Below are 57,671 nucleotides of genomic sequence, written 5' to 3'. Positions count from 1 at the left end.
GGATAACGGATATCTGAATACAGTAGAAGCCGAACTCCAGCAAGCAGGTGTTGAAACTGCCGTATTTGACCAGGTAGAAGCCAATCCGTTAAAATCGACCGTAATGGCGGGAGCCGCTTTTGCCAAGGAAAACAATTGCGACTTTTTAGTTGCCCTGGGTGGTGGAAGCGTAATGGACGCCTCCAAAGCGATGGCATTCATGACTACGAATCCCGGCGATGTATGGGATTACATCAGTGGTGGAACCGGAAAAGGACAAACGATGGTAAACAAGCCCCTACCCCTGGTTTGCATTACCACCACTGCCGGAACAGGTTCCGAAGCAGATCAATGGGGCGTTATCACCAATGATGAGACCAATGAGAAAATAGGCTTCGGCGGTTATGATGAACTTTTCCCGGTTCTGTCTATTGTCGATCCGGAGTTGACGAAATCTGTTCCGCCTAAGTTCACGGCCTATCAGGGATTTGATGCGCTGTTCCACTCTACAGAATGTTATATCTCTAAAACTGCCAGTCTGATGAGCGATATGTATGCATTGACCGCTATTGAAAATGTAGCTAAATATCTACCGCGTGCAGTTGCCAACGGAGCTGATATGGAGGCTCGTGAAAGAGTCGCATTCGCCAATAATCTGTCCGGTGCGGTAATGACCTTTTGTAGCACTACTGCCGAACACTCTTTAGAACACGCAATGAGCGCTTATCATCAGGAGCTGCCACATGGTGCCGGATTGATTATGATCTCCAAAGCATTCTATGAATTCTTTATAGAGAAGCATGCCTGTGATGAACGATTCATCAAAATGGCACAAGCAATGGGTATGCCGAATGCTGATAAACCGGAAGACTTTATCACCATGCTGGTAAAACTTCAGGAAGCTTGTGGAGTGGCAAACCTGAAAATGAGTGATTATGGATTTACGCCCGATGAATTTGATACCCTTGCCACCAATGCCAAGGAAACAATGGGCGGATTATTCCTTGCCAACCCTTACGAATTGAAACACGAAGACTGCGTGGAGATTTACCGCAAATCGTTTCGTTAATTCATAAAACCAGTTATTATAAGAGGCTGCATCCGAGTCAAATTCATGTTCTAAACGATAATGAGAAACATGAATTTATCTTCCGATGCAGCCCCTTTTGTACCCGACAAACAGAATCTGTAATCCGGGTTATTATGTCCGTAATCCGTCTACAAGGAGTAACCCATTTCCGCCGTATTTTTGCAATATAGAAAAAGACAATCAATCATTTAATAAACAACAAGCAAAAAAACTTGAATAATGGAACTAATTAAAGACACTCATTACGAAGGTGAACGCCCTTTGTTCGCCACTCACAATCTTCATCTGGAAAACGTAACAATCCATACCGGTGAATCTGCCCTGAAAGAATGTAGTAATATCGAAGCTGTAAATTGCCGTTTCGAAGGAAAATATCCTTTCTGGCATAACGATGGTTTCGTTGTGAAAAACTGCCTGTTTACGGAAGGAGCACGTGCTGCCCTCTGGTATTCCAATAATCTGCAAATGACAGACACTTTGGTAGAAGCGCCGAAGATGTTCCGTGAAATGGATGGTATCCGGCTGGAAAACGTACAACTGCCCTATGCACTGGAAACCCTCTGGTTTTGCCGGAATGCAGAGTTGAAGAATGTAAAAGTAGACAGAGGTGATTACCTGTTTGTACACGGTGAAAATATCAGGATTAATGACTTTGAGATGAATGGTAACTACTCTTTCCAATACTGCAAAAACGTAGAAATCCGTAATGCGGTAATCAATTCAAAGGATGCTTTCTGGAATACGGAAAACGTGACGGTTTACGACTCTGTATTGAATGGGGAATATTTAGGCTGGCATTCCAGAAATCTGCGTCTGGTGAACTGCAAGATTTCAGGTACACAGCCGCTTTGCTATGCTCACGATCTGATTATGGAAAACTGCACGATGACAGAAGATGCAGACCTCGCTTTTGAATATAGTAGTGTGCAGGCCACTATCCATAGTCCGGTTCACAGTGTAAAAAATCCACGTACAGGAAGTATCACTGCCGAAAGTTTCGGAGCTATAATCCTGGATGAGAATATAAAAGCACCGGGCAACTGTGAATTGAAATTATGGGACGACCAAACCTGTTTTGACTGATTAGATATGAAATACAATTTTGATGAAATCATTCCACGCCGGGGTATGAACTCCTACAAATGGGATTCTGCCAATGATGCCGACATATTGCCAATGTGGGTAGCCGATATGGATTTCCGTACAGCCCCAGCCGTAACAGAAGCACTGAAAAAGCGAGTAGAACATGGTATCTTCGGTTATGTCCGCGTACCTGACAGCTATTATCATGCGGTAATCCACTGGTTCGACAGACGTCACAATTGGAAAATAGAGAGAGAATGGATGATCTATACAACTGGAGTAGTACCGGCTTTGTCAGCAGTCATAAAAGCCCTGACGGATCCCGGTGATAGAGTCCTGGTGCAGACTCCGGTGTATAATTGTTTCTTTTCTTCCATCCGTAATAATGGTTGCGAGATGATTTCCAATCCATTGATCTATGAGGATAACACCTATCGGATTGATTTTAACGATCTGGAGAAGAAAGCGGCAGACCCGAAAGTAAAATTACTGTTGTTGTGTAATCCGCACAATCCGGCCGGAAGAGTCTGGAGCAAACAGGAATTAATACGTATCGGTGAGATTTGCCTCCGGAATGATGTACAGGTAGTGTCAGATGAAATACATTGTGAACTGGTCTTTCCGGGATATACTTATACACCTTTTGCATCCCTTTCTGAAGAGTTCCTGATGCACTCCGTCACTTGCACATCACCCAGCAAAGCTTTTAACCTGGCCGGACTTCAGATTGCAAACATCATTTCCGCTGATGCCAATATACGCAGGAAAATAGATAAAGCCACCAATATCAATGAGGTTTGTGATGTGAACCCATTCGGTGTGGAAGCATTGATAGCCGCCTACAATGAAGGGGAAGAATGGCTGGAAGAACTAAAAAGTTATCTATTTACCAATTATCAGTATCTGAAAAACTATTTCAATGAACATCTACCGGATTTCCCCGTACTTAAATTAGAAGGTACTTATCTGGTATGGGTAGATTGTTCGGTGTTGAAGAAGTCATCAGAAGAAATCGTGACGGCTCTACTGAAAAAAGAAAAGGTCTGGGTCAATGAAGGCAGTATGTACGGGGAAGACGGAGACAATTTTATCCGTATCAATATTGCCTGTCCACGTCAACAGTTGGCTAAAGGTTTGGAAAGACTGAAACATGCCTTCGGATAACTTTCTTAAAATCTCCTATAACTATATAAAAATGGACCTTCATAAAACCATATCATCAATAAGTGTTTCCGTTTTTCCGGATAATTATAAAATAAATAGTCTTCATCTCAATCGTCCCAAGCTTTCATATATCCATTCCGACTATTTATCAGTGCAAATTTATTCGGATTAAAACGGGAACGTTTTCTTTAATATTAGTAACTTCGCAAAAACATACTAAAAATTTAAAATATCATGGAATACAGAATATTAGGAAATACAGGACTATCAGTTAGTGTCATCGCGCTGGGCTGTGAAGGTTTTATGGGAAAGACGGAAGAACAGGTACATTCGGAAATGAACTTCGCCATCAGTGAAGGAATTAACTTTATCGATATGTATACCTCAAATCCCGATCTGCGCAGTAATATCGGCAAGGCATTGACCGGACGCCGGCAACAGTTTATCATTCAGGGACATCTATGTACTACTTGGGAAAACGATCAGTATCTGCGCACCCGTGATGTAGAAAAAACAATTGCCTCCTTTGAAGACCAGTTGACACGTCTTCATACGGATTACCTTGATATTGGTATGATTCACTACGTAGATAGTGAAGAAGATTTCCATGAAGTATTCAATGGTCCTGTCATCCAACTGGCCCTGCGTCTGAAAGAAGAAGGTAAAATTCGCCATATCGGACTAAGCAGTCACAACCCTACTGTGGCAAAGTTGGCTGTAGAAAGTGGATTGATTGAAGTACTGATGTTCTCCATCAATCCCTGTTACGATTTGCAACCACCCAGCGAAAATGTAGATGATTTATGGGCTGATGAAAGTTATGCCCATTCCCTTGAAAATATAGATCCGGAACGTGAAAAACTTTATGAACTTTGTGAGCAGAAAGGTGTAGGTCTGGATGTAATGAAAGCCTATGGCGGCGGAGACTTACTGAGTGAAACGAACTCTCCCTTTGGCAAAGCTATGACACCAGTGCAGTGCATTGAGTATGCGCTAACCCGTCCGGCTGTTGCTTCCGTAATGGTCGGTTGCAAAAGTTGCGATGAGATGCAAGCTGCAATCAACTGGTGTAATGCTACTAAAGAAGAAAAAGATTACACCCCAATTATGGCAGGTCTGGAAAAGTTTAGCTGGCAGGGACATTGTATGTATTGCGGACATTGCGCCCCTTGCTCGGTAGGAATTGATATAGCGAGTGTAAACAAGTACTATAACCTAACCATTGCCCAGAATGAAATACCCGAAACAGTACGCGAACACTACAAGACGCTCTCGCATCATGCCTCGGAATGCATTCAGTGCGGACAATGTGAAACGAACTGTCCCTTTGGAGTAGCCATCATCGAACAGATGGAAAAGGCTACGGAAAAGTTCGGATATTAACAAAACGAACGTTGCTTTACTTTCCAGGCATAAAGCAACACCACGATAAACGAAAGCAACGGAACGATAAAAGAGAAAGACATATTGGTCTGATCAGCCACATACCCCATCATGAGCGGTCCTACCGCTCCTCCGATGGGGGACATCATCAGATAAGAAGACGCACGCTTCGTATAGTTACCCAATCCCCTCAATGAGAGAGCGAAAATCGTGGGGAACATAATAGCTTCGAACACATATCCCAGAAAAAGAGCTATTAATGACAAAATGCCCAGATCAAGAACTACCAAAGACGTACTGACCACCGTTCCTATTGCACAAACGAACAGCACTTTTTCTGCCCGGATATACCGCATAATCCAGCTACCGGCAAAACGTCCGCACATAAACAGTCCCAGACCACCGAACGAAAGTACTACAGATGCATCGCGGGCATTCATCCAGCCGTCATCCACCACATAATTGATAAAGAAGCTGTTGATTGATATTTCTGCAATCTCATAGCAAAACAGGCTGATAATACCGAAGATAAACAGCTTGTGCGACCAAAGCCCGCGTGCACCGTTTTCTCCGACTTCTTCTTCATCAGCTTCATGAACAATCTCCGGCAGGCGTATCTTATAGAATACCAGAGCAACTCCCAATACAACGATCCCCATCAGTGTGTAAGGCAATGATATATTGCTTTCGCCCCCTTCCGAGAACAATAGCAATCCCCCGATAAGCGGACCGCAAATACAACCCAATCCATTGAATGACTGCGCCAGATTCAGGCGACTGGCAGCCGTTTCCCGGTCGCCTAATTCCGTCATGTAAGGATTAGCCGCTGTTTCCAGAAAAACCAAGCCACAGGCTATGACAAACAGGGAGAACAGAAAAAAGTTGAAAGACATCCAATATTCTCCGGGAATGAAAAGCAGGGAACCTATGCCATAAAGCAACAGACCGAAAACCACTCCTTTCCGGTAACCGTACTTATTGATAAACAGTCCGGCAGGAATAGCCATCACGAAATAACCAAGGTAGAACATGACCTGTACCCATGCCGAATGGGCACGCGTAATAACCAGCACATCTTGAAAGTGTTTGTTCAGCACATCTAATATCGCATGTGCAAATCCCCATAAGAAGAATAGGGAAGTTACCAGAATAAAAGGAATCTTATACTCCTTCTTTACCAAATTTTGCATACAGAACTCTTTTATAAAGAAAACCACTCAAGGTTTTCAGCGCGCAAAGATAGCCAAGAAGTTTCATAATACGACAGTTTTACCTAAATTTGTGCCCCAAATTCAAAACCTATGTAATTTTCAATATAATAACGAATAAAGCATCAACAAGATGAATACATACATGGAAACTCCGCGTCTGATTCTACGCGATTGGAAAGAAGAAGATATTCCTGTCTTTGCCGGAATAAACAGCAACGACCAGGTAATGGAATTCTTTCTCAAAAAGCTATCTTATCAGGAGACTCTTGATTTCTACCACCGTATCCAACAAGAATTTACCGCCAAAGGATACGGGCTGTATGCAGTAGAAAAGAAAGAAGATCACTCGTTTATCGGCTATGTAGGATTGCATGGAGTTACATTCGATGTAGATTTTGCTCCCGCCATAGAAATAGGCTGGCGACTGATTCCCGAAGTCTGGAACAAGGGATACGCCACAGAAGCAGCTTTAGCCTGCCTGGAGTATGCTAAGACTGTATTGAAACTCAAAGAATTATACTCCTTTACCTCACTCCCCAACAAGCGTTCGGAACGTGTGATGCAAAAGATAGGTATGGTAAAAACTAAAGAATTCGATCACCCGCTCGTGGAATCCGGCCACCCTCTGCTCCGCCACGTCCTATATAAGATAGAGTTTTAAGCCCTCTAATGCTAATAAACAACAATTATCGCTTTTTTATTAATAAATCACGAATTAAAAGTTGCCATTCCCAACTATTGTATTACCTTTGTCGCAGTTTGAGTTACGAATCGTTATCGTATAGTTCTTCTTTTTATCCTTATTAAGCAGACCTCTCCTTTAATTATCCCCTCACTCTTACACTAATATTTATTTAATTAAAATTTCTAATGAACATTTACATTTCAGGTTTAAGCTTTGGCACAAATGATGCTGACTTGAACGAATTATTCTCAGCGTATGGAGAAACCTCTTCAGCTAAAGTTATCATGGACAGAGAATCAGGAAGATCCAGAGGATTTGGTTTTGTCGAAATGACAAGCGACACAGATGGACAAAAAGCAATTGACGAACTTAACGGAGCTGAATACGATCAGAAGACTATTTCAGTAAGCATCGCCCGTCCTCGTGAAGAAAGACCCCGTAACAACGGCTATAATTCCAGACGTTATTAATGTCTACCCCACAAGCAAGAGCAGAAGATCAAACTTCTGTTCTTGTCTTTTTTCAACTAAAACAGCAATACAAAAAAAAGAACATCGCTAAACGAATAGAATACCCGGAAGTATATTTATCCGCTTACAGTCTTGTTACAATATCAGTTTTATGAAGCCATTTTTTATTGGAAATATAGAAATAAAAACACCTATCATACAAGGTGGAATGGGAGTCGGAATCTCATTGTCCGGCTTGGCATCAGCCGTAGCCAACGAAGGCGGCATTGGTGTTATTTCATGTGCAGGTTTAGGTCTGCTGTACCCTAAAGGCAAAGGCAACTATACCGAAAAGTGCATTTGCGGACTCAAAGAAGAAATCAGAAAAGCCCGCCAAAAAACAAAAGGAATCATCGGAGTAAATATCATGGTGGCCCTTTCTAATTATGCAGAGATGGTACGCACTGCCATAAACGAAAAAATCGATGTAGTCTTTGCCGGTGCAGGACTTCCCCTCGATCTACCCCTATACCTGACACCGGAAAGTAGAACAAAGCTGGTACCCATCGTATCTTCTTCAAGAGCAGCCAAGATTATATGTGACAAATGGCAGAAAAACTTTGATTATTTGCCCGATGCCATAGTAGTAGAAGGTCCTAAAGCCGGAGGACATCTGGGCTTTAAGAAAGAGCAGATACAAGATGAGAAATACGCTTTGGAATCTTTGATACCGGAGGTTGTAGCAATTGCAATGAGCTATAAGGAAAGAAAAGATATTCCTGTAATTGCCGCAGGCGGAATCTCTACAGGCGAAGATATTGCACGGTTTATGCAATTGGGAGCTTCAGCCGTACAAATGGGAAGCATTTTTGTAACAACCCAAGAGTGCGATGCTTCACAAACCTTCAAAGAGGTTTATATCCACTCTAAACCCGAAGACGTTCTCATTATTGAAAGTCCCGTAGGAATGCCCGGACGAGCCATTGACGGAGAATTTATCCGCAATGTAGAGAAAGGACAGGAAAAGCCCAAATGTTGCTCGTTCCATTGCATCAAGACGTGTGACTATCAGAAAAGTCCCTACTGCATCATCAAAGCACTGTATAATGCGGCCAAAGGAAATATGAAAAGAGGATACGCATTTGCAGGCAGCAATGCTTTTCTCTCTGAAAAAATACGCAGCGTAAAAGAAGTGATAACCACATTGAACAATGAGTTCCTTTTAGCAACCTGCCAATTAGCCCCAGCGAAAATGAAAACTTAAAAACAATTCGATATGATGAAAAAGAGTATTGTCCGACCAGAGACCAATCAGTTAGCAGAAAACGCTCTTAAAGAGCATAAGAAAAAAGTTGGAGAAGTTATTCTTGTAGCAATTACTCCACGAACAACAATTGAGCTTCCGGCCAATCTATCTCAAGCTGAAATAGCCGAACGTGTAGAACTTTATAAAAAACTGCACAGTTCCAAGATATAATTCAGTTGATTTTTCATCGATTGACAATAATACAAAAGCCCTGAAGTTTCGCACTTCAGGGCTTTTTCAGATCATTCTCCTATCAATAGTCTGCTTACCGCAACACTATTCATAGCCCATTCATAGGTGTAGACCTCATCGGCTTCAGGAGTATCCGTCATCCGGCATCACTGGTACGTTTCATGAAAAGTAAATTTCGTTCGGGCAGTCAGTTGTACACTGAGGATATCTAAGGGGAGTCTGGTATTCGGATATCCCTATCCCCCTACTCCTGTCACTGTCTTCAGCAAATAACCTATCAGAAAACTGATTCCGGCCACGGAGAAGCTCAACACCGCCATCTCCGTGAAACGGCGTTTAAAGCTTTCATTACGGGCAATGGCATAATAATAGTTGAAAAAGGCTATAATCAGCAACGCCATCACCAGCATGATGCATAAAGCCAGAACAGGACTTGACAATAAGATAAACGGACCTACCAAAGCCACTACGGTTATGATATAAGCTATCCCCGTATAAATAGCCGCCTTAACCGGACGCTTATTATGAGTCTTTTCTGATTTAGTGGAAAGGTATTCGGAAGAAGCCATAGAAAGTGCCGCTGCAATCCCTGTAATGCTGCCGGTCAGCGCAATCAGTTTCGTATCATTCAGTGCCAGTGTGAAACCTGCCAATGCTCCGGTAAACTCCACCAAGGCATCATTCAGTCCTAAGACTACCGAACCCATATATTGCAAGCGCTCCTCATCTATCATTTCAATAAGCTTTTCTTCATGGTGCTGCTCATCCCGCGCCATCTCGGCAAAGTGTTCCATACTCGGGTATTGGGAATACACCCCACTCGTTTCTTTCTCTCCCAGTTCCAGACGACGAACGGCAAACGTGACACCCAGCAGACGCACTAACCATACATAAAAGAAAATTTCAAAACGATTAGGACTGACATCTTGATGAGTATAGCCTCGCAATGTGGCATAGTGCCTACTTTCATCCTCCGCAATACGTTGCAATATCTCCCGGTTATGAGGATCCTTTTCCTTTGTCGCTAACTTCTGGTATATAATACTCGATGTTATTTCCTCCTTCTGAAAACCAATCATTCTTTTTATTAATTCTTGTTCAGTCTCTTTCTCCATACCTTTTATTTTAAGGATATACTAAATTATAAGTTAATTATCAGGTACAACAATCCAAGCAGTAATTGTTTCCGGTCAGAATGATTTTTTAATAAAACATAGAAAGCTGATCGGTACGCAGACTCTTCATTTCCCGTTCTTTAATAACTGCATCCTTATCCACTTCCCCGATTAGCATCGGAGAATCCTTATCGTGTTTACTCCGGTTAAATTTCGCCGTATTATAATTACCTTTAATGGCATAACAATAAATACAGCCATTGAGGCAGCTTTCATAAGTGCCGATGTCAATACTTTCCACACAACGGCAAATTTCCCGCTGATTCTTATCTTTACGGGCAGCAATAGGATATCCGATAATTCGTTCAATCAACCTATTGTCAACACATACTCCACTCGAAATACCCCAATGAGATAAGTCGACCTTCGTTGTACAAGTATCTAACTCCATCGAACATTCATCCGCAGTCTTCTTAAATGAAATGGCCATTGAATCAATATCTTCCTTTATCAACGGCTCGATATGAAATTCACGGAGAGAGGCACGCACATGTGGATAATGATCAATAAAACCCAACATGCACTTTTCAGTATAATCATGCAAAGCAAATGCCATTTCAGCAAATTTGTCCTGATGAAAAGTAACTGTGTATTGTTCGTTCGTAAGAATAGGATCATATCGCCACAGCACTTTCTCCCTTCCTATTTTATCAGAAAGGCGTTTGAATGTATCTATACGCTTTTGAAGTGGCGGCAGTTTACTTTCAAGTTCCGTTCCGTACGGATTCAGTGTAAACTGGAAATAGTATTTATAGTTCTGCAATCTGTCCAGTTTATCAATCATCGGTGCAGGATTCTTCGTCCAAAAGACAACACAATCAATAACAGCAGGGTCCAGGCTGACCCTGCTGATCATATTAGGATTATACGGATTAGGCACCAGAACATACCTTTCTTTTATCCGGTTGAGAAACCACTCCGAATAAAAAGCAGGTATATCCGTCCTGCGACTGGCACTGATGATCATCTTCCTACCTCGTTATTTGTCGGAAGATGGGACTACGTAATCTTCTTTAATAAATTCGTCATATACCCTCTTGGGATGGTCGAAATGAGCCACACCTGTACGATCTTCATTAAAGTTCTCGCGTCGGAATTTTTTCAGTTTCAAATTGTCTTCAGCATACTCTCTAAGTTTCCTCTTTTCACTCCCGTACAAAGAACTATCCAATACCTCGGACTCCAACAAACCTTCCCTGGGAGTAATGGTAGGCAATAGATTTTGTTCCAGCAGTCCACGATAAGCACCATTGTACTCACACCAAACATTATCGCCCAAAACAAACAAGCGATACGTGTAGTTTGACCATGCCGTCTTGATGATAATCTCGCGGGCATAGATTTCTACTGTCGCCTCCGAATTGTAATTCGGATCACGGATGACAACCAACTTTCTGCCTGAAATATCCTCTTTTACTAAAGTTGTCCATCTCTCACAATTCAGGATCTCTTCGATAATTTCAGGTAGTTTTTCTCTAATCTCAAAATGTATTCTCATATTCTTTGCCTGTGGGTCAGGACTTTCTTTACTACCCCCCAATTTGATATATGCTCCTAAGATAACAAGAATTTGTCAGAAAAACAATAAAAAATCCGTTATCTATTTGCCATCCGATAGATATTTTCCATATCATCGCGATGTAAAACCTTCAAATTTCCGGTTGTTGCACTACCACCGGAACTGCATTTATCAGCCATAAGTTTGATTTCTTCGTCAGTGGCCTGTCGCCCTATCAGCTCGCAAATACTAACCGGCATTCCAATTGCGCGATAGAAATCTTCCATGGCTTCAATACCTGCCAAAGCGGTATGTTCGGGTGATTTGAAATCATTCGTTACACCCATCACATTCACGGCAAACTGAGCGAAACGGGTTACATTCTCCTTGTAGACATAGCGTGCCCAGCTTCCCCAAAGAGCTGCCAGACCTGCACCATGTGCTACATCGAATAGTGCACTCAGTTCATGTTCAAGCTGGTGCGTTGCCCAGTCACCGGTTGTTCCGCATCCCGTCAAGTCATTGTGTGCCAAGCTACCTGCCCACATAATTTGGGCACGATGTACATAATTCTCCGGTTCCTTCAGTACTTCAAAAACGCTATCTTTTACCGTACGGAGAATACTTTCAGCAATGGCATCAGTCACCGTCATATCGTCATCATGAGAGAAATAGCGTTCCATAGTATGCATCATAATATCCGTTACACCACAAGCTGTCTGATAGCTGGGCAATGTATAAGTCCGTTCCGGATTCATCACAGCAAACTTGCAACGGCACAGGTTATTGGAATAACCTTTTTTCAAATCACCGTCCTCATTAGTTATCACGGTGCTGTTACTCATTTCACTCCCCGCAGCAGGAATTGTCAGCACGGTAGCAACCGGCAGACAAGCTTTCGCATGGACTCGTCCCATATAAAAGTCCCATACTTCACCCTCATAAGGTACACCGAAAGCAATCGCCTTCGCAGAGTCGATCACACTACCGCCACCTACAGCAAGAATGAAATCAACCTTTTCTTTCCGGCACAGTTCAATACCCTCGTGCACTTTCGACAAACGTGGATTAGGAACCACCCCGCCCAGTTTTACGTAAGCAATGCCTTCTGCCTCCAATGCCCGGCATATTTTATCCAGCAAACCGGAACGCTCTGCACTCTGTCCGCCATAATGTACCAGAACTTTAGTGCCGCCATATTGATTCACCAATTTCCCTGTTTTTTCTTCCGATAATGCTCCAAACACAACCTGTGTGGGTGCATAGTAAATAAAGTCTTTCATCATCAATTTCGTTTTTTATTCTGATACAAAGATAAGCATATTGAGGGTAGAAAGGTTCATAGAAACTATAACTTTTCATTATCTTTGCACCGTAATCACCGACTAACTAATCCGATAATAAATATTATGGCATTTACCAACAATATTATGATCGTCCGTCACAGATTGCTGACAGAGCTGGTAAAACTGTGGAGGGATAACGAACTTGTAGAGAAAATAGACCGTCTTCCCATTGAATTGAGTCCAAGAAGGTCAAAGCATGCAGGACGCTGTTGCGTACATAAAGAACGCGCCGTATGGAAATACAAATCACTGCCGTTACTGGGACTGGATATGGAAGATGAAAAAGATGAATTAACCCCATTATCAGAGTATGCAGCACATGCACTGGACCGTGCAGAAAACGGAACGCCGAAAGATAACATCATGTGTGTGATTGATGAAGCATGTTCCGCCTGTGTACAAATCAATTACGAAATCACCAACCTTTGCCGCGGATGTACTGCCCGTAGCTGCCAGACCAACTGTCCGAAAAAAGCTGTCCATGTAAAAGAAAGCGGACAGGCATGGATAGATCATGATGAATGTATCAGTTGTGGAATTTGCCACAAAAGCTGCCCTTATCATGCTATTGTTTATATCCCCGTACCTTGCGAAGAGGCTTGTCCGGTGAAAGCTATCAGCAAGGATAAGAAAGGTATCGAACACATCGACGAAAGCAAATGTATCTATTGCGGCAAGTGTCTCAACGCTTGTCCGTTCGGAGCAATTTTCGAAGTGTCACAGGTATTCGATATCCTGCACAAGATACGCAAAGGAGAAAAAATAGTGGCCATTGTAGCACCGTCTATTTTGGGACAATTCAAGACTACCATTGAGCAGGTATACGGCGCCCTCAAAGCTGTGGGATTCACTGATGTCATCGAAGTGGCTCAGGGAGCTATGGATACGGTCAGCAACGAAGCACATGAATTGATAGAGAAGTTGGAAGAAGGACAGAAGTTTATGACCACTTCCTGTTGCCCTTCCTACATCGAACTCGTAAACAAACATATTCCGGGCATGAAACCTTATGTTTCAGGCACAGGTTCACCGATGTATTACGCAGCACGCATCGCCAAGGAGAAACATCCGGATGCTAAAGTAGTTTTCATCGGTCCGTGTGTAGCCAAACGTAAAGAGGCCCAGCGTGATGAAGCTGTGGATTTTGTTATGACTTTCGAAGAAGTGGCATCAGTATTGGACGGACTGGATATTCAGTTGGAACAATCGCAACCTTATACCATGTCGTTTGCATCCGTGCGCGAGGCACATGGATTTGCCCAGGCTGGTGGCGTAATGGGAGCAGTAAAAGCCTATCTGAAAGAAGAAGCTGACAAAATCAATGCCATCCAAGTAGCTAATCTGGATAAGAAAACCATCGGTTCATTGCGGGCGTATGCCAAATCGGGCAAAGCACCGGGGCAATTTATAGAAGTGATGGCATGTGAAGGTGGCTGTATCACCGGACCTTGTACGCACAATGAGATTGCCGCAGGTAAACGTCAATTTGTACAAGAATTAGCTAAACAGGAAAAGACGTATTGAAATTGATGAATAGGTACGCGGACAACGCGGACTAAACGGACGAACACGGATTTAAAAGGCTACGCTTATTGATAACTAAATCCTCGTTATCGTGCGTCATCTGCGGACGAAAAATAAAAATCCGCGCTCGTCCGTTTAGTTCGTGTCGTCCGCGTATCCATTAATAAAATAACATGAAGAATCTGATTGACCGATTGCATAGTGAACGAAGCCTAAGTGCTGAAGAATATAAAGCACTACTCCTTTGCCAAGACGCTGATACTTTAAAGTATCTGCAGGAGCAGGCACGGGAGGTGTCACTTGAACAGTTTGGCAATCGGGTATTTATTCGTGGGCTGATTGAGATTACCAACCACTGCCGTAACAATTGCTATTATTGCGGTATACGGAAAGGAAATCAATCTGTTCTCCGTTATGAGTTGACACGGGAGGATATTCTGGAATGTTGTCGTGAAGGATATACCCTCGGTTTCCGGACTTTCGTCTTGCAAGGTGGTGAAACATCCTCCGTAAAAGATGGTTTTATCCTTGAAACTGTTACGGCTATACGTCGTGAGTTTCCGGATTGCGCCATCACACTATCATTAGGCGAAAAGTCCCGTGAGACTTACGAGCATTTTTTCCGGGCAGGTGCCAATCGATATTTGCTCCGCCACGAAACGCATAATGAGGAGCATTACCATCATCTGCACCCCGACAAGATGTCTATCAGACAACGCCTGCAATGTTTGGCATGGCTGAAAGAAATAGGATATCAGACAGGAACAGGTATTATGGTAGGCAGTCCGGGACAAAACACCGATCATCTGGTGGAAGACCTCCTTTTTATAGAGCAATTTCATCCTGAAATGATAGGAATCGGTCCTTTTATTCCGCACCACGATACCCCGTTTGCAGCATGCCTGCCGGGAAGCATGGAGATGACTCTGAAACTTCTTTCCATCTTCCGGTTAATGCATCCGAAGGTGTTATTACCCTCTACCACAGCATTAGCAACGCTCGCACCGGATGGACGAGAACGCGGAATACTGGCAGGAGCCAACGTAGTAATGCCAAACCTTTCTCCCCCGGAACAACGGAACAAATACTCACTTTATGATAACAAAGCCTCTTTGGGAGCCGAAGCTGCAGAAGGCTTACAACAATTAGAAGAAAAACTGACGGTTATCGGATACCGGATATCGAAAGAAAGAGGAGACTACTAATCACTAATCACTCACCCCTAATCACTAAAAACGTGTATAATGTAAGTTCAAAGCAGGCAGAAGAGTTCATCGATCACCAGGAGATACTGGACACGCTGGACTATGCCCGCACCAATAAAGACAACCGTGCCCTCATTGAGAGTCTGCTCGAAAAGGCAGCCTCATGCAAAGGTTTGTCCCATCGTGAAGCCGCTCTACTGTTAGAATGCGACCAGCCCGACCTGACGGAACGTATCTTCCATCTGGCACGAGAAATTAAGCAAAAACTATATGGCAACCGCATCGTAATGTTCGCCCCGTTATACCTTTCCAATTATTGTGTGAACGGATGCGTTTACTGCCCCTATCATGCAAAGAACCGCACTATCGCCCGCAAGAAATTATCACAGGAAGAAATACGCCGGGAAGTGATAGCCTTGCAGGATATGGGACACAAACGTCTGGCACTGGAAGCCGGCGAAGACCCGCTACGTAATCCCATCGATTATATTCTGGAATCTATTCAGACCATCTATGGTATTCATCATAAGAATGGTGCTATCCGGCGGGTAAACGTGAATATTGCCGCTACAACGGTAGAGAATTATCGCCGGCTGAGAGATGCAGGTATCGGTACTTACATTCTTTTTCAGGAAACCTATCACAAGGAGAATTATGAGACCTTGCATCCCACAGGTCCTAAAAGCAAATATTCCTATCATACCGAAGCTATGGACCGCGCCATGGAAGGTGGTATCGACGATGTAGGTATAGGTGTATTGTTCGGACTGAATACCTATCGATACGATTTCGTAGGATTATTGATGCATGCCGAACATCTGGAAGCGGCATTCGGTGTCGGACCGCATACAATCAGTGTACCCCGTATCTGTCCGGCGGATGATATTGAAACAAAAGATTTCCCCAATGCCATTTCTGATGAAATGTTCTGCCGCCTCGTTGCGGTAATCCGCATTGCAGTGCCTTACACCGGAATGATCATTTCCACCCGTGAATCGGAAGCTGTACGACGCAAGGTATTGGAATTAGGTATTTCACAAATCAGTGGCGGCTCACGTACCAGCGTAGGCGGATATGCCGTACCGGAGACGAAAGAAGAGAACTCGGCCCAATTCGATATCAGCGACCGCCGCACACTGGATGAAGTTGTAAACTGGTTGCTCGATCTGGGACATATCCCCAGTTTCTGTACGGCTTGTTATCGTGAAGGGCGGACGGGTGACCGTTTCATGTCTCTTGTCAAGCGGGGACAGATAGCAAATTGCTGTCAGCCCAATGCTTTGATGACTCTGAAAGAATATCTGGAAGATTATGCTTCACCCGAAACCCGGGAGAAAGGTATCCGCCTCATTCATGAAGAGATGGAGCGCATCCCGAATCCGAAAATCCGGGAAATAGCTTTGCAAAACCTGCATGAGATAGAGGAAGGGAAAAGAGATTTCAGATTTTAATTTATTACCCCCCTTAATATTGAGACTAATGAATCAGACTCCTAATGCCAACCGCCTGCACATCGCCCTCTTCGGACGGCGAAACAGTGGAAAATCCAGTCTTGTCAATGCCTTGACGGGGCAAGATACCGTTATTGTCTCCCCCACTCCCGGCACTACTACTGATCCTGTGACAAAAGCAATGGAAATTCATCCACTCGGTCCATGCCTTCTTATTGACACTCCGGGATTCGATGACGAAGGCGAGCTGGGAGAAATGCGCGTAGAACGCACATTGAAAGTTATTGGAAAAACAGACATAGCCCTATTGCTTTGTGAAACCGGAGACGCACAGGAACAGGAATGGCTTCAACGATTGAAGGAACAAGGCATCCCTGTCATATTGATTCTGAACAAAGCTGATGTACGCCCCAATACTACAGAGTTGGCAGAACAGATAAAAGTCAGTTGCAGGCAACTTCCCATCATCGTCAGTGCCAAAGACGGCACAGGTATCGAAGCCATCCACCGCGCCATTCTGGAAAAGTTACCTGCCGATTTCGGAGAACAAACCATCACCGGAAGCCTCGTAGCAGAAGGTGATGTAGTAGTGTTAGTCATGCCCCAGGACATTCAGGCACCTAAAGGACGACTTATCCTTCCCCAAGTACAGACAATCCGCGAACTTCTGGACAAGAAATGCCTGATTATGAGTTGTACCACAGATAAGCTGAAAGATACACTATGCGCACTTGCTAATCCCCCCAAATTAATTATCACAGATTCGCAAGTATTCCACACCGTATACGAACAGAAACCGGCTGAAAGCCGACTCACTTCCTTCTCCGTACTCTTTGCCGGCTACAAGGGAGATATACACTATTATGTAGAAAGTGCATCCGCCATCGACCGACTAACGGAACAATCCCGCATATTGATAGCCGAGGCCTGTACCCATGCTCCACTGGCAGAAGATATCGGCAGAGTAAAAATCCCCCACCTGTTGCGTAAACGAGCAGGTGAAGGATTACAGATAGATATTGTCTCCGGAAATGATTTTCCTGAAGATTTATCCCCATACAATTTGATTATCCACTGTGGCGCCTGTATGTTCAATAGAAAGTATGTACTGAATCGCATTGAACAGGCACGTGCACAACAAGTACCCATGACAAATTATGGGGTAGCAATTGCCTACATCAGTGGAATACTAGACAAAATAGAAAAATAATGAACCACTCTACTCCAGTTCCTCCAGCACCTTCTTCACATCCACCGCCTGAAGCCTCCCATACACCTTCTCTCCAATCATCACTACGGGTGCCAGTCCGCATGCTCCTACGCAACGCAGGCAATCAAGTGAAAACTTCCCGTCCGGTGTCGTCTCTCCGACTTCGATGCCCAATACGCGCTTGAATTCTTCAAGCAATTTCTCCGAACCACGTACGTAGCACGCCGTTCCCATACACACCGAAATAGGATGTTTACCTTTAGGAGTCATCGTAAAGAAAGTATAAAATGTTACCACACCATACACACGCGACACCGGAACATTCAACTTCGCAGCAATCAGGCGCTGCATCTCTTCCGGCAGATAGCCGTGCAGATGCTGCGCTTCATGAAGTATATTGATAAGTTCGCCCGGCTGGTTGCCATGCTTGTCACAAATAGCACGCACTTGTTCGGCAACGTCACAGGCTAATTTGATATCTGACATAGTTTCTCCGTTTTAATAAGTTAATCAATCGCCTTATTGAAATAATGCGTATGTAGCAACCGTTCCGCAGTCTCACTCAGCGGCTTACCCAGATATTCCTCATACAGAGTCTTGATGTACGGATTCTCGTGCGACTTACGCAAAGGCTTCTGTGCATCTTCCCGGTACAATGCATTGGCACGCGCATACAACACTTCCGAGTTGCCATGATGCAACGGTTGCCCGCCACCACCGATACAGCCTCCCGGACATGCCATAATCTCAATCACATGATACTCATTCCGTCCATGGCGAATATCTTCCAGCAAATGACGCGCATTACCCAGACCATGAGCAATACCCACCTTCAATTCAAAACCATCCAGATCAATCGTTGCACGGCGCACACCGGCCAAGCCACGTACTTGTTCAAAGTTCACATTCTCCAATATCCGTCCGGTATAAATCTCATAAACCGAGCGTAACGCCGCTTCCATCACACCACCGGTCGTTCCGAAGATGACACCAGCACCTGTCGAAGCTCCCATCGGCTGATCGAATTCCTTATCCGTCAGTAGCGTAAAACCTATGTTAGCCCGTCTGATAAGTCGTGCCAGTTCACGGGTGGAAATAGAATAATCCACGTCCGGACTGCCATCTGTCTTAAACTCATTGCGGTCGCACTCATACTTCTTCGCCAGACAAGGCATAATAGATACCACTACCAGCTTTTCACGCGGAATACCCATCTTCTCCGCCCAGAATGTCTTGGCAATGCTACCGAACATCTGCTGCGGCGAACGTGCCGTAGAAGGAATATCAAGCATATCGGGGAAATGATGTTCAAAGAAATTTACCCATGCCGGACAACAGGAAGTCAGGATAGGCAGGCGAACAGATTTATCCCCATTCATATAACGTGTCAGGCGATTCAATATCTCGGCACCTTCTTCCATGATGGTAAGATCGGCGGCAAAGTCTGTATCAAATACATAATCAAAACCCAATTCACGAAGAGCGTATACCATCTTTCCCGTTACCAATGTCCCGGCAGGCAATCCAAATTCTTCTCCCAAAGCCGCACGAACAGCCGGAGCTGTCTGTACAATAACTACCTTATCCGGATTTTCCAGATCCAGCAACAAGCGGTTAGTATGATCGCGTTCCGTCAATGCCCCTACCGGACAAACAGCTACACATTGTCCACAATAAGTACATTCACTATCGCTCATCATCTTATCGAAAGCCGGAGCAATCGTAGTATTGAAACCACGGCGAATGGCTCCCAAGGCGCCTACCGTCTGCACTTCATTGCATACACTCTCGCAACGTCTGCAGAATATACACTTATCCATATTCCGCACAATGGACGAAGTGACTTCACGCTTACGAGGCGAAAGCTCCCCACCATTATAAGGCATCCGCCGGATATTGAAACGTAATGCCAAAGTCTGCAACTCACAGTCACCGCACTTCGGACAGGTAAGGCAATCATTCGGATGATCCGAAAGTATCAGTTCAGCCACCACCTTGCGGGCATTCATCACACGCAAGGTACTGGTACGCACCACCATTCCTTCTGTACAACGGGTAGCACAAGCAGGAGCCAGATTACGGCGTCCTTCCACCTCCACGACACAAATACGGCACGAAGCCGGATTATTCTTAACGCAAGTACCCTTCAAATCAATATGGCAAAGGGTAGGTATATCTATACCTATTTTCCGTGCAGCTTCCAGGATAGTCGAGCCTTCGGGCACGGTAATATAATGGCGGTCTATTTGCAGGGTTATTTGTTTTTCTTCCATAGCAGTAGTTTTTAGCAGACATTGATTGCTTTGAATTTACAGCGTGCCATGCACATGCCGCACTTGATGCACTTGTCCGGATTGATGACATGCGGTTTGCGCACATCACCCAGAATGGCATCCGCCGGACAATGTTTAAAGCAAAGATGGCAACCGATACATAGTTCCGGATTAATGGTATAAGTCAGCAATGATTTGCACTGCTTCGCCCGACAGGTTTTATCCCTTACATGCTCCACATATTCATCATAGAAGTTATTGAGCGTAGACAGTACCGGATTGGGTGAAGTCTGTCCCAACCCGCACAAGGCAGTATCTTTTATCACCTTTCCCAAGGTAGAGAGTGCATCCAGATCTTTCATCGTACCTCGTCCTTCGGTTATCTTGTTCAGCAGTTCCAGCAAGCGCTTGTTACCAATACGGCAAGGCGTACATTTTCCGCATGATTCTTCCACCGTAAAATCAAGATAGAAGCGTGACACAGAAACCATGCAATCATCCTCATCCATCACAATCATACCACCGGAACCCATCATCGAGCCTTCCGCCAGCAAGTTGTCAAAGTCAATCGGTGTATCCAGATGCTTTTCTGTCAGGCATCCCCCCGAAGGTCCACCCGTCTGCACTGCCTTGAATTTCTTTCCGCCCTTAATGCCACCGCCAATTTCATAAATCACCTCACGCAGTGTCGTACCCATTGGCACTTCTATCAAACCGACATTATTAATCTTACCGGCCAAGGCAAATACTTTTGTCCCTTTCGAACGTTCCGTACCGATAGAAGAGAACCACTCCGCTCCCTTTGTCAGGATAATAGGAATATTGGCAAGTGTCTCCACATTATTCACATTGGTCGGCTTGCCCAGATAACCGGCTTCGGCAGGGAAAGGAGGTTTCAAGGTAGGTTCGCCGCGCTTTCCTTCCATAGAGTGAATCAGCGCAGTTTCCTCACCGCATACGAATGCTCCCGCACCGTAACGTATTTCAATATCAAAACTGAAATCCGTACCGAATATATTTTTTCCCAGCAACCCGTATTCACGTGCCTGGGCTATAGCTATTTTCAATCTTTGTATGGCCAGCGGATATTCAGCCCGGATATAAACCAATCCTTTCGGAGAACCAATGGAATAACCGCAAACTGCCATAGCCTCAACAATAGAGTGCGGATCACCTTCCATGATGGAGCGGTCCATAAAAGCACCGGGGTCCCCTTCATCGGCATTACACACCACATATTTCATGTCGGCTTTCTGCTTATTGGCAAACTCCCACTTCAGTCCGGTAGGGAAACCACCACCACCGCGTCCGCGAAGTCCGGAACGTTTTATCACGTCAATCACTTCTTCCGGCTTCTTATGGAGCAGGCTATCTGCCAATGCCATATAGCCATCCAGTGCAATATATTCCTCAATGTTTTCGGGATCGATGAAACCACAGTTACGCAAAGCGATGCGCATCTGCTTCCGATAGAAATCCATGTGCTTGGAGTCACTGACGGTTTTCTCCGTCTTCGGATCGATGTAGAGCAGCCGTTCTATCTTCCGCCCCCCGATAATATGCTCTCTGACTATCTCGTCGGCATCATCAGGAACCACCTGGGTATAGAAAGTGTTATCAGGGATAATCTTTACGATAGGTCCCTTTTCACAAAAGCCGAAACAACCGGTAGTGATAATGTCCACCTTGTCGGCAATATTATTTCTCTCGAGTGCTTGCTGAAGACGTTCAGCAATAATGTGGCTGTCGGATGCCTTGCAACCTGTACCGCCACAGATCAGAATTTGCAGATGCTCGGTTCCCAATGCCAACCCACAGCATTGCGCCGCAACCGTCTCATTGCTTTCTTCGCGTAGCAAGAGCGTGCCTTCTGCCCTTTTCTTGATAATTCTCAGATCATGGATAGTTAGTACTTTCATTTTGTAATAGATTTGGGGTCGGGAACAAAGATACAAAAAGACTTGAGATTACAAAAGGAAAGCAATAAAGATTGCAGGAGGGAGAATACGAGGTTATAGATTACAATATGATATAATTCACAAATAACAATATATAAGTATTCACGAAAAGGATATTCACTATTTGTAGGTATTGCTCCATCTCCTCATTTGTGCGACCTTTGCAACAAAAATTAAGAAGATAATTATGAAAATTGAAAAGATTGTAGCCCGCGAGATACTCGATTCACGCGGTAACCCCACGGTAGAAGTGGACGTAGTTTTGGAATGTGGTGTTATGGGACGTGCGGCCGTACCATCAGGCGCCTCAACCGGTGAACACGAAGCACTGGAATTACGCGATAAAGATCCGAAACGCTATGGTGGTAAAGGAACTCTGAAAGCCGTAGAAAACGTAAATACCATTATTGCTCCGGCCCTCATCGGCTGGTCGGCATTGGAACAACGTGCCATTGACAAGAAGATGCTGGAACTGGACGGTACTCCTACCAAATCAAAATTGGGTGCCAATGCCATTCTGGGTGTTTCTCTGGCTGTAGCCAAGGCTGCTGCGAATTACCTCGACATACCTTTATACAGATATATCGGCGGAGTAAATACTTACGTTATGCCTGTCCCCATGATGAATATCATCAATGGAGGTTCACATAGCGACGCTCCCATTGCTTTCCAGGAATTCATGATCCGCCCTGTAGGTGCACCTTCTTTCCGTGAAGGCCTGCGCATGGGTACTGAAGTATTCCACGCCTTGAAGAAAGTATTGCACGACCGCGGTCTGAGCACTGCCGTAGGAGATGAAGGAGGTTTTGCCCCTGCATTGGACGGTACTGAAGATGCACTGGATTCCATCATGGCAGCTATCAAAGCAGCAGGCTACGAACCGGGTAAAGATGTAAAAATCGGTATGGACTGTGCATCCTCTGAATTCTATAAGAATGGAGTGTACGACTACACTATCTTCGAAGGTGAGAAAGGTAAGAAGCGTACTGCAGATGAGCAAATTGATTACATGGAATATTTGATTAATAAATACCCGATTGACTCTATTGAGGACGGAATGAGCGAAAACGACTGGGACGGCTGGAAGAAGCTGACCGAACGTATCGGCGATCGTTGCCAGCTGGTAGGAGACGACTTGTTTGTAACAAACGTAGAGTTCCTTGCCAAAGGCATTGCTATGGGCTGTGCCAATTCTATCCTCATTAAAGTCAACCAGATCGGCTCGCTCAGCGAAACGCTGGATGCTATCGAAATGGCTCACCGCCACGGCTATACCACGGTTACTTCCCACCGCTCCGGTGAAACGGAAGACGCCACTATTGCCGACATCGCCGTAGCAACCAACAGCGGGCAGATCAAGACCGGTTCGTTAAGCCGTTCCGATCGCATGGCTAAGTACAACCAACTGTTGCGCATCGAAGAAGAACTAAACGGACTTCCAGTATACGGCTACAAAAGAATAAAATAATGCTTTGTAGTGAATAAGTCATAAAAGCAAATGCGGGTGCCTGTGAAGGTACCCGCATTCGCTTTATACAATATGAATAATAAAAAAGGTGCCCATGCGAGCACCTTTTTTATTGCGTATATAACTTATTTCTGAACTTCCCCTTTTTCATTGAAAAGGACCGGATTCTCTGTACCGGCTGCATCCACCAATGTAACCTTGTAAGTCTTAGTTCCATCCTCAGCCACTTCAACGGCTGCTTCTTTGATGGTCGCTTCCGAGTAGTTTTCTTTAATGGCATCCTGAACTGCTTGCGGGAGTTCTTTTACATCAATCGGTTTAAACTCGTTGATCATCGTTGCGATTTCAACGTCTGATACCATGTTGTTAGCAAATGCCACTGAAGTACCCAATCCCATTACCAATGCTACTGCTAAAAATAACTTTTTCATAATTCTAATTGTTTAAGTTAAACATTTCTTGTTAGCTCTTACATAATATAGTGCAAGACGCATGCCAAAGCTATCACCAAAGCAGTATTTAACTGTATATCAACCACTTAAACAAGGAATAGTATAAAAAGTATTTTCCTGTTTTGAGTATTTTTTCCACAATTATGTAGAAACCTGTCTACAATAAACTACAAGTTACTTCATACAACAGCCTTTTATTTGCTCTACAATATAAGCCACATCTTCATCCGCCACCCAAGGACCGGCAGGAATACATAAACCCATATTAAACAAACGTTCAGAAACACCATTCACATAACAAGGATTAGTTGCATAGACAGGCTGAAGATGCATAGGTTTCCACAAGGGACGGGTTTCAATTCCCCGCTCATCTAGTTTACGCCGGACCTCATCATAATTAGTACCGGTCTTCACTGGATCTATCAGAATAGTAGACAGCCAATAATTAGCATTGAAACGACCATCAGGATTAGATTTCAACGTTATACCATCCACACCTTCAAAAGCATTCTCGTAAAGAGCATGTACATGGCGGTGATGCGCAATATGCTCATCCAGCACAGTCATCTGACCACGACCGATACCCGCACAAATATTACTCATACGGTAATTGTAACCGATCTTTTCATGCTGGTAATGAGGGAAAGGTTCACGAGCCTGCGTAGCATAAAACATGGTCTGCTTCTTGGTACTTTCATCAGGAACAATCAAAGCTCCGCCACCCGAAGTAGTGATCATCTTATTACCGTTAAAAGACAACACGCCAAAGGTACCGAAAGTACCGCATTTCCGGCCATTAAACTCAGAACCTAAAGCTTCCGCAGCATCCTCCAGCACAGGGATTTCATATTTAGCGGCTATCGCGCAAATCTCATCAATCCTGGCAGGCATACCGTAAAGATGAACAGGAAGAATAGCTTTCGGCTTCTTACCTGTCTTTGCGATTCTGTCTTTGATGGCTTCTTCCAGCAAAACAGGGTCCATATTCCAGGTATCCTCCTCACTGTCGATAAACACAGGTTTAGCTCCCTGGTAAGCTACAGGATTGGCTGACGCACAGAACGTAAACGACTGGCAGATAACCTCATCACCGGCTCCTACACCAAGTTGGATTAATCCCAGATGGATGGCCGCCGTACCCGCAGACAAAGCAACAACTTCCTTATCCTGTCCTACAAAATGTTTCAGTTCATCTTCGAAAGCATTCACGTTGGGGCCCAAAGGAACAACCCAGTTAGTATCGAAAGCTTCCTTTATAAAAGCCTGCTCCTCGCCGCTCATGTGAGCAAGGCAAAGATAAATTCTCTTGTCCATAAAATTATATGATAAAAAAAACTATGATAAGTTTTTAATGATTTTACACCTGTTCCCTACTGCCAGAACATTGTCAGGAATATCTTTTGTAACAACAGAGCCGGCACCTATCACACTCCATTTACCGACTTTTACACCCGGAATGATAATTGAACCAGCACCAACCCAAGTACCCTCTCCTATTTGTACATTACCACAAAGAGTGCAATGAGGGGAGATGTGCACATAATCCTTTATTACACACTCATGATCCACTGAAGCTCCCGTATTGATGATGCAATGCCTCCCAATATGAACATCCGATTGAATAATAGCGCCTTGCATCACTACTGTACCCTCACCAATCTCGGTTTCATCAGATATAATTGATGAAGGATGAAAAGATCTACCGAAAGTCACATTCAGGCTCTCTGCTATTTTCTGACGGATGTTATTACTACCGATACTGATTATCAACGGTCCCCGGACTTCCGACGAACGTAATACGGGATAACCAAGAAGGTTATGAATCGCTTCATTATCATCAAACAACGCTTCAACGGTCTCATTATTTGCACGTAATATATCAATGATCACTTTGGCATGACCACTGGCACCATATAAATACATTATCTAAAGTTTCAATTGTTTCCGGTAAAAGGCTCCATTGTTACGGAAGTATCCGAACTGATACCCTCCCGTACAAAGACTTTCTTTATTGTAAGGAATATAATTTTTAAATCCAGTAAAAAAGAACAATGATCAACATACCACACGTCCAGTTCAAACTTCTTTGTCCAACTGATGGCATTGCGTCCATTCACCTGAGCCCATCCCGTAATGCCCGGACGAACTTCGTGTCGGCGAGCTTGTTCCTTTGAATAAAGAGGAAGATATTGGGGAAGTAAGGGACGGGGACCAACTAACGCCATATCGCCTTTTAATACATTGAATAATTGGGGAAGCTCATCTACTGAAGTAGAGCGCACAAAACGTCCCACTTTTGTTAAACGTTCAGCATCCGACAATAACTTACCATTCGCATCCCGCTTATCCGTCATCGTCTTAAACTTGATAACCTTGAAAATCTTTCCATTTTTGCCCGGACGCTCTTGCGTAAAAAATATTCCGGTACCCTTATTGGTAAAGTATAACCAAAGCATTACAAGTAGCAGTATCGGCCAAATAACAGCCAACACACAAAAAACGACTAGAAAATCTATCAATCGTTTTAAAAAAAAAGAATATATATTCATTTGGATAGTAATTGATATTCTGCCAACAATGCTTCCCAAACTTTATGCTGCTCATACCGTTCCACTATCATAGGCCTGGCTCGTTCCGCCATTTTCTGAACTTCGTCATTTCGATGCTCATAAAACCATTTCATTACGTCATAAAGAGCATTTTCATCACGCGGAGGAATAATTCGACCATTCACACCATCTTGAATGATTTCATTACAACCGGTAATATTTGTTGTTATACATGGAATACCCAAAGCGCCTGCTTCCATAAGCACCATTCCAAAACCTTCTCTATATGATGGCAAAATAAAGACATCTGAAGCACACATAAATGGTCTGACATCCTTTTGACTTCCCCAATAATGAATGGAAGGATTCGAGTCTATCTCAGTTTTAGTATTTTCCTCTATCGGATTATCACTATCCTCAAATGGACCAATCAATATCAAAATTATATCATGATATAGACTTATTAATCTTTTAAAAGCGGATACTAATTCGTTTATACCTTTATCTTTTACAATACGCCCCGCGAAACTAAAAACGAACTTATCATCCAAATCCGCAATAGAAGAAATAGCTTCGGTAGAAATCATTTTTCTATCAAATTTAGTAACATCAATGCCATTAGAGCTTCCGTTTCCTACAACTTTTAGCTTAGCTATCTTACAAATTCTATCAGCCACCAATGTTGCTTTCACCCCATTGCTCACACAAAGCACCTCTGTTGAGCAATAGCAAGAAATACGCTCCATCATTTTTAAAACAGACTGCATTAAGCCACTAGATCCTTGGTATCTAAGTCCATGACACATATAAATTCTTACAGGTACGCCAGTTAGTTTAGCAGCTATCATTGACAAAAAACTTCCCTTAGGAGTATTGCCATGAACGATGTCCGGCTTATTTTTTCTGAAGAAGGAAATAATTTTTATGAGACTTTTAAAATCATGCAGAAGAGACATTGATCTCACCATCGGAATATAGTGTGTCTCAACTCCTTCCGTCTCGCCAAATTTTTCAAGGGCATCTCTATCGGATGAAATGGCAACAATTTCAAAATTGTTACTTAAATATGCCAATTGTCCCCTAAAAAAAATCAATGATAAAGGAATGGTAGTTACGATATAAAACAACTTTTTATTTCTCATTTGTATAAAGTTTGTCTACACTGTTATCCTTAATTTGGAGGATTTTTTGCACAAGCACCAAGCATTACCTTATCTCTATTTTACGATGGAGATAAGGTATTGATAAAACGATTCTCTTCTTTGCTGAAGAACAGAGTCATAATAGCTCTTGGCAAATTCATAGTTTCTATTTGCTTGTTTGTTTGTCATGTCTATATGGTTCAGTAAGAGCTCTATTTTATTTGCCAAAGCCAGTGGGTCATCAACCGGAACCAGCATTTGTTTGTCCAACAATTCAGGAATACCACCCACTTGTGTTCCAATACAAGGTAATCCCATTGCCATAGCTTCAATAAGGGCCCGAGGCAGTCCTTCCGTCCTTGAAACTAAAAGAAATATATCTGATTTAGATAGCTGCCTAATCACTTCATTGGATGGGACATTACCCATAAAACAAACCTGATCCTTAATATCCAAATTATCTGCCAACTCTGCCATCAGAGCTTTATAGACTCCATCTCCCAACCAAGTCAGATGACATTTAATCCCTCTATCTTTTAATTTTCTGATTGCGTATAACACTACATCTGGCGCTTTATACATTTGCTCCAAAGAACCAACCGAAACTAAGTGATAGATATCACGTTGACGGAACTCTTTTGCGATGGGGGGTAATCGGTCAACATTAATCTGAACATCGGAAGCTGACACCTGAAACACTCCAGATAGAACCGGATACCTGCGTTGCAATGTATTTTCAGTAACATATAAAGCTGCTGCCGATTTCTTCACAGCTTCTCTCAAATAATAGTAGGAGTAATAACGAAAGAAAAAGCGGAAAGAATGATTCAAGGCACCCTGTGCAAATACATCCCAAGGATCCCCTACTACCTCAACTCCATAAGGTATCTTCTTTTTCTGCAACTTTCCGATAACAAGATTCCCAATCTGTCCGGGAACTCTACAAATATAGACTCTTCCAGGCTCTATATGCTTACTTATTACGCCAATCAAATTAAATCGGACTTTCATATATTGAGAAGGCCCAATATAATATGGTAAATCTATGAAAGACACCCGTTCACTTGATGCCAAATAAGTATCTCTAACTTCCACACAGTCATCAGGAAGCACTCTTGCCATAACATAGATTCTATCAAAAACGTTCAGATAACGAGACCATAAATTATTAGTCAGACTACCATCCAAACTATACACCGAATTATCAGAACGACGTACAAACCGTCCTTCCGTACAGAAAACCAAATCCACTACATTTAATATTTATGAAAAACTGAAAATGATTAGAAACAAATTACATATATTTTCTTAAAAATATAGCAACATTCAAATAGATAGTCAACAACGAATACCAATGCCTCTTAGACAGATAAAACACAAGCCTATCCGGCCATGGTAACTGAGTTGAGATAATATCTACTTCCGTATACCTATTCACAACTTCCTTCAATAAATATCCATTTTTATATACACTTTTCAGAAGATGTAATTTCAGATACAACTTAGATTGCAGCATCACTGTTTTGTAATCTATATCTTTATCTGAAAAAAAAGAAGCAATATGTTCATTGGCCGCACAAACCTGATTCAAAGAGTTTAGATTCAAATTACGTGTATACGAATTCGCATTGTATTGAATATAATAATAAAGAGGTACATCTACTTTAGCTATTTTTTTCGCATTGTAAATTAAGCAGGGCAAAACAGAATAATCTTCTCCAAAGTTCACTCCTTCTACAAATCTGACATCACAAAATAAGTCTTTCTTAAATAGTTTTCCCCACACGCTCAATTCTACTTGCCTTTTTAGCACTGACTCCAAATACTGCTGAGGGGATTCAAATAATGGTACTTTATGCATGATCATTTTCTTCTCGTAGACAAAGTATATATCTGCAAGTACTATATCAGCACCTGTATCTTGCATTCTCTGAACAAGAAGGTTGACTGTATCCTTATCAATATAGTCATCACCATCCACATACATTATATATTCACCCAATGCTTGTTCAACAGCCGTATTTCGAGCAACAGCTACACCACGGTTTCGAGCATGAGACAGTATCCGTACATCCTTAACTCTTGAAGGATATTGTTGCATTACATTTCTCAATATAGAAATACTATTGTCACAACTACAATCATCAACAAATATAAACTCAAGATTCTTATAAGACTGTTTAAACAATGAGTGTACACAATTCTCAATATACTTTTCTACATTGTATATCGGAAGAAGCAAAGAAACTTTAGGACAATTCATTACAACTATACTTAGCCATGAGAAATTTATAAATAATAAAAACAGGAAATACAAGACCTATTAGATTTCCCCATATAATTTGTGGACAAAAACAAATAGCCAATACACACCAAAAAGCCGCATATAAATAAACAAAATTGTTATATATTCGATTATCCGATATTCCCTTAAATTCAAATATAAATCCTAACCAAGTAAACAAGACCGTGAAAACTGGAGAAAAAAGTATATTAAAATAAATAGCACCAACCGCAGTCATTGGAATAATCTGGGAAGTATTGTCAGAATACCAATCTAATAAATACCTGTTGAAATAATAATTAATTCTATCTGTTTGATCTATAGAGCTTGCAACAGAAGGTATTGAGCCTAAAAAATCATTGATAAAAGTCGAAAAAGTAATTCTATGAACAAACATTGGATTATTCTCCATTTCAAGAGCTTGAGCCACCAGATTAGGTCCTGAAAAATAAGATTGCAATTGCCCCATCATAACCTGAAAGAAATCTATATACATATTTTCCGAGTACTGAAATGCCCAACTAAATTTATATAAAGTTATACTTATAATCGTAGTCAAACTAACCAAACTTATTGGAAAAATAATTTTTCTGACTCTTGAACCAAACATTTTCGAACACAAGTATAGGGACAATAAAAGAAAAAATAAAATTGACCAACGGCTTGTTCCTGTTATCAATCCAAGGAAAAATAATATCAACAATACACTCAGATAATAAAATAATCTGTTAGAGCCTTTTTTATACATATAGTATAAAAAAGAAAAGGTAGAAAGAAAAAAAACATACTTCCACCAAATTACGATCACTCCCAAACTGACGGCTGTATCCTGTCCTTCAAAATCTTCTGCCAGGACAAAAAGGTTCTTCGGAATAATATTGAAATTAGGAACAAAAGACAAAATAATCCCTACCAATACCACCCCCCAAAAAATAAGTATCACTCTGCTATTACCATTCTTTATTCCTTCCGAATAAACATATTCTTTTCTTGCCGATATATAATACTTAAGAAATAGAACCCTCAAAAGTACAATACAAATCATCTCATAAATAATCAGCATTACAGCCATATTAAAAGAAGAACTTGCCACTGAAGGACCTATGGTATCAAAACTTTGAGAAAGGCACAACGATAGTGGCATCACAAAATACTTGATCAAACATACCACAAAAAAAAGATGGTAAGCTGGCCCATGAAATTCTTTATACAGATTCTCTATCCTTCCTAAAAAAGAAAAACTAACAAGGTAACTTAAAGCAAGCAATAATAAAACTGCTGTTTTACCTCCATCTGTATTTTGATCACAAACAAAAAAACAACTGACTATCCAAATTATAAACATCAAAAAGAACAGAGATGGTTTACCTGTGCCTATCTTTTTCATTTAATAATAAATTTTCAAATCTTCCTCATTATTTTTTCACTAATGCAAAAGAAAGTTCTCTTGATACTGATACCTGATGAAAGTATCAAGTATTTCATCATTAAGAAATAGTTATTCTTCTTTAGATAATAAAAAGAAAGGCTTACTAATAATGGAACTCTTAACTCCTTTGATGCCGTTTTATATTGTTTTCCAAAAACTAAAGGAACCTGTTTATGATGCTCTAAACTTCTAATAATACGATTCACATTATAGGCAAAGACCATACCTCCTTCATGGCGCCTATACACAGACATCACCTCTTTCATTCCCACTATTTTCCCACAACTGGCTGCAAGCAAAAACAAAACAATATCACCATATATAAAATGAGGATTCAGAAAACAATCAGAACGTCCAGATTCCAATATACTTTTTCTGAATACAACTGAAGCAGTAGGTACTATCCAATTCCTATAAATTTCTAAACCGCTATATTCTCTGTCAACAATATTAAAGAAACAGCAATCCTCTTTTTGCCCATCCGCCCAATGCTCTATTACATTATGAAAACACATTGAATATTCAATATGTCTCTCCAATAAGTCAACCTGCTTTTGCAACTTAAGCGGGTCTGTCCAATAATCATCTCCCTCACATATAGCAATATACTTTCCTGTACATCTTGGCAATTGAATTCCACTAAAAACTTTATTTCCTAACGACCATTGATTTTCCCGTTGATAAATAGGTTTTATTAAAGTTGGGTATTCTTTTTCAAATTGCCGTATAATATCAGCCGTTTTATCTGTGGATGCATCATCGTGTACCAAAATCTCATAGCGATAATTAATCTTTTGAGCGACCAAACTTTGTAAACACTCTGCTATATATTTTTCATGATTATATGTTTGGCATATAACGCTAACCATTACAATATCATTTTCAATCATACTCTGGATATTCTTATTGAACCGAAATTTTTATTTGCTATTTTGATCTCTGTTCCAAAATCCATTGACAAAGTTTTAATCTTTTCTATAATTGCCAAATCCGAAGTCAACACAGGAAGGCCTTTTAATCCTCTCTTTCCTTTGAGCATAATTTCCACCGGATATAATCTTGCTTCCAGGAAGTCTATACCACAATTTACACTTACAATTACACTTTTCCACACATCCGGTTGAGTACACAGTCCAATCATACCGTTTTTGCTCCTGATACTCATAATTTCACCTACACCGGTAACAGTTTCCCGAGTTTTACAATATTTCCGATAAAACTCCTCAGGCAAATACTCTACCTCCTCATGTTGGAAAATAAAGTTTCCCAATCCATGAAAAATAAGACTTGAATGGTAAGCCTCTATTCCACGTACAACATGAGGTCCGTGGCAAACGACGATATTAGCTCCTGCATCAACACATTCATGGGCAAATATTTTTATGAATTCTGGTGGAATCTGCTTATTTCCGTCAGTAAATTGATGAGAATGTATACTCACTATCACAATATCCGATTGATATTTAGCATCAGCTATTTCAGCAATTGTCCGTTGCAAATCTCCTTCATTAGGAAAAGTATACACCCTATTATCTACTCCTTCCTTAAATTCGTATATACCAAATTTAAAATTCTTGTTATCCAGAAGATATCCTTCCTTTATCGCTTGATTATGATAACTATTAATACCGATAGCTTTTGATATATCCAATAATGCCTTATAATTATTCTTATCCAATTCATATACAGCCTGATGTCTCAACGGAGCAACTCCAGGTCGTCCTTGCATATCTTGATTTTGAGGTCCGGCAGCATAAGAATCATGAAAAGAGCTTGTTACTCCAATTAAAGCAATACGCCCCATAGAACATTCAAAATAAGCAGGTTTACTCGCCTCTGCCAGGTTCTCACCAGTACCGGAAAAAGGTATATCGAACTCATTTAAGTATTTAGCTGTTGCCAACAAACCTTTATGACCATAATCCATTGCATGATTATTAGCTGTATTAAATAGATTAAACCCCATTCTCTTCAAATCCAATAAACAGGAAGGAGCAGCCATAGCATACCCTCCTCCTGGAAAAGCTTCCGGATAACCTTCATTCCGATGGATCGTTGTTTCCAAATTAGCAAATCTGCACTCATGCTGCTGCAACAACTGTTGTATTTGCTCAAAACCGGAATAGGATTGAATCGGTAAACGTTTGCTTATAAAAATATCCCCACACAAGGATAAAGTCAGCATTGATTCCTTTTTATCAATCATTATTTTTCATTTAATATCAACAATGGCAATTCTTCCAAAGATTTACTACCGACTTTCTTTTCCCTGAATTCAAAACAGGAATATCATCTACATATTCAATACTAATATCCGAATCATCTCCCAATAGTCTTTTTAGCTGTGTTAGTATTTCATCACTCGATGTTTTTTCCAATCCGCTTTTACAATTAACAGCTAACTTTAGTACATAGTGGGATGAAGTTTTCTGAATAAACTGCCATTGACAGATCATCTCATAATTTTTCAGAATACGGGCTAAAGCCATTGGAAAAATTGGTTCACCCTGAGTGTTGTAAATCATATCCAGTCGACGACCATACAATTTTGAAATATAAGGATTTTGGGTTGTTTCATCCAACTTCATTATGCAATTGTCTCCATTATCATATCGAATAATCGGAAAAGCATAGTTAAACAAATCTGTAATCACTAACCTCCCAAGCTCTCCATATTCAGCAGGTTCATCACTATCAAATTTCAAGACCTCAAAAAAATATCCAGATTCATTCAAAAAGAATCGGCGTTCATTATCACCCACACGTTCCTGTGCTAAAATGCCATTTTCTTCATTAGCATATTGAGATATGATGGGACAACCAAGATTCTTTTCAACCAGTTCACGAGTAGAATCAAATAAAGTTTCACTACCTGCAATAATTATTTTTACAGAAGGTAATTTCAAATGATGCTCACCAACATAACGAGCCAATAAATCGAAAGAAGAAGCATATCCACGCAAACATTTAGCCCGAACGCTCCGTATAGTCTCACATAACATCTCTAAATTTGTTTCATTCAAATTAGAAATATCAAAGGGAACTATGTTTTCCCAGAAGGACTGACCTTTAGATTTGCTTTGCCATTTAGTCCAAATACGAAGTTGCACCAATTTATCATGCGATTTGAAACCAACTATTTCACCAAAATATTTCAACTCAGCTAAGCGACGTTCCCTTTTACGAGTATCAAAAGGCACAGCAAAGGGAGTTCCCGTCGAACCTGATGTTCGCTGAATATGATATTTCCCACTACACTGCCACGGGTTTTCTTCCTCCGGTATAAAAATTTCGTCATAATGCTCCTGTAATACTGATTTATTTACTACAGGAAAATCTTTCAATTCCAAGGAATTTATATTTTTATAGAATCGGGTATTTTTCACTGCATAGCGCAATAAATCAGTCAACATCCGCTGTCTTAAGAATTGAGTTTGCGCACCATGTTCTTGAAGATATCGTACATTCATATAATGAGAACGAATTTTACCTCCCCGAAAGAAATCCCTGATCCAAAAATGATAACGTAAAACACTCGAAAGGATAGTCATATAATCAAATTTCACGAGCCGGATTCCCAGCTACCCGTTTATTAGGTTCTACATTCTTTGTAACTACAGCTCCTGCACCAATCAAGGCACCCTTACCAATATAAGAAACCTTCCCGGAAATAATCGTTGCACCGGAACCTATAAAAGCATAATCTTGCATGGTTACATATGCTCCCAACACAACATTACTAGCTATAAAACAGTGTGCTCCCATTCGACTTCCATGAGTAATCAGATCGTTAGAGGAAACAACACTGTCATCGCCGATAATCACATCCGGTGAAATCACACTATTAGCATGAATAATTACCCCTTGACCTAATTGGGCATAGCGGGATACAATCGCAGAGGGATGAACAAGGGTAGGAATAATACCAGCATTATCCCGGAGTTTATTATAGAGCCGAGAGCGAATTTCATTATCACCAACACTAATAGCAAATTGTTTACCGGATAAATCTGATGTAAACAATTCATCATGCGTCCCTACTATTTTATATCCAAAGTACAATTCACCTGTCCTGCCTTTCTCATAATGGTAGAGCCCTGCTACATGATATCCGCATTTTTCAATCAAGTCGATATACACTACAGTATTATGTCCTACTCCCAATATATAAATATCTTTCATTTGATTATCAAAGACAGAATACGTTCTATTTCATATTTCCGAATGTCATGATACATCGGCAAACAAATCACGCTGTCAGCAATCCTATGCGCCACAGGCAAATTTTCAGGTCTAGCAGACTCTAATCCCCGATATGTAGAGAATTCACTTATTAAAGGATAAAAGTATCGCCGACCTAAAACATCACCTTCCTTCATTTTAAAATAAAGTTCATCCCGAGTCATTCCATATTCTTCAGAATCGACAAAGATGGGAAAGTAAGAATAGTTGTGACGAACTCCAGGCATATCTTCCATAAAACGGATACCTTTTACTTCCTGTAAAGTGTTCCGATACAGCAAAGCTATCTGACGCCGGGAATCAATAGCTGCATCTACTTGCTTCAGATTAATTAAACCATAAGCAGAACGAATCTCATCCATTTTCCCATTAATTCCAGGTGCAATAATAGTTGTTTCCCCAGCAAAGCCGAAGTTCTTTAAGTAGTCAATCCGCCTCTTCATTTTCTCATCATGACAAACCAAAGCACCACCTTCAATAGTATTATAAACTTTCGTCGCATGAAAACTTAACGTAGACATATCACCAGCTTCTAAAATCGAATGACCATTCACCTCTACACCGAAAGCATGAGCTGCATCATAAATGACTTTCAAACCGTATTTATCAGCAATCTCCTGAATACGTCCTATATCACATGGCTTTCCATATACGTGCACAGGCATAATAGCAGTTGTTTTAGGTGTAATGGCTGCCTCAATCTTTGAAGGGTCAATATTACACGTTCCCGGATCAATATCCACAAAGACAGGTTTTATGCCATTCCACCACAAAGAATGACTGGTAGCCACAAAGCTGTAAGGAGTCGTAATGACTTCTCCCGTAATGCGTAAGGCCTGCAATGCGCACATCAAAGGGAGTGTACCATTTGTAAACAAACTTACATAAGGTACTTTTAAATAATCACATAAGGCTTTCTCCAGTTCCTTATGATAATGACCATTATTTGTCAACCATTTACGCTGCCATATATCCTCCAGATAAGGGAGGAAGTCATCCAAAGAAGGAAGTAATGGAGAAGTAACCGTAATTACTTTATTTTCCATATAAAATTGAATAAATTATTTTTTTCGGCTCAATAAAGAGAGAATAATGTGCTTAACCTCCAGATACTCTTCCAGCCGCAACCGTTCATAAATAAATATAGACAGAACCAATCCTAACAAACACTGTAATAATAAAAGAAAAAACATAGGCATATTTACAAAAGTCAGGCTCCACATAGCCAGAGCAGTAATTCCCGAAACGAGTAAAGTAGGAAGTATATCTTTTATTTGTTTCCACGTAGGATAATTTATCAGGTCAGCCGAATAATAGCTATTCAAAAAAAAAGAAATAAAAGATGTCAGGACACTCCCCCAAAGCATACATTCAATGCCCCAAAACATACCAGCCACAATAGGTCCGACCGCTATTATCTTTTTTATTATTTCCAAATTCAGAAATAAATCTGAACGACCTTTTACTTGAAGAATATTCAGATTTATAGCATGAAGAGGATAAAGCATGCCAGCAAAACAAATAATTTGAAGAAAATAAACAGCCTGTAACCATTTCTCTCCTATTAAAACTATTATTAAAGGCTTAGCAATGGCGGCCAAACCTATCATACAGGTAAATGTTATCAGCATAGTAGTTTTAATTATACGGCAATAAGCATCCTTTAAACGTTTAGGATCATTTTGTATAGAACTCAAAACAGGATAACTGACACGTTGAATAACATTAGTCAAATTGCTAGAAAAAATATTTTTAAATTGATCAGCACGAGTGTATTGCCCCAATTGGACAGAACTATAAAAATGACCGATAATTACATAATAAATATTTTTATATATTGTATCAATTAAACCAGAAATCAAAAGCTTGGATCCAAACCCAAACATCTCTCTGAAACTATCTGCTGAAAATTCCCATACAGGACGCCAGCGACAATAAATCCAAAGAAAAAAAGTATTAAATAACTGTCGGGAAAGCTGTTGACCAACCAAACTCCAGACTCCTAACCCATAGAACGCCATTCCTATCCCTACAACACCACTGACAATAGAAGATATTAGAGAAACTTTTGTTTGAGTTTTAAAATCAATATTTACAACAAGAATAGTTCGGGGAATAATCCCTAATGCATTTATAATTAATATCCAGCTTATAACTCTTGTAACTTTTATTAGTATCGGCTCCTTAAAAAAAGAGCTAATAACAGGCGAAACAATATACAAAATAATATATAAAAAGATACTTATTGCCAGATTAAAATAGAAAACAGTGTTATAATCAATCCGTTTTATCTCACTTTTTCGAATCAAAGCATTAGAAAAGCCACTATCTATAATAGAAGTGGATATGGCAATGAAAATGGTTATCATTGCCATTATTCCATATTCCATCGGAGTCAATAAACGAGCAAGAATCAGTCCAACTAAAAAAGTGATACCTGAATTAGCTATATTATCCACAAGGCTCCAGGTCATACCATGTACTGTCTTTCTTTTTAAAGATTCTGCCATCTAAATCCAAAATGTATAATAATTTGATATTCACCTATCGTTTACGGAAGAAATCAAAAGCCATAAATACATAGAAGAGTTTTCTAAATGTAGTCCAACAGTGACCTCCATCTGGTAGAAGAGCAAAAACATTGTCCGAACCATTTTCCCTCAAAGCTCTACTATAAAATTTAGGAGTATCTCCTGCTGAACAATCAGCCGTGCCATTAGCTATAAATGTAAAATCCTCCTCACCTGTTCCCAACACAAAGTCTTCCTCTTTTGGTATCCATGGTTCCGTTATGCCCCTTGAAGGTTGATACAAAAGTATGCTGGTAGGACAAAAAGCACCCACATACCTGAATGTATCTTTAAATAAATAAGCATTATAAAGAGCAGTAGTACCTCCCAAAGACAATCCTGCTATTGCTGTGTTGCCCTTACCCTTCTTCACCTTATAGTGATCCTCCACATACGACATTAGTTCCTTCAACGAAGCCTTAAATCGATAAAAGTCGTACGCTTTTGTCTCCGTACCCGAATACATCATATCGGGCATAACAACAATCATATCCGGAATTAGCCCATTACAAACCATATTTCCAATAATTTGCTTAATACGCCCCTGATCAGAATGAATCCATTCGGAATTTATACCTAAACCATGATATAAATATAATACGGGATACTCTTCTTTACACTCCTCTTCACATCCCTTTCTGCATTTCTCAGAAGGCAACAGTATATTACACGTTACATCCCTTTCCTTACATTTACATGTAAATTGAGTTAGAACCCCATAATTATTGTCAGCATCATATTGCACCGGTATGTCATTTGTCTTTATGACAACCTTGTTATTTTGCTCCACGATAAAATCTCGTATAGTAGTAATATTATCCACTTCCTTTTGAGGTAGATTATGAATCTTTCCCCAATCAAAACCCGCATGATTAAAATCCTCTGCAGAGCGAATGTGACTTTTAGCTTCATTTGAATATAAATATACAGGATCAGTATTATTCCCTTTTATCAAACAAGCATTTTCTGAAAGAGGAATACCAAGAGGTATTGAATCCAGTTGTCTTTTTCCTATAAAGTGTACTAAATGACGACTTACAAACAGAGCATCATAAACTTTCGCATTAGGAATCAGATGACGATGTCCTCTTTGGACTAAATAAATAGAACTGCTATTGTGACAAGCTATCAAACTACCGTTATCTACAATAAACTGACACAGAGGCATATCTTCATTTTCTTCCGGCATATTTGCCGGATTCTTACTTTCAAATTGCTCAACATCTTTCATAATATTAAATTATAAGTAGTTTTTCATTTTTAAGTACAAGGTAATGGGGGGAAGACGATTTTCATTCATCAACGTATTCCCATGGATAGGGATTATCCACTACATTCTGAAATTCTTCAATAGCTTCTTGCTGTTCAACAGTAAGCGATATAGAATCCCAGGAAGCAATGATAGTACGACCTTCGTCAGCCAAAGGCTCATCGAACACCTCGCCATAGCAGGCGGTAAGTAGGCGAAGTTTCAGCAGCGAAGCAGGAAGAGCATCAAGAATATCCCAACAACGATCCAAGACCTCCTGGATATGCTTTTGTTTTTCACCGTGATCGATGAACGAGGCACTATAGCCCATCAGAAGAGCGAGACAAACGTTCGCCTGTTCTTCTACAGTGAAACCTTTGACACCGGAGTTATACAAAGCAGTAGTCAGATGATAAACTTCAGCGTTACGACGGGAAAGGTCGTCGCTATAGACCGGATTCCCGTCCATACCTAAATACATCAGATCGTGCGCTGCACGCTGAAGAGCAAGTGTTTCTTCAGAAAGAGACATAATGATTTATGATTTATAATTTATGATTTATCAGCCGTTCAATAGCAACCGCCGATCGTCAATTATTTGATTACTTCTATAAGATCCGGATGGATGGTGGCAAGCGCAACGGCAATAACACCTTGTATCTCGATAACTACACGACGATCACGTGCGCCTTTTACTTTCAGAAAAATACCTTCCTGACCCTCGAAGTCACCGCCCGTGATACGAACTTTTGTACCTTTGGACAAATTCAGTTCATCAGGTTGGAAATACATGAGATGATCATTGTAAGTACCAGCTACAGCAATAAAGCGCTGCATTTCGCTATCGGAGATAATGATCTTCTGACCGCTACGGGTATCCGTAATGTATTGCAAATAGCTTACCTGTGATTTGATACGCTTTACCTCGGAAGGACGGGCATGAACAAAAAGCAAGTTATATACAACCGGAACCAAAACGCGGACTTTCTTACCTTTCTTGATGCTAATCTTGTATTGCATGGGAACGAAACAACCCATTTTTTCCTTTTCAAGTAGACGCATAGCATCAGGCTCTCTACGGTATGTGGCACGCATTGCGTACCATATTTCGGTCTCTTTGTCCGCTTCCATATCAGGGGGTATTTCAGAAAAGTATGTTCTCCCGGGGCTTTGAAATTCTTGCATAATCCTGAATTTCAATCACTTGCGAACACTTTATGTAAGATACGGCAAGTGTCGTGTTCCTCTTGCCCATTGATTTTTCGTAGTTGTTCATTACCTTATTTATTATGGAAGGTAAAGAGCTATAAACAAATGAATTAAGAGAATAATTTGTCTTTTAATCGTTCGTTTAAAAGACAGGTTGGAAGGCTGTTTTAACACTAAGATTCTTTCAATAAGAAAAGAATCGCAAAATCACAATTCTGCATCAGAGACAATCATCTATGTATTAGTAATATATATAGGCAAAAGGAAAATATTTCATTTTTCTTTATCAGAATATTTTGTTGTTTCATTTCTGGGTATTATCTTTGCGCACATTAAACGAACGATTAAAAAACACCATCATTTACGACAATCATTATTTACACCACATTTATCGTCCTACCCCACTCCCTATTTTCATCATCCTTAAAGTACTATCCCGAAAGCCCCTCAAGGAATACATTTCCATTATAATATTGTACCCGCGCATACACACATACAGGCGCGTATTTCCCTACTTTTTCTTTATAACCTGTTACACACATTCTATTAAGCAATAGGTAGCAGGTCCCCATACCTATTTAGCATTTTGTGTGTAACACATAAGACTGCAAACATTCACTTTTTCAGACGGGAATAGTAGATATTACAGTTAGAACAGTTAATTTTGCTTTCGAATAGCGAATTTAAAACAAATTACCAACTTCTAAAATTGTGATTTTATGACTAAAAAAACACAATCTTGAGCATTGAGCTCAAATGCAGGGATGCCTATGACATCGAAATCGAGAGAAAAGAAGACAGGATCAATATCCTGTTAGTTGAGAATGAAGCGTTTGGAGAACGGATTCTGGTACGGGCAGAAGAAAGGAAAGAATTCCTCACTCCATGGATAAACATGCTTATACACCACAAAAAAGAAACGGGAATCAAAGGAACGATGGATCTGGCAAAGAAACTGGAGCACATCGCGTGCTTTGAAAAGGGAAAGCATGAAAAAGGAGATCTGGCACTGAAAAGCATTAATACTGAAATCATTAACCTGAGAAAAGAATTTCAGGAAAAAGAGGAGGAAACAAGAAAAAAGAAGAAAAAGAAGTAGACATCCAAGATTGTGCAAAAACGCCTTTTCAGTGAAAAAAGGCGTTTTTGTCATTCAGAATATTATCCCTTATTTCGAGCCGCCATAAGGCAGACTAAAACAAACTAAAACCAAATGAAAGATATTCCGGTTACCGCATACAGCGGATTCAGCAACGTCAGGGGAGAAATCACACTCCGAGAAGTGATTGAGCACATCACAAAGGGACTGCATGCAAGACATGTATTCAAAATCAGGATGCTCGTCAACCAGGGAAAGACGGAAGAGGCGAACAATGTGAAGAAACAGTTGCCGTTCTATACCGTCACGGCAGGATACAAGGAGAAAAGGCAGGCCTACAGCATAACAAACTATACACATGTCACCCTGCTGGACATTGACGACCAGCCCGAAGAGAGGCTGGAAGAGCTGAGAAAGAAAATCAATGGAGACCCCAACACGCTGGCTTCTTTCCTCACCCCAAAAGGACACGGATTCAAAATCTTCGTATTCCTGAAAACCGACTGCGCCATACAGCTGCGGAGCGACCTGCCAACAACGGAGAAAATAGAGTTCCACACTTTGGAAAGGCATCACCTGGCCATGTACAACGCCTGCAAGGAATATTACGAAAACCTGCTGGATGTGGAAGTGGATGGCAGCGGAAAGGACATATCAAGGGGATTCTTCACCTCTTACGACGACAAGGCATACCTGAATGAAGGACTGCTGAAAGAGGTGGACGAGACACTGACAAATATCATTCCACCCGAAAAGCCACAGCCGGGGAGAAGGAAAGTGATAAGTGGTAAAGTGGTGAGTGATAAGCCGGAGAATGAAGGGAAGCCCAAGAGCGGGAATAAACCGGAGGGCAAGAAAGCAGAGGCCGGTAAACCGGAAGCCGAGCCGTGGGAAAAGATGGAATTCAACAAGGCGGTGCTCTCAGTAAAGAGAATATCAAAGTTTGAACCGGGAAACCGGGACAGCTTCATGTTCGCACTGGGCAACAAGTGTTATGCAAAAGGACTGGAAGAGGAAACAGTGATACGCCTGGCACAAGAAAAGTTAGGCAGTGAGGAGTTTGATGTGGCGGCACCCATACGAAACGCATATATTTATACCGACAAGACGTATGAGGCGCTCGGGAGAAAGCAAGAAAAACCGGACACCATAAACCAAGTACTCGACTTCCTGAAAACACATTATGACTTCCGAAGGAACGTGATACTGGACCGCCTGGAATACCGCAACTTCAACGAGAAGGAAGAAAGATGGAAAGGCAGGTTCCGCCCCATGAGGACAAGGAGCTACAACGCCATCTTCCTCGACCTACAACTGGCGGGAATCAAGTGCTTCCGAAATTACCTCCAGACGGTCATTGACTCTTCATACCCCAGGGACTTCAATCCCTTCACGGAGTATATCGGAAAACTGAAACCATGGGACGGAGTGACCGATTACATCGGCCAGTTGGCGGATACCGTACAGGCCGAAGACCAGGAGTTCTGGAGGAAAAGTTTCAGGAGGTGGTTCGTGGGAATGCTGGCCTGTGCATTGCAGGACGACACCGTGAACCATCTGGTAATCATACTCTACTCCGAACAGGGAAAGGGAAAGAGCACATGGATAAGAAGGCTGCTGCCGCCCGAATGGAGGGAATATTACCGGAACGGAATGGCCAACCCCGAAAACAAGGACCACCAGCTGCTGCTCAGCACCCACCTCATCATCAACATGGAAGAGTTCGAAGGGGCAAGGGTCGGAGACCTGGCGGGGCTGAAGAGGGTAATCACACAGGAGAGCGTCACGGAACGGAAAGCGTACGACGCGCAGGCGTACACCTTCATACGGCACGCATCTTTCATTGCCAGCACCAACAGCCGCCAATGCCTGCAGGACATAGGGGGAAACAGACGGTTCCTGCCCTCATCCATCATTTCACTGGATTACAGGACGCCCGTCAATTACGAGGGAGTATACGCGCAGGCGCATGCCCTGCTGAAGCAGGGGTACCAATACTGGTACGAAGGAGAAGAGATAGACGAGCTGAACCGCCACAACGAGCTGCACCGAATGAAGGATCCGGTAGAGGAAAACCTGCTCGTATACTTCCGGAAGCCGGAGCCCGGAGAGACCTGCGTGAAATGGATGCCCGCAGCCACCATACTCAGCAAGATAGCCATTTACGGAAAGATACAGGTGAACAGGCAGACGATACAGATACTGGTGATGTCGCTCGAAAAATACGGGTTCAGGACAAGAAGGAACAGTCAGGGAAGCACCGAATATGAAGTGGTGGACCTGCAAAATGATGAAGTGAACAACAGATTCAGGAGTTGAGTTATCATATAATGTAACGGGTGATAAGAATATATGTAATGCAGCATTACATTATATCTTATCACCCGTTACAGATATTGGCATTTTCTTTACAAAAAGTACAAATCTTTCTATTAGTTGGGGGCAAAGCCTTTAAGGCTCACCGAGATACTTGAATATAAGTTTCACTTCAAGGGGCAGATAAGAATGGCGGTTCTTGTTATAACCCGCTTCCTTCAATTCCGCCATCAGTTGCCTGTTAGCATAAATCCACCGGCGGAGAAGCTGTAGGGCGGTGGTAATACATACACCGGGATTGTAAAGCATGGCTAGGTCGGCTTTGGTATAAGCGCGGACAGGGACTTTTTCATCTAAGTTTTCTTCTTTCATAAGTTTGTTTTTTAGTGATTTACATGGTATAAAGGTACTCATTTACAGCGACAACTGAAAGGAATAAAGAAGGTATTACCTCTCATTTACATTCTCTTTTTTTCATACAAATTCAAATAGCTTCAAGCGGAAAGTGGAAGGGAAAAGAACGGGGTATATTTGCAGTGTCCAAAGGGGAAAAGAGCGAAAATCTTCCGGCAAGCCCATGATGGCGGAGTAAATTAAGAAAAGCATGAGAAGAGGATTCGGACAGCTTTCCCCCCGAGGATCATTAAATAACCTTGTTTTTTTAACTTTTAAAAAATTATTAATTATGGGAGTACCATTCAAAAAGATTCCGCGGAAAGATCCGCGAAAGGAGGATGCGGTAGCAAAGTTTTATCCGCAACTGGTGACGTTAGGGGACAATGCCGACCTGGAAGACGTGGCGTACGTGATGAAGGAGAAAAGTTCACTCACCTTGGGAGATATCAAAAGTGTAATTACCAACTTTGTAGAAGCGCTGATTGACAAGCTGTATGGCGGACAATCGGTGAACATCAAGGACTTCGGGGTTTTCAGCCTGTCGGCACGGACCGTCGGAGTGGAGAAAAAGGAGGATTGTACGGCTAAGAACATCAAGGCCGTGAAAATCAATTTCCGACCATCAACCACCATCAGACCCGACGTGACGGCAACACGTGCCGGACAGAAAATTGACTTCTACGATCTGGAGGCATTGGTTAATAAGGACGGAAGTTCGTCTGGTGGTCAGGGAGGCTCCGGTGCCGATGGTGGCATTGAGGAAAATCCGCTGGGGTAAAATATCATTAATCATTTAATCAAAGAATATGAAAAAGTCAATCTGGGATAAAATTCTCAAAATTGTAATTGCGGTAGCTTCGGCTATAGTAGGAGCACTCAGTGCCAACGCTATGAATGTGTAAAGAGGTAAGATAAATACTCTCTAAAAGTAAATAAGGCTGTTTCTTCAAAGAGGCAGCCTTATTTACTGCAAAATAAGGTTTAGCTATCAAAACTCAGAATGGTCCGTATAATTTTGCATGATAAAACTATAATTTACAACAATAACAGAAAAAGTAAACCGTTAATTTTGATTAATATACAGTTCAAAAGTTAAGCTTAAAACACTTTTTCCCCAGCCGCCACGACAACGTTTTTTTTATTTCCGTTGTCGCAGTGGGTAAGTTTGCCTTATTTTGTATTCAAGTCAAGTGGAGCATTTACCCATCTTTTTAATTTTGGAAAAAAATATTTCATATTATCAAGCGCTGCCTGTTGGTCAAAATCAGGGTCGTCTTTAAACAACTCTTTCATGTGTTCCAAACTGCTTTTAATCATTTCATCCATCGTTGTTTCTTGAGTAAAAGCTCCATCCTTGTAACAATAAATACAGTAATCGTTGTTTTTACTGCCATCTTTGTGGGTAGCTATCACTTCTTCTTTTTCAAGCGGCATTCCGCAGCTTTGGCAAAATAGTGTATCCATTTTTTTTATTTATGTCTTTTCAGACGTTTATATTTCATTTAACCTCTCTAAAAATACAATATTCTTATAATGTTTACAATCTGTTATTTCCGCTCCATTCTCCGCAATAAAGCGTTCTTTAGCTTATCGAGAAAAGACGTAGGCGATAGTCGTATTTTAAGTCCTCCGAAAGTTCGGGAAATATTGCTGTCTAACTGAATGTTAAATACATTCCGAATGTAACTGTGAAGTTGCGTAAGCGCCACATCACCGAATATCCCGGCACTATCCCATGCTATGATCTGCTCCTGTAATTCAGCTTTGCTCCCTCTCCATGTTTATTTTACTGCTGGAAAACCATCTTCTCAATCTTCGCATCGACCTCTTTTTTTAAGACTGGAAGTAAATTGAAGCATGTCTGTTTTACAATAATTTTATCATTTCAAACTGTTTCCCTGTCGGCTCTATATCCTTAGCCTTTAGAAAATCGGTAACAGAGTCGCAGGATGTGTCTGTATTGATAATTTTGACTGAAGTTCCTTCATTCGCTTCAAGCATCTTCTGCAACAGTAGCGAACCGATACCCCGGCGACGGTATCGCTTATCAACCGCCAATTGGGTAACGTCGCCAGATGCAGGCTCGAAAACGCCGTATCCCATTAAGTTGCCTTCGACAAAAAAACCAATGTTCAGGAAATCTTCGGGCGAGCGGTTTATACTTTCGATACTATTCTGCCACGAGGGTTTGAAGTCCCAAAATGTGGGAATAACAGGATGATTGTTAATATCAATTTCTTTTATATGGTGGAAATCTGTACGCTTAACCACGTTCTTTATCTGTCCCGTCGTAGCACGGAAATAGTAGAACTCCCGCGTTACCTCAAAACCAATGTTACGATAGAGCGAAACCGCACCTGTATTGTGCTGCAACACTTCCAGCAAGTATTCCTTAATGCCCGCCGCTTTCAGATCGGGTATTGATTCCTCGAATACTTTTGTAGCCAAGCCCTGTCCGCGATAATCTTTCAGTGTTCCGGTTCCGGTGTCATAGGCGGTAAGTGTTCCGTTGAAATTTCCGATACCATTGCAGGTAAAAGAAACTATCCTGTCCGCATCGAAGGCGGCAAAAGAGAGCTTCGGGTCACACCCCCGCCGCTTCATCATCTTCCGGAGTTCGGTTTTATTCAATTGCACTTCATAATCGGCAAAAGCTTGTTCAAATGCCTCGAACAGGTCGTCGTAACTGGTATTTATTAATGATTTAATCTCCATAATATTGCTTTTGGGCGTAAAGATACGCAATCACCGGAGCCATTTCATTGACCTATGTTAAGAGATTTAAGCCTACTCAACGATTCGGGTTTGACACCCAGATAAGCGGCTATCAAGTATTGCGGTACATGTTGTTCAACTGCGGGATAGGTCTGTAAAAGCAGTTTGTATCTTTCATAGGCGTTCTCCATAAGAAATGACGTTTCCCGACGGCATTTACGAATTAACAGGTTGTCGGAAACATATTTGCCGAACTTGTACCACTCACTCGATTCGTTCAACAACTGGTCGTAAGCGGAGCGGGAAAGTATGATAAGTTCGGTATCTTCCAACGCCTGTATATTGCCGATGCAAGGCTCTCCGGTAAGGAAACTACCATATGCGACGACAATGGAGCCAGGGAAATAGAAATCTTTGATAAATTCTTCAGCATCCTTTTCGAGATAGGAACGTAGTACCCCTTTCTCAATTATGCCCAAGCAATTGCAAACTTTGCCTTGCTCAACAAAAAACTCTTTTTTCTTCAGATGTTTCGTCTCTGTCAAGCCGATGAACCTGTCGCACATTTGACCAGACAGATTCAGGTCGTTTTTTAGTATATGTTCTATTGTATTCATTTATCTGATATTTAGCGACAAAGATACGGAATCAGACGGAAAAGAAGTTATCATAAAGCTATTTAAATATCCTAGCATTTTTCTGATAGCCCTGCATAAAACTCTTTCATATCGTTTAATTTTACTCATTCTTCTAATTCAATTATAGTATTTTTATTCCAACCCAATTTACCCATTGCTTTGTGTAATGGGTAATATACCAACGGTACAATAACAAGGTTAAGGATTGTCGAGCTGGTTAATCCACCGGAAGATGTGGGACGTATGCAGCAAGGTACACAAGAACTAAAGTCTGCATTCCTGGCTAATATGAGCCACGAAATACGCACACCGTTGAATGCTATCATAGGCTTCTCCAGCCTGCTGACCACCACTGAGAATGAACATGAAGGGGGCAAGTTTACCTCGAAAGGCATCTCACAAAAGGATTAAAGTAAAATATTCTCATTTTCTTGCCCTAATCTGAATTTTCTTTTTCTGCCGTTCCTTTTCCCCTATACTCACTCGGACTGACCCCGAAGTGTTTCCGGAATACCTCTCTGAAATATTTTGCATCGCAGAACCCGGTCATATCCGCTATTTCCGTAATGGAGTGGCCGCCTTCTTTCAACATTCGGGCAGCACACTGCATACGGATGAGACGAACATAATCTGCCGGAGAACAATCAGTCAATGCTTTCACTTTATTATAGAAACTGCTGCGGCTCATGTGGTGAAGTGAACAAAGCATATCTACCGTAAAATCCGGATCGGCCATGTTCTTCTCCACATTTTCTCTGACAGAAGCAATGAATTTCCAATCAAGTGTATCCCGACACCCTTTCGGCCATTTTTCAGTTTCGAAGTCCGGACTGCCATACTTCTTATGCAATAAGATTCGATTGACAATCAACCGGTTGACACTCGCCTTCAGTATGCTGATGCTGAAGGGTTTCGCCATGTAATCATCCGCACCTATCTTCAGCCCTTCCAGCATGTTTTTCTCATCTCCCAATGCAGTCAGCAGAAGCACCGGGATATGAGATGTTTCAATATTACCCTTGATGGCGGCACATAATTCATCTCCCGACATTTTCGGCATCATAATATCCGACAGCACAAGATCCGGCTTAAACTCGGGCAGGATTTCAAGAGCCTCCTTTCCATTGTGACAGGACTGTACCAGATAATCCTCACCAAGCGTATTCATCAGATAAATACGCAAATCGTCATTATCCTCCACGATGAGGATACGCCGGGAAGAAGCATCAACCTGCTTGGGCACAACGGTCGAGAGTGCCGGCGTAGCAATTTCCGGTATACTGATAGATTGCCCAGTAGTTGCGGATATGATACTGGCTTTACAAAAATGTTTGTTTCCCTTAGGAAAAATGATTTTGACTAGTGTACCTTGCTCCGCCGTACTTTCTATAGCAATTTTTCCACCATGTAAACGCACCAGCCTATGCACCAATGCCAGACCGATTCCACTACCGCTGACCCTCAAGTTGATAGCATTACTGCCCCGGAAATAGGTATGAAAAAGCCCTTTCTGCTCATTGCGGAGAATACCGATTCCGGTATCTTTCACCTCAATGCCCCAACTATCCTCATATTCTGATGCACTGACATATACGTTCCCGTTTTCCGGCGTATATTTCATGGCGTTCGACAGGATATTCTTCATGATAGAATCCATTTTGTCCCTGTCAAACCACACGTTCAGGTATTGAAAATTACTTTCGTAAGTCAATCTGATATGCTTGATGTTTGCATATGCATGAAATGTGTCACAAATACCGGATATATACGCACCCAATTCATACTCCGCAATATACATGTGTGATGAATAGGTGTTGATACGTTCAAAATTAATAAGATTAGTCGTAAGCCGTAAAAGAACATCCACATTTCTCAGAGCCATGCTCACATGTCCCTTACCTTCCTCATTCACCATATCTTTGTTCCATAGTTCTTCCAGCGGAGCCTTTATCAAAGTCAGAGGCGTACGGATGTCGTGAGCCGTATTTATAAAGAAGCGTGTCTTTTCCTCCGAAATTCTCTTCTGTTTTCTCAGTGTAATGATACGGTACAAAATCACACACGCCAGAATAGCCAATATAATATAACCGGCTATAGCCCACGGAGTAGCCCACAACGGAGGAGATATAATAATCAACATACTGCGCTGTTCATAACACTTGTACTTTTCCTCGTTAGACACGGAACGTACATGAAGCATATATTTACCCGAAGGAATATTGGTGAAACGTATCAGACCGTCGGAAGAAGGTGCAGTCCATTCATCATAAAAACCCTCCAACCTCCAAGAGTACAAAATGTTAGAAGGATAGTCGTAATTAATGGAGGAAGCCCTCAATGAGAAAGTATTCTGTTCATATTTCAGCTTCAAGACTTTCGTATCGTTAATATCCGTTTCAAGAGGTGATCCTTCATCACCGGGATATACAGTCTGATAGGATATATTCAGATCACTAAGCAACATCGGAGAAAAAGTTTGGACCGGTATGTGCATATCCGAAGGAAAACCAATGACACCATCATTGCTTCCCAAGATAAAACGGCCGCTACTATGCAGAATACCGGCACCGGGATTAAAACAGACACTCATAAGCCCCTGTTCACGAGTCCAATTATTGAATGACATCCTGCGGGGCGAAAAATGAACAATCCCATTTTCCGTACTAAGCAATAAATCTCCGTCCGGTTTAGGAAGAATTGTATAGATATTGTTGGATATCAGGGCACAATTATCTGTATAATACTGAGCGAAGGCCTCTTCTTTGGGATTGTAAAGCACCAGCCCGGAACCACTGGTACCTATATACAACACACCATCGTCTCCCTGATACAAGGAATGGATATGCATAGATTCCACAGGCATATCGATACTGCGGTATTTTCCGGAAAATTTGTCAAGCAAATATAGTCCCGACGAAGTGCCAATCCACATCGAAGAATCGTCTTTTTCACGAATACAGGTAATAGAATTCAAACCGGGATAAAGGCGAGATTTCCCACTTTCAAGATCAAAACATTTCAGATTGTAAAAACCGCCTGACCAGATGTTACCTTCCGAATCTTTCCTTATATCACGAATATACTGGTCGGGGCGCAGGTCTAAATGAAAGAAAAGAGAAGAAGCAATATAATCAACCGTAAGGGCACGTTTATCTATCTGGTAAAGCCCGGAGGTAAAACCACCTGCCAGGATGATTCCGGGTGAGATTTCACAAAGTGTCAGGAATATATGATTCTTATCTTCCAGTTCATGATCAAAAGTGCTGAAAAAGGAATGCCATTCCCCCGTAGCGGAACTATACAGGCTTATGCCGTTGCTGGTACCGAACCAAAGGTCGCCGTCACTATCTTCAATGACATCATGCACCTGATCATTGACTAGCGACTGACGGTTGCCAACCGAATGACGGGTCCAGCGGTAGCCACTGTAACGATTGTCACGGATGGTTATTCCACTGGGATAATTAGCCATCCAGATGCGGCCATCATGGTCTACATAAACATCGTTTATATTATTACCATTCATTCCGTTATGAATACTGTAATCTGCTACAATATAAGGAATTGCATGACATGTATCAATATTCATACGATAAATACCTTTCCCGTCGGTAGCTATCAGAATTTCTCTTTCCCCAAAGGGGATAATACGTTTGATATTCACGTCACTAAGGGTTTCATCCGACCGGTTTTCCAGAGAAGTATTGAGATCACAAATCCACACTCCCTGTTTAAAAGTACCGACAAACAGTTTCTTCAAATCAACTGAAAAGAACAACTCGCTCACCGGTGCATGAAGATTATATGCCGGTGTGCACGAAAGTAACGTACGAGACTCATCCAATACCGCCCGATACAACCCGGACTCCGTACCTATGAAGAAGTTTTCCCTATCTATCTGGGCAATAGAAGTGACATTGCTGATTATACTGGATGATAATTGCGATATCTTTTCCGTACGGGTATCGAACAACGCTATCTGTTCCTTACTGCAAAGCCAGATACGTCCGGAATTATCCATATAACTATAAGTAATATTCGGAGAAGAGATTCCCTTTTCCGGTAAAGGAGGCATATACACTTGTTCAAACCGATCTCGTCCCTGCTCATAACGGAAAATGCGGCCTTTCCGTCCTGTTCCCCACAACACACCGTCAGCAGCCATATAAAGCCAGTTCAGACTAAACTGCATATTGAGTTTCTGTCCCTTATCCATCAATTCATAGTGTTTGATTTCCTTTCCATTGTAGCGGTCCGGACCTTCCTGAGTAAGGAACCACATATATCCTAAAGAATCTTGTAGGATACGATAAACTTTCTGACTGCCCAGACCATCCTCCATGCTTATGTATTTATATGCCTGGGCTACACATACCTGAGTAAAAAATACGAGTATGGCAAACAGCATGGAGGTTTTTCTCTGTTGATAAAATCTTCTCCTGTTCATCACAGTTCGTGTGTTATCATCCGAGGGTTCCTGACTCCGAATCTTATCAGGAATCCCAACAGTTTAATATTAAAATATGAGATTAATATGCAAAATTAACAAAAAAGGCAGAAAAGTTCATAGTATAAGACAAGTTTTTTTCATAATACACGTCATTTTTTATCGCTATTACCATATTTTTCTGATGACACATAGCATTGCACAAAGCATCATGAGCGCAGCATCCCGTGAAGGTGATTGAAGTTATGAAGATATTGCTGAATGATTTGAAAGTAAAAACGGTCTTCACTTATTAAAAGCGTCACTTCCAAACAAATAACATATCAGGTTCAGCCCCTTATTTTTTTCAAATCAACTCATAGCTGGCACTTTGGATAGGCATATCCAGATTGTGCAGTACTTTTTCCAGTAAAATACCCTCCCGATTGTCATACTCATACCCAAAAGTAGCGCGAATGCCCTGAAGAATGAATTGCGTGGCACGGTCCAAAGCAATAGGAAGACTGTCCCCTTGCAATAAAGCACCGGTTATGACACTTGTAAAAGTATCCCCGGTCCCCGGATAATGGGCCGGCAAATACGGGCAAGTAATTTTCCAGTATCGATCCCCTACCCGATTATAAGCATATACCGAAGTCTTGTGACTTTCTTCGTGAACAGGAACGCTTGTTATAATAACCACCTGAGGACCTGCATCAGATAAAAGACGAAGGTAAGATTTCAATTCTTCATCCGTATTATCTGCTTTATAAGGCTTGTCCATCAGATAAAAAAGTTCAGTGAGATTTGGGGTGATCACATCCGCCTTCGTCGCCAGGTGGCGCATTTCGCGAATCATTGATTCATCAAAGTTTGTGTATAGCCGTCCGTTATCTCCCAATACGGGGTCAACTACCACCAAGCTGTCCGGCTGGCGGAAGTCATCAATGAAATCCGAAACAATCTGTACCTGACGCGGAGCTCCGAGATATCCTGTATAGAAAGCATCAAACTGTACATCCAGCTTTTTCCATTCGGCAATAATTCTGGGCATTTCATCCGTCAGGTCAAGAATAGAAAACTCCGGATATTGCGTATGACTGGAGAGCACAGCCGTAGGTAAAGGACAAACCTGAAAACCCATGGAAGACAAAATCGGGATTACAACCGTAAGGGATACACGCCCAAAACCAGACAGGTCATGAACGGCAGCTATTCTCTTTACTTTGTTTGTATACATTTTGGTTACTACATTTTTCTTTCACATAAAAAAACTCCCCGCAAAGATAATCTTACGAGGAGTAAACAACAAGCTAAAAGAGAAAATGTTTGATTCAATTAATGTTTAGGAATTAAGCAAGTATCAGTATTTGTGCAGTAAGCACACGTAAAAACATGGTAAGCGGATAAACAGTGGCATATCCCACCGCTGGAGCATCACACGAGGTCAGATCATTGGTCAGCAATTTCTCTCAAGCCCGGCAGAAGGAGGCTGCCCGAAGATATTATGCTGAAGTACACTGATTACGACATTGTTTTTCAGGAGATACCGGATGAGGTGACATTGGCAATCAACCTTTCGAACTGTCCGAACAGGTGTAAAGGTTGCCATAGTCCCTATCTGCAACAAAATGTCGGAGAAGCACTGACAGAAGAAAACCTTTCCATACTTTTACAAAAGTATGGAAAGGCTGTTACATGCGTCTGTTTTATGGGTGGAGATGCAGATCCTTATGATATAGCGTATTTCGCAGAGTTCCTCCAGAGACAACAGATTGCTCCGGTGAAAGTAGGCTGGTATTCCGGAAAACCGGAATTACCTGCAGAATTCCCCACACAGAATTTCCAATATATCAAACTCGGACCCTACATGGAAAACCTCGGCGGTCTGAAGTCCGAACATACCAACCAGCGGCTTTACAAGATTACACAGGGAAAAATGAATGATATTACCTACCGATTCCGACAGTGAAAAACATTCTTTTGACAGCAAAGCCCTCAAAATATAAAAGTTATCTCTATATTTGCCCACTGAGATTTTAATAAAAAATAGAAAACAGGAGCAAAAAGATATATGAAAGAGAAGCCAAATATTGACTGTGAGAAATATCGCCAAATTGCGCAAATGGCCAAAATGGGTTGGTGGGAATCAGATCTGAAGAATCGCCAATATATTTGCTCAGACTTTATAATTGACTTACTCGGACTCGAAAGTGGCCGAATCAGTTTCGAAGATTTTCACGGAAGAATACGGGAGGATCATCGTAGGCGACTCAGGAATGAATACTTTTCGCTCACAAACATAGAAACCTATGAGCAGATGTTCCCCATCCGGGCAAAAGACGGGGATATATGGGTGTATTCTAAAATCAGCTTCAAACAACCAGATGAAGAGGGTTACAGAAATATGATAGGATATCTGCAATGTATAGACAAGCAGACCGGAGAGACGAATGAGAATATTGATTTCCTTCAGGTAAATAGCTTGCTTTATCAACAAAACAGTCTTTCTTATTCATTGCTCGCTTTTCTGCAATCGGATGATATTACGCAGATCATCAATAAAATATTGGCAGATCTCCTCAAACAAACCAAAGGAGACCGTACCTATATATTTGAAATAGACAGGGAACATAAAGTACAAAGCTGCATTTATGAAGCAACAGCGGAAGGAATATCTCAGGAACAGGATTTCCTACAAGATGTACCTTGGGATGATTCTCTTTGGTGGGATCGCCAAATCTCAGAAAAGAGATCAATCATTCTGAATACATTGGATGATATGCCTCCCGAAGCAAAAGTTTACCGTGATACCCTGGAGATGCAAGATATTAAATCGGTAATAGTGGTCCCTCTCCTATCGAAAGATAAGGTATGGGGATATATGGGCATCGATATGGTCAGAACGCACCGCAGCTGGAGTAATATAGACCATCAATGGTTTTCATCTTTAGGAAACATCATCAGCATTTGCCTCCAATTACGCAAAGCGGAGCTTCAGGCTAAAGAGGATCGCCGCGCATTGGACCACAGTGAAAAAATCCTTCGCAATATTTATAAAAATCTGCCGGTAGGTATCGAGCTTTACGACAAAGACGGATATCTGGTAGATATGAATGATAAAGAACTTGAGATATTCGGCTTGACGGATATGAAGGAAGCATTGGGGGTATCACTGTTCGAGAATCCTAATATCCCCGAAGATGTGAAAGAAAAGTTGCGTGCCAGAGAGAATGTGGACTTCTCGATTAATTATGATTTCTCTAAGATCGACCGATACGTCACAAGTCGAAGAAAAGATGTTATCAATCTTCAAACCAAAGTGGCTCTGCTTTACGATTCGCAGAATCAATTCAGCAATTACCTGTTTATCAATATAGACACTACAGAGACTACCAGTGCATACACCAAAATACAAGAGTTTGAACATCTGTTCCTCTTAATAGGCGACTATGCCAAAGTGGGGTTTGCTCATTTTAATGTAATGACAAGAGACGGGTATGCTCAAAATACGTGGTATCGGAATTTGGGTGAAAAAGAGAATACTCCCATGCCTCAGGTTATCGGAGTATATTCTCATGTTCACCCGGAAGATTGCGCTGTCCTGAAACAGTTTGTAGGTCAGGTTAAAGAAGGGAAAGCCACAAGTCTAAGTAAGGAAGTACGCGTTGATAGAGGTAACGGAAAATATTCGTGGACCAGTATAAATGTAATGGTCAGAGATTATCGCCCTCAGGATGGAGTTATTGAAATGCTGTGTATCAACTATGATATCACTCCCTTGAAAGAAACAGAACAGAAGCTGATCATTGCCCGTGACAAAGCCGAAGAACTGGACCGTTTGAAATCTGCTTTCCTTGCCAATATGAGCCATGAAATACGTACTCCGCTCAACTCTATCGTTGGTTTTTCCAGTCTGCTGGCAGAAACAGACGACAGGGAAGAACGCCAGGAATATATCAAAATAGTAGAAACAAACAATGAATTGCTTCTGCAACTGGTTTCTGATATTCTCGATCTTTCGAAGATAGAGTCCGGGACATTCGACTTCGTACGCTCCAATCTGGATGTAAACGAAAGCTGCATGAAAATCATCAAATCGATGGAGATGAAAGTACCGGAAGACGTGGAACTGGTCTTCGAGAAATATATGCCCGATTGTCATATTTATACAGACAAGAACCGATTCATGCAGGTCATAACCAATTTCATAAACAATGCATTGAAGTTTACGAAACAAGGCACTATAGCTTTGGGATATGAACAGACGGCACCTCATGAAATCAAATTCTATGTACGTGATACAGGTTTCGGAATTCCCAAAGAAAAACTCGATAGCATATTCGAACGGTTTGTGAAACTTAACACCTTTGTACAGGGTACCGGTCTCGGACTTTCCATCTGCAAAAGTTTAGTATCTCAGATGGGAGGAAAAATCGGAGTGGAATCAACCGAAGGCGAAGGTTCATGCTTTTGGTTTACTCATCCGTATTAATCATTTTATTTTGTACCTTTGCGTCCTATTTACATTAGAGACGCAACCATCATGCAACAGAGTACACAACGCCCGGTAAGCTCGATAGCTTATCCGATATTGATCGCATTAAGTATTTCCCATTGTCTAAACGACTTATTGCAATCCGTCATAACCGCCACGTATCCACTTTTCAAAGAGGACTTGACGTTGAGTTTTGCACAAATCGGATTGATTACCCTGGTTTACCAGATGTCCGCATCGGTGTTCCAACCCGTATTCGGATTATTTTTTGATAAACGCCCGTTTGCCTGGACACTACCGATGGGTATGCTGTTCACTATGACGGGGATGTTGAATCTGGCCTTTTCCACGAATCTTTATTGGGTATTGTTCTCGGTATTCACGATAGGTATAGGTTCTTCCGTACTTCATCCGGAAGCATCGCGCATCACTTCACTTGCCTCCGGAGGCAGAAGAGGATTGGCACAATCCTTGTTTCAGGTAGGTGGAAACCTGGGAGGATCATTGGGTCCGTTACTGGTAGCTTTAATTGTAGCACCTTATGGCAGGCACAACATCGCATTATTCGCAATTTTATCAGTGATAGCAATCATGGTAATGATACCTGTCGGTAAATGGTACAAAGGATACATTACCCGGATGAAACGTGATCATATTGCCTTGCAACCTCATATGCAGATGCCTTTGCCTATGGGGAAAACGGTTCTTTCCATTTCTATCCTACTGGTACTTATCTTCTCCAAATATATTTATATGGCAAGTTTAAGCAGCTATTACACTTTCTATCTGATTGATAAATTCGAAGTA

51 protein-coding genes and 3 pseudogenes (2 of these 54 running past the window's edge) are annotated in these 57,671 nt (G+C 41.6%); 21 read left to right on the top strand and 33 right to left on the bottom strand.

The features are described from left to right. From DW036_RS14690 to DW036_RS14675, 4 genes are all read left to right on the top strand, one after another. Positions 1-1,048, top strand: partial view of an iron-containing alcohol dehydrogenase gene (locus DW036_RS14690; protein ID WP_118465053.1) — the 3' portion only. Its footprint begins 128 nt before the window's first position; 1,048 of the gene's 1,176 nt are visible here — the last part of the coding sequence; its start codon lies off the left edge, out of view; it ends in the stop codon at positions 1,046-1,048. Between the two features lie 240 nt (positions 1,049-1,288). Continuing rightward, positions 1,289-2,152, top strand: a complete 864-nt coding sequence (locus DW036_RS14685) for a DUF3737 family protein (protein WP_118465052.1) — start codon at positions 1,289-1,291, stop codon at positions 2,150-2,152. Positions 2,153-2,158: 6 nt separating this feature from the next. Further along, on the top strand, positions 2,159-3,316 hold the full coding sequence (locus DW036_RS14680) for a MalY/PatB family protein (protein ID WP_118465051.1): 1,158 nt from the start codon (positions 2,159-2,161) through the stop codon (positions 3,314-3,316). Positions 3,317-3,550: 234 nt separating this feature from the next. Then, positions 3,551-4,699, top strand: a complete 1,149-nt coding sequence (locus DW036_RS14675) for an aldo/keto reductase (RefSeq protein WP_118465050.1) — start codon at positions 3,551-3,553, stop codon at positions 4,697-4,699. On the opposite strand, the gene DW036_RS14670 is transcribed toward DW036_RS14675, so the two are convergent. Beyond that, the gene (locus DW036_RS14670; RefSeq protein ID WP_118465049.1) at positions 4,696-5,889 is read right to left on the bottom strand and encodes a sugar MFS transporter; all 1,194 of its coding nucleotides are present in this window, start codon (positions 5,887-5,889) and stop codon (positions 4,696-4,698) included. The two genes, DW036_RS14675 and DW036_RS14670, sit on opposite strands and share 4 nt — an antisense overlap. A 151-nt stretch (positions 5,890-6,040) precedes the next feature. On the opposite strand from DW036_RS14670, the gene DW036_RS14665 reads away from it, so the two are divergent. From DW036_RS14665 to DW036_RS14650, 4 genes are all read left to right on the top strand, one after another. Continuing rightward, complete coding sequence (locus DW036_RS14665) at positions 6,041-6,571, top strand: GNAT family N-acetyltransferase (RefSeq protein WP_118465048.1); 531 nt, start codon at positions 6,041-6,043, stop codon at positions 6,569-6,571. Positions 6,572-6,780: 209 nt separating this feature from the next. Further along, entirely contained in the window at positions 6,781-7,065 is a 285-nt protein-coding gene (locus DW036_RS14660) for an RNA-binding protein (RefSeq protein ID WP_118465047.1), read from the top strand. A 151-nt stretch (positions 7,066-7,216) separates the two neighbouring features. Next, the gene (locus DW036_RS14655; protein ID WP_118465046.1) at positions 7,217-8,308 is read left to right on the top strand and encodes a nitronate monooxygenase family protein; all 1,092 of its coding nucleotides are present in this window, start codon (positions 7,217-7,219) and stop codon (positions 8,306-8,308) included. 12 nt (positions 8,309-8,320) lie between these two features. Next, a complete protein-coding gene (locus tag DW036_RS14650) occupies positions 8,321-8,521 on the top strand; it encodes a hypothetical protein (protein WP_118421986.1) in 201 nt (66 codons plus the stop codon). 257 nt (positions 8,522-8,778) lie between these two features. Here DW036_RS14650 and DW036_RS14645 read toward each other — a convergent pair whose 3' ends face one another. The 4 genes from DW036_RS14645 to DW036_RS14630 form a co-directional block, all read right to left on the bottom strand. After that, positions 8,779-9,657, bottom strand: coding sequence for a VIT1/CCC1 transporter family protein (locus DW036_RS14645; protein WP_118465045.1), 879 nt, complete (start codon positions 9,655-9,657; stop codon positions 8,779-8,781). 88 nt (positions 9,658-9,745) lie between these two features. Continuing rightward, positions 9,746-10,684, bottom strand: a complete 939-nt coding sequence (locus DW036_RS14640) for a DUF1848 domain-containing protein (RefSeq protein WP_118465044.1) — start codon at positions 10,682-10,684, stop codon at positions 9,746-9,748. Between the two features lie 12 nt (positions 10,685-10,696). Then, the gene (locus tag DW036_RS14635; RefSeq protein ID WP_118465043.1) at positions 10,697-11,215 is read right to left on the bottom strand and encodes a hypothetical protein; all 519 of its coding nucleotides are present in this window, start codon (positions 11,213-11,215) and stop codon (positions 10,697-10,699) included. 98 nt (positions 11,216-11,313) lie between these two features. Further along, positions 11,314-12,498, bottom strand: a complete 1,185-nt coding sequence (locus DW036_RS14630) for an iron-containing alcohol dehydrogenase (protein ID WP_118465235.1) — start codon at positions 12,496-12,498, stop codon at positions 11,314-11,316. Between the two features lie 126 nt (positions 12,499-12,624). On the opposite strand from DW036_RS14630, the gene DW036_RS14625 reads away from it, so the two are divergent. From DW036_RS14625 to hydF, 4 genes are all read left to right on the top strand, one after another. Beyond that, positions 12,625-14,085: a monomeric [FeFe] hydrogenase gene (locus DW036_RS14625; RefSeq protein WP_118465042.1), complete on the top strand. Its 1,461-nt coding sequence runs from the start codon at positions 12,625-12,627 to the stop codon at positions 14,083-14,085. 173 nt (positions 14,086-14,258) lie between these two features. Continuing rightward, entirely contained in the window at positions 14,259-15,290 is a 1,032-nt protein-coding gene (hydE, locus tag DW036_RS14620; RefSeq protein WP_118465041.1) for a [FeFe] hydrogenase H-cluster radical SAM maturase HydE, read from the top strand. Between the two features lie 32 nt (positions 15,291-15,322). Continuing rightward, positions 15,323-16,741: a [FeFe] hydrogenase H-cluster radical SAM maturase HydG gene (hydG, locus tag DW036_RS14615; protein ID WP_118465040.1), complete on the top strand. Its 1,419-nt coding sequence runs from the start codon at positions 15,323-15,325 to the stop codon at positions 16,739-16,741. Between the two features lie 28 nt (positions 16,742-16,769). After that, entirely contained in the window at positions 16,770-17,951 is a 1,182-nt protein-coding gene (gene hydF, locus DW036_RS14610) for a [FeFe] hydrogenase H-cluster maturation GTPase HydF (RefSeq protein ID WP_118465039.1), read from the top strand. A gap of 9 nt (positions 17,952-17,960) precedes the next feature. Here hydF and nuoE read toward each other — a convergent pair whose 3' ends face one another. Genes nuoE through nuoF form a run of 3 tightly spaced genes read right to left on the bottom strand, consistent with a single transcriptional unit; the run spans position 17,961 to position 22,143 of the window. Beyond that, positions 17,961-18,437 (bottom strand): NADH-quinone oxidoreductase subunit NuoE, encoded by a 477-nt coding sequence (gene nuoE, locus DW036_RS14605; protein WP_007665079.1) that lies wholly within the window; start codon positions 18,435-18,437, stop codon positions 17,961-17,963. Positions 18,438-18,457: 20 nt separating this feature from the next. After that, entirely contained in the window at positions 18,458-20,224 is a 1,767-nt protein-coding gene (locus tag DW036_RS14600) for an NADH-dependent [FeFe] hydrogenase, group A6 (protein ID WP_118465038.1), read from the bottom strand. Positions 20,225-20,235: 11 nt separating this feature from the next. Next, positions 20,236-22,143 carry an NADH-quinone oxidoreductase subunit NuoF gene (nuoF, locus tag DW036_RS14595; RefSeq protein ID WP_118465037.1) on the bottom strand — a complete coding sequence of 636 codons (1,908 nt, stop codon included), beginning with the start codon at positions 22,141-22,143 and terminating at the stop codon, positions 20,236-20,238. A gap of 226 nt (positions 22,144-22,369) precedes the next feature. Between nuoF and eno the strand changes: the two genes are divergently transcribed. Beyond that, positions 22,370-23,650 carry a phosphopyruvate hydratase gene (eno, locus tag DW036_RS14590; protein WP_007216262.1) on the top strand — a complete coding sequence of 427 codons (1,281 nt, stop codon included), beginning with the start codon at positions 22,370-22,372 and terminating at the stop codon, positions 23,648-23,650. A gap of 125 nt (positions 23,651-23,775) precedes the next feature. Here the strand turns inward: eno and DW036_RS14585 are convergent, their stop codons facing one another. From DW036_RS14585 to DW036_RS14505, 17 genes are all read right to left on the bottom strand, one after another. Continuing rightward, on the bottom strand, positions 23,776-24,081 hold the full coding sequence (locus DW036_RS14585; protein WP_007216256.1) for a hypothetical protein: 306 nt from the start codon (positions 24,079-24,081) through the stop codon (positions 23,776-23,778). 195 nt (positions 24,082-24,276) lie between these two features. Beyond that, the gene (locus DW036_RS14580; RefSeq protein ID WP_118465036.1) at positions 24,277-25,416 is read right to left on the bottom strand and encodes a DegT/DnrJ/EryC1/StrS aminotransferase family protein; all 1,140 of its coding nucleotides are present in this window, start codon (positions 25,414-25,416) and stop codon (positions 24,277-24,279) included. 21 nt (positions 25,417-25,437) lie between these two features. Then, positions 25,438-26,025, bottom strand: coding sequence for an acetyltransferase (locus DW036_RS14575; RefSeq protein ID WP_118465035.1), 588 nt, complete (start codon positions 26,023-26,025; stop codon positions 25,438-25,440). An 11-nt stretch (positions 26,026-26,036) separates the two neighbouring features. Beyond that, positions 26,037-26,651: a sugar transferase gene (locus DW036_RS14570; RefSeq protein ID WP_369906626.1), complete on the bottom strand. Its 615-nt coding sequence runs from the start codon at positions 26,649-26,651 to the stop codon at positions 26,037-26,039. Next, positions 26,648-27,793, bottom strand: coding sequence for a glycosyltransferase family 4 protein (locus DW036_RS14565; protein ID WP_118465034.1), 1,146 nt, complete (start codon positions 27,791-27,793; stop codon positions 26,648-26,650). Before DW036_RS14565 ends, DW036_RS14570 begins: the two co-directional genes overlap by 4 nt. A 75-nt stretch (positions 27,794-27,868) precedes the next feature. Further along, a complete protein-coding gene (locus tag DW036_RS14560; RefSeq protein WP_118465033.1) occupies positions 27,869-28,915 on the bottom strand; it encodes a glycosyltransferase family 4 protein in 1,047 nt (348 codons plus the stop codon). A 172-nt stretch (positions 28,916-29,087) separates the two neighbouring features. Continuing rightward, positions 29,088-30,056: a glycosyltransferase family 2 protein gene (locus tag DW036_RS14555; RefSeq protein WP_118465032.1), complete on the bottom strand. Its 969-nt coding sequence runs from the start codon at positions 30,054-30,056 to the stop codon at positions 29,088-29,090. Beyond that, entirely contained in the window at positions 30,043-31,464 is a 1,422-nt protein-coding gene (locus tag DW036_RS14550; protein WP_118465031.1) for a hypothetical protein, read from the bottom strand. The genes DW036_RS14555 and DW036_RS14550 overlap by 14 nt, the downstream gene beginning before the upstream one ends. A 14-nt stretch (positions 31,465-31,478) precedes the next feature. Then, positions 31,479-32,396 carry a glycosyltransferase gene (locus DW036_RS14545; RefSeq protein WP_118465030.1) on the bottom strand — a complete coding sequence of 306 codons (918 nt, stop codon included), beginning with the start codon at positions 32,394-32,396 and terminating at the stop codon, positions 31,479-31,481. After that, complete coding sequence (locus DW036_RS14540) at positions 32,393-33,712, bottom strand: CapA family protein (protein ID WP_118465029.1); 1,320 nt, start codon at positions 33,710-33,712, stop codon at positions 32,393-32,395. The genes DW036_RS14545 and DW036_RS14540 overlap by 4 nt, the downstream gene beginning before the upstream one ends. Positions 33,713-33,728: 16 nt before the next feature. Beyond that, positions 33,729-34,976 carry a phenylacetate--CoA ligase family protein gene (locus DW036_RS14535; protein WP_147401494.1) on the bottom strand — a complete coding sequence of 416 codons (1,248 nt, stop codon included), beginning with the start codon at positions 34,974-34,976 and terminating at the stop codon, positions 33,729-33,731. An 85-nt stretch (positions 34,977-35,061) separates the two neighbouring features. After that, positions 35,062-35,688 (bottom strand): NeuD/PglB/VioB family sugar acetyltransferase, encoded by a 627-nt coding sequence (locus tag DW036_RS14530; protein ID WP_118465027.1) that lies wholly within the window; start codon positions 35,686-35,688, stop codon positions 35,062-35,064. After that, positions 35,685-36,794 carry a DegT/DnrJ/EryC1/StrS aminotransferase family protein gene (locus DW036_RS14525; protein ID WP_118465026.1) on the bottom strand — a complete coding sequence of 370 codons (1,110 nt, stop codon included), beginning with the start codon at positions 36,792-36,794 and terminating at the stop codon, positions 35,685-35,687. Before DW036_RS14525 ends, DW036_RS14530 begins: the two co-directional genes overlap by 4 nt. Before the next feature lie 15 nt (positions 36,795-36,809). Beyond that, positions 36,810-38,258: a lipopolysaccharide biosynthesis protein gene (locus DW036_RS14520; RefSeq protein WP_118465025.1), complete on the bottom strand. Its 1,449-nt coding sequence runs from the start codon at positions 38,256-38,258 to the stop codon at positions 36,810-36,812. Positions 38,259-38,292: 34 nt separating this feature from the next. Then, complete coding sequence (locus DW036_RS14515) at positions 38,293-39,549, bottom strand: esterase family protein (protein ID WP_118465024.1); 1,257 nt, start codon at positions 39,547-39,549, stop codon at positions 38,293-38,295. 61 nt (positions 39,550-39,610) lie between these two features. Further along, the gene (locus DW036_RS14510) at positions 39,611-40,099 is read right to left on the bottom strand and encodes a UpxZ family transcription anti-terminator antagonist (RefSeq protein ID WP_118465023.1); all 489 of its coding nucleotides are present in this window, start codon (positions 40,097-40,099) and stop codon (positions 39,611-39,613) included. A 62-nt stretch (positions 40,100-40,161) separates the two neighbouring features. Further along, on the bottom strand, positions 40,162-40,698 hold the full coding sequence (locus DW036_RS14505; protein WP_118465022.1) for a UpxY family transcription antiterminator: 537 nt from the start codon (positions 40,696-40,698) through the stop codon (positions 40,162-40,164). An 817-nt stretch (positions 40,699-41,515) separates the two neighbouring features. Here DW036_RS14505 and DW036_RS14495 point away from each other — a divergent pair. Further along, positions 41,516-41,875, top strand: coding sequence for a hypothetical protein (locus DW036_RS14495; protein WP_118465021.1), 360 nt, complete (start codon positions 41,516-41,518; stop codon positions 41,873-41,875). 114 nt (positions 41,876-41,989) lie between these two features. Further along, positions 41,990-44,194, top strand: a complete 2,205-nt coding sequence (locus DW036_RS14490; protein ID WP_118465020.1) for a VapE domain-containing protein — start codon at positions 41,990-41,992, stop codon at positions 44,192-44,194. Between the two features lie 132 nt (positions 44,195-44,326). Here DW036_RS14490 and DW036_RS14485 read toward each other — a convergent pair whose 3' ends face one another. After that, positions 44,327-44,563, bottom strand: a complete 237-nt coding sequence (locus DW036_RS14485; RefSeq protein WP_007216226.1) for a DUF4248 domain-containing protein — start codon at positions 44,561-44,563, stop codon at positions 44,327-44,329. 313 nt (positions 44,564-44,876) lie between these two features. On the opposite strand from DW036_RS14485, the gene DW036_RS14480 reads away from it, so the two are divergent. Beyond that, entirely contained in the window at positions 44,877-45,365 is a 489-nt protein-coding gene (locus DW036_RS14480; RefSeq protein WP_118465019.1) for an HU family DNA-binding protein, read from the top strand. Between the two features lie 28 nt (positions 45,366-45,393). After that, complete coding sequence (locus tag DW036_RS25555) at positions 45,394-45,489, top strand: smalltalk protein (RefSeq protein WP_007216224.1); 96 nt, start codon at positions 45,394-45,396, stop codon at positions 45,487-45,489. Positions 45,490-45,757: 268 nt separating this feature from the next. Here the strand turns inward: DW036_RS25555 and DW036_RS14475 are convergent, their stop codons facing one another. From DW036_RS14475 to DW036_RS14460, 4 genes and pseudogenes are all read right to left on the bottom strand, one after another. Beyond that, positions 45,758-46,051, bottom strand: coding sequence for a zinc ribbon domain-containing protein (locus DW036_RS14475; RefSeq protein ID WP_118465018.1), 294 nt, complete (start codon positions 46,049-46,051; stop codon positions 45,758-45,760). An 83-nt stretch (positions 46,052-46,134) separates the two neighbouring features. After that, positions 46,135-46,356 (bottom strand): annotated as a pseudogene (locus tag DW036_RS26265) (RteC domain-containing protein); the annotation flags it as partial. A gap of 97 nt (positions 46,357-46,453) precedes the next feature. Then, positions 46,454-47,302, bottom strand: coding sequence for a GNAT family N-acetyltransferase (locus DW036_RS14465; protein WP_118465233.1), 849 nt, complete (start codon positions 47,300-47,302; stop codon positions 46,454-46,456). A gap of 44 nt (positions 47,303-47,346) precedes the next feature. After that, the gene (locus DW036_RS14460; RefSeq protein ID WP_118465016.1) at positions 47,347-47,919 is read right to left on the bottom strand and encodes a Crp/Fnr family transcriptional regulator; all 573 of its coding nucleotides are present in this window, start codon (positions 47,917-47,919) and stop codon (positions 47,347-47,349) included. Between the two features lie 276 nt (positions 47,920-48,195). Here DW036_RS14460 and DW036_RS26185 point away from each other — a divergent pair. Next, a pseudogene (locus tag DW036_RS26185) lies at positions 48,196-48,327 on the top strand (sensor histidine kinase); the annotation flags it as partial. Between the two features lie 49 nt (positions 48,328-48,376). Here DW036_RS26185 and DW036_RS14450 read toward each other — a convergent pair. The 3 genes and pseudogenes from DW036_RS14450 to DW036_RS14440 form a co-directional block, all read right to left on the bottom strand. Then, positions 48,377-52,387: a two-component regulator propeller domain-containing protein gene (locus DW036_RS14450; protein ID WP_118465015.1), complete on the bottom strand. Its 4,011-nt coding sequence runs from the start codon at positions 52,385-52,387 to the stop codon at positions 48,377-48,379. Between the two features lie 346 nt (positions 52,388-52,733). Continuing rightward, on the bottom strand, positions 52,734-53,606 hold the full coding sequence (locus tag DW036_RS14445; RefSeq protein WP_007209948.1) for a pyridoxamine kinase: 873 nt from the start codon (positions 53,604-53,606) through the stop codon (positions 52,734-52,736). A gap of 112 nt (positions 53,607-53,718) precedes the next feature. Beyond that, positions 53,719-53,826, bottom strand: a pseudogene (locus DW036_RS14440) (hypothetical protein); the annotation flags it as partial. Between the two features lie 47 nt (positions 53,827-53,873). Here DW036_RS14440 and nrdG point away from each other — a divergent pair. The 3 genes from nrdG to DW036_RS14425 form a co-directional block, all read left to right on the top strand. Continuing rightward, a complete protein-coding gene (gene nrdG, locus DW036_RS14435; protein WP_118465014.1) occupies positions 53,874-54,338 on the top strand; it encodes an anaerobic ribonucleoside-triphosphate reductase activating protein in 465 nt (154 codons plus the stop codon). A gap of 102 nt (positions 54,339-54,440) precedes the next feature. Continuing rightward, a complete protein-coding gene (locus tag DW036_RS14430) occupies positions 54,441-56,861 on the top strand; it encodes an ATP-binding protein (protein WP_118465013.1) in 2,421 nt (806 codons plus the stop codon). 51 nt (positions 56,862-56,912) lie between these two features. Next, positions 56,913-57,671, top strand: the 5' portion of a protein-coding gene (locus tag DW036_RS14425; protein WP_118465012.1) for an MFS transporter. The gene runs 450 nt beyond the window's last position; only the first 759 of its 1,209 coding nucleotides appear in the window; the start codon lies at positions 56,913-56,915; its stop codon lies beyond the right edge, outside the window.

This window comes from Bacteroides sp. AF39-11AC (assembly GCF_003474285.1).
Classification (GTDB): domain Bacteria; phylum Bacteroidota; class Bacteroidia; order Bacteroidales; family Bacteroidaceae; genus Bacteroides.
The sequence above is the reverse complement of the archived record's forward strand: the minus strand, read 5'-3'. Positions and strand labels throughout refer to the sequence as shown.

Excerpts from the sequence above, each read along its gene's own strand:
- DW036_RS14685 (WP_118465052.1), top strand. The coding sequence starts at position 1,289 with ATGGAACTAATTAAAGACACTCATTACGAAGGTGAACGCCCTTTGTTC.
- DW036_RS14680 (WP_118465051.1), top strand. The coding sequence starts at position 2,159 with ATGAAATACAATTTTGATGAAATCATTCCACGCCGGGGTATGAACTCC.
- DW036_RS14675 (WP_118465050.1), top strand. The coding sequence starts at position 3,551 with ATGGAATACAGAATATTAGGAAATACAGGACTATCAGTTAGTGTCATC.
- DW036_RS14670 (WP_118465049.1), bottom strand. The coding sequence starts at position 5,889 with ATGCAAAATTTGGTAAAGAAGGAGTATAAGATTCCTTTTATTCTGGTA.
- DW036_RS14665 (WP_118465048.1), top strand. The coding sequence starts at position 6,041 with ATGAATACATACATGGAAACTCCGCGTCTGATTCTACGCGATTGGAAA.
- DW036_RS14660 (WP_118465047.1), top strand. The coding sequence starts at position 6,781 with ATGAACATTTACATTTCAGGTTTAAGCTTTGGCACAAATGATGCTGAC.
- DW036_RS14655 (WP_118465046.1), top strand. The coding sequence starts at position 7,217 with ATGAAGCCATTTTTTATTGGAAATATAGAAATAAAAACACCTATCATA.
- DW036_RS14650 (WP_118421986.1), top strand. The coding sequence starts at position 8,321 with ATGATGAAAAAGAGTATTGTCCGACCAGAGACCAATCAGTTAGCAGAA.
- DW036_RS14645 (WP_118465045.1), bottom strand. The coding sequence starts at position 9,657 with ATGGAGAAAGAGACTGAACAAGAATTAATAAAAAGAATGATTGGTTTT.
- DW036_RS14640 (WP_118465044.1), bottom strand. The coding sequence starts at position 10,684 with ATGATCATCAGTGCCAGTCGCAGGACGGATATACCTGCTTTTTATTCG.
- DW036_RS14635 (WP_118465043.1), bottom strand. The coding sequence starts at position 11,215 with ATGAGAATACATTTTGAGATTAGAGAAAAACTACCTGAAATTATCGAA.
- DW036_RS14630 (WP_118465235.1), bottom strand. The coding sequence starts at position 12,498 with ATGAAAGACTTTATTTACTATGCACCCACACAGGTTGTGTTTGGAGCA.
- DW036_RS14625 (WP_118465042.1), top strand. The coding sequence starts at position 12,625 with ATGGCATTTACCAACAATATTATGATCGTCCGTCACAGATTGCTGACA.
- hydE (WP_118465041.1), top strand. The coding sequence starts at position 14,259 with ATGAAGAATCTGATTGACCGATTGCATAGTGAACGAAGCCTAAGTGCT.
- hydF (WP_118465039.1), top strand. The coding sequence starts at position 16,770 with ATGAATCAGACTCCTAATGCCAACCGCCTGCACATCGCCCTCTTCGGA.
- nuoE (WP_007665079.1), bottom strand. The coding sequence starts at position 18,437 with ATGTCAGATATCAAATTAGCCTGTGACGTTGCCGAACAAGTGCGTGCT.
- DW036_RS14600 (WP_118465038.1), bottom strand. The coding sequence starts at position 20,224 with ATGGAAGAAAAACAAATAACCCTGCAAATAGACCGCCATTATATTACC.
- nuoF (WP_118465037.1), bottom strand. The coding sequence starts at position 22,143 with ATGAAAGTACTAACTATCCATGATCTGAGAATTATCAAGAAAAGGGCA.
- eno (WP_007216262.1), top strand. The coding sequence starts at position 22,370 with ATGAAAATTGAAAAGATTGTAGCCCGCGAGATACTCGATTCACGCGGT.
- DW036_RS14585 (WP_007216256.1), bottom strand. The coding sequence starts at position 24,081 with ATGAAAAAGTTATTTTTAGCAGTAGCATTGGTAATGGGATTGGGTACT.
- DW036_RS14580 (WP_118465036.1), bottom strand. The coding sequence starts at position 25,416 with ATGGACAAGAGAATTTATCTTTGCCTTGCTCACATGAGCGGCGAGGAG.
- DW036_RS14575 (WP_118465035.1), bottom strand. The coding sequence starts at position 26,025 with ATGTATTTATATGGTGCCAGTGGTCATGCCAAAGTGATCATTGATATA.
- DW036_RS14570 (WP_369906626.1), bottom strand. The coding sequence starts at position 26,651 with ATGAATATATATTCTTTTTTTTTAAAACGATTGATAGATTTTCTAGTC.
- DW036_RS14565 (WP_118465034.1), bottom strand. The coding sequence starts at position 27,793 with ATGAGAAATAAAAAGTTGTTTTATATCGTAACTACCATTCCTTTATCA.
- DW036_RS14560 (WP_118465033.1), bottom strand. The coding sequence starts at position 28,915 with ATGGCAAGAGTGCTTCCTGATGACTGTGTGGAAGTTAGAGATACTTAT.
- DW036_RS14555 (WP_118465032.1), bottom strand. The coding sequence starts at position 30,056 with ATGAATTGTCCTAAAGTTTCTTTGCTTCTTCCGATATACAATGTAGAA.
- DW036_RS14550 (WP_118465031.1), bottom strand. The coding sequence starts at position 31,464 with ATGAAAAAGATAGGCACAGGTAAACCATCTCTGTTCTTTTTGATGTTT.
- DW036_RS14545 (WP_118465030.1), bottom strand. The coding sequence starts at position 32,396 with ATGATTGAAAATGATATTGTAATGGTTAGCGTTATATGCCAAACATAT.
- DW036_RS14540 (WP_118465029.1), bottom strand. The coding sequence starts at position 33,712 with ATGATTGATAAAAAGGAATCAATGCTGACTTTATCCTTGTGTGGGGAT.
- DW036_RS14535 (WP_147401494.1), bottom strand. The coding sequence starts at position 34,976 with ATGAATGTACGATATCTTCAAGAACATGGTGCGCAAACTCAATTCTTA.
- DW036_RS14530 (WP_118465027.1), bottom strand. The coding sequence starts at position 35,688 with ATGAAAGATATTTATATATTGGGAGTAGGACATAATACTGTAGTGTAT.
- DW036_RS14525 (WP_118465026.1), bottom strand. The coding sequence starts at position 36,794 with ATGGAAAATAAAGTAATTACGGTTACTTCTCCATTACTTCCTTCTTTG.
- DW036_RS14520 (WP_118465025.1), bottom strand. The coding sequence starts at position 38,258 with ATGGCAGAATCTTTAAAAAGAAAGACAGTACATGGTATGACCTGGAGC.
- DW036_RS14515 (WP_118465024.1), bottom strand. The coding sequence starts at position 39,549 with ATGAAAGATGTTGAGCAATTTGAAAGTAAGAATCCGGCAAATATGCCG.
- DW036_RS14510 (WP_118465023.1), bottom strand. The coding sequence starts at position 40,099 with ATGTCTCTTTCTGAAGAAACACTTGCTCTTCAGCGTGCAGCGCACGAT.
- DW036_RS14505 (WP_118465022.1), bottom strand. The coding sequence starts at position 40,698 with ATGGAAGCGGACAAAGAGACCGAAATATGGTACGCAATGCGTGCCACA.
- DW036_RS14490 (WP_118465020.1), top strand. The coding sequence starts at position 41,990 with ATGAAAGATATTCCGGTTACCGCATACAGCGGATTCAGCAACGTCAGG.
- DW036_RS14485 (WP_007216226.1), bottom strand. The coding sequence starts at position 44,563 with ATGAAAGAAGAAAACTTAGATGAAAAAGTCCCTGTCCGCGCTTATACC.
- DW036_RS14480 (WP_118465019.1), top strand. The coding sequence starts at position 44,877 with ATGGGAGTACCATTCAAAAAGATTCCGCGGAAAGATCCGCGAAAGGAG.
- DW036_RS25555 (WP_007216224.1), top strand. The coding sequence starts at position 45,394 with ATGAAAAAGTCAATCTGGGATAAAATTCTCAAAATTGTAATTGCGGTA.
- DW036_RS14475 (WP_118465018.1), bottom strand. The coding sequence starts at position 46,051 with ATGGATACACTATTTTGCCAAAGCTGCGGAATGCCGCTTGAAAAAGAA.
- DW036_RS14465 (WP_118465233.1), bottom strand. The coding sequence starts at position 47,302 with ATGGAGATTAAATCATTAATAAATACCAGTTACGACGACCTGTTCGAG.
- DW036_RS14460 (WP_118465016.1), bottom strand. The coding sequence starts at position 47,919 with ATGAATACAATAGAACATATACTAAAAAACGACCTGAATCTGTCTGGT.
- DW036_RS14450 (WP_118465015.1), bottom strand. The coding sequence starts at position 52,387 with ATGAACAGGAGAAGATTTTATCAACAGAGAAAAACCTCCATGCTGTTT.
- DW036_RS14445 (WP_007209948.1), bottom strand. The coding sequence starts at position 53,606 with ATGTATACAAACAAAGTAAAGAGAATAGCTGCCGTTCATGACCTGTCT.
- nrdG (WP_118465014.1), top strand. The coding sequence starts at position 53,874 with ATGCTGAAGTACACTGATTACGACATTGTTTTTCAGGAGATACCGGAT.
- DW036_RS14430 (WP_118465013.1), top strand. The coding sequence starts at position 54,441 with ATGAAAGAGAAGCCAAATATTGACTGTGAGAAATATCGCCAAATTGCG.